Annotated in this window: 45 protein-coding genes, 1 tRNA gene and 2 pseudogenes (2 of these 48 only partly in view); 27 read left to right on the forward strand and 21 right to left on the reverse strand. The window is 72.5% G+C overall.

From position 1 onward, the window contains the following. The 4 genes from ABD361_RS12080 to ABD361_RS12095 form a co-directional block, all read left to right on the forward strand. A protein-coding gene (locus ABD361_RS12080; RefSeq protein WP_344435029.1) for an MFS transporter crosses the window boundary here: on the forward strand, nucleotides 1-211 show its 3' portion. It extends 1,076 nt beyond the left edge of the window; the window shows 211 of its 1,287 coding nt (coding positions 1,077-1,287); its start codon lies beyond the left edge, outside the window; it ends in the stop codon at nucleotides 209-211. 66 nt (nucleotides 212-277) lie between these two features. Beyond that, nucleotides 278-574, forward strand: coding sequence for an FmdB family zinc ribbon protein (locus ABD361_RS12085; RefSeq protein WP_344435031.1), 297 nt, complete (start codon nucleotides 278-280; stop codon nucleotides 572-574). 114 nt (nucleotides 575-688) lie between these two features. Next, entirely contained in the window at nucleotides 689-1,588 is a 900-nt protein-coding gene (locus ABD361_RS12090; RefSeq protein WP_344435033.1) for an S-methyl-5'-thioadenosine phosphorylase, read from the forward strand. Nucleotides 1,589-2,155: 567 nt separating this feature from the next. After that, nucleotides 2,156-2,587, forward strand: a complete 432-nt coding sequence (locus ABD361_RS12095; protein ID WP_425583206.1) for an MscL family protein — start codon at nucleotides 2,156-2,158, stop codon at nucleotides 2,585-2,587. Between the two features lie 54 nt (nucleotides 2,588-2,641). Here the strand turns inward: ABD361_RS12095 and ABD361_RS12100 are convergent, their stop codons facing one another. Then, nucleotides 2,642-2,833, reverse strand: a complete 192-nt coding sequence (locus ABD361_RS12100) for a hypothetical protein (protein WP_344435035.1) — start codon at nucleotides 2,831-2,833, stop codon at nucleotides 2,642-2,644. A gap of 97 nt (nucleotides 2,834-2,930) precedes the next feature. On the opposite strand from ABD361_RS12100, the gene ABD361_RS12105 reads away from it, so the two are divergent. Both ABD361_RS12105 and ABD361_RS12110 read left to right on the forward strand, forming a co-directional pair. Then, complete coding sequence (locus tag ABD361_RS12105; RefSeq protein ID WP_344435036.1) at nucleotides 2,931-4,157, forward strand: low temperature requirement protein A; 1,227 nt, start codon at nucleotides 2,931-2,933, stop codon at nucleotides 4,155-4,157. A gap of 33 nt (nucleotides 4,158-4,190) precedes the next feature. Beyond that, nucleotides 4,191-5,342: a P1 family peptidase gene (locus ABD361_RS12110; RefSeq protein ID WP_344435038.1), complete on the forward strand. Its 1,152-nt coding sequence runs from the start codon at nucleotides 4,191-4,193 to the stop codon at nucleotides 5,340-5,342. 15 nt (nucleotides 5,343-5,357) lie between these two features. Here ABD361_RS12110 and ABD361_RS12115 read toward each other — a convergent pair whose 3' ends face one another. Further along, complete coding sequence (locus ABD361_RS12115; protein WP_344435040.1) at nucleotides 5,358-6,653, reverse strand: NucA/NucB deoxyribonuclease domain-containing protein; 1,296 nt, start codon at nucleotides 6,651-6,653, stop codon at nucleotides 5,358-5,360. Between the two features lie 562 nt (nucleotides 6,654-7,215). Here ABD361_RS12115 and ABD361_RS12120 point away from each other — a divergent pair. Both ABD361_RS12120 and ABD361_RS12125 read left to right on the forward strand, forming a co-directional pair. Next, nucleotides 7,216-8,511: a hypothetical protein gene (locus tag ABD361_RS12120; protein WP_344435311.1), complete on the forward strand. Its 1,296-nt coding sequence runs from the start codon at nucleotides 7,216-7,218 to the stop codon at nucleotides 8,509-8,511. Between the two features lie 416 nt (nucleotides 8,512-8,927). Further along, on the forward strand, nucleotides 8,928-9,239 hold the full coding sequence (locus ABD361_RS12125) for a hypothetical protein (RefSeq protein WP_344435041.1): 312 nt from the start codon (nucleotides 8,928-8,930) through the stop codon (nucleotides 9,237-9,239). A 92-nt stretch (nucleotides 9,240-9,331) separates the two neighbouring features. Here the strand turns inward: ABD361_RS12125 and ABD361_RS12130 are convergent, their stop codons facing one another. After that, nucleotides 9,332-10,897 carry an MFS transporter gene (locus tag ABD361_RS12130; protein ID WP_344435042.1) on the reverse strand — a complete coding sequence of 522 codons (1,566 nt, stop codon included), beginning with the start codon at nucleotides 10,895-10,897 and terminating at the stop codon, nucleotides 9,332-9,334. A 237-nt stretch (nucleotides 10,898-11,134) separates the two neighbouring features. Here ABD361_RS12130 and ABD361_RS12135 point away from each other — a divergent pair, with 237 nt between their 5' ends. From ABD361_RS12135 to ABD361_RS12155, 5 genes are all read left to right on the forward strand, one after another. Further along, nucleotides 11,135-12,118: a helix-turn-helix transcriptional regulator gene (locus ABD361_RS12135; protein WP_344435312.1), complete on the forward strand. Its 984-nt coding sequence runs from the start codon at nucleotides 11,135-11,137 to the stop codon at nucleotides 12,116-12,118. A gap of 153 nt (nucleotides 12,119-12,271) precedes the next feature. Further along, on the forward strand, nucleotides 12,272-12,397 hold the full coding sequence (locus ABD361_RS12140) for a lasso RiPP family leader peptide-containing protein (RefSeq protein WP_344435043.1): 126 nt from the start codon (nucleotides 12,272-12,274) through the stop codon (nucleotides 12,395-12,397). A 12-nt stretch (nucleotides 12,398-12,409) separates the two neighbouring features. Then, complete coding sequence (locus tag ABD361_RS12145; RefSeq protein WP_344435044.1) at nucleotides 12,410-14,338, forward strand: asparagine synthase-related protein; 1,929 nt, start codon at nucleotides 12,410-12,412, stop codon at nucleotides 14,336-14,338. A 14-nt stretch (nucleotides 14,339-14,352) separates the two neighbouring features. Continuing rightward, nucleotides 14,353-14,586 (forward strand): lasso peptide biosynthesis PqqD family chaperone, encoded by a 234-nt coding sequence (locus ABD361_RS12150; RefSeq protein ID WP_344435045.1) that lies wholly within the window; start codon nucleotides 14,353-14,355, stop codon nucleotides 14,584-14,586. After that, nucleotides 14,583-15,020: a lasso peptide biosynthesis B2 protein gene (locus tag ABD361_RS12155; RefSeq protein ID WP_425583199.1), complete on the forward strand. Its 438-nt coding sequence runs from the start codon at nucleotides 14,583-14,585 to the stop codon at nucleotides 15,018-15,020. Before ABD361_RS12150 ends, ABD361_RS12155 begins: the two co-directional genes overlap by 4 nt. 124 nt (nucleotides 15,021-15,144) lie before the next feature. On the opposite strand, the gene ABD361_RS12160 is transcribed toward ABD361_RS12155, so the two are convergent. After that, complete coding sequence (locus ABD361_RS12160; protein WP_344435046.1) at nucleotides 15,145-16,149, reverse strand: sigma-70 family RNA polymerase sigma factor; 1,005 nt, start codon at nucleotides 16,147-16,149, stop codon at nucleotides 15,145-15,147. 512 nt (nucleotides 16,150-16,661) lie between these two features. On the opposite strand from ABD361_RS12160, the gene ABD361_RS12165 reads away from it, so the two are divergent. Both ABD361_RS12165 and ABD361_RS12170 read left to right on the forward strand, forming a co-directional pair. Then, nucleotides 16,662-17,081 carry a hypothetical protein gene (locus ABD361_RS12165; RefSeq protein WP_344435047.1) on the forward strand — a complete coding sequence of 140 codons (420 nt, stop codon included), beginning with the start codon at nucleotides 16,662-16,664 and terminating at the stop codon, nucleotides 17,079-17,081. Nucleotides 17,082-17,230: 149 nt separating this feature from the next. Further along, nucleotides 17,231-18,268: a questin oxidase family protein gene (locus ABD361_RS12170; RefSeq protein WP_344435048.1), complete on the forward strand. Its 1,038-nt coding sequence runs from the start codon at nucleotides 17,231-17,233 to the stop codon at nucleotides 18,266-18,268. 18 nt (nucleotides 18,269-18,286) lie between these two features. Here the strand turns inward: ABD361_RS12170 and ABD361_RS12175 are convergent, their stop codons facing one another. Beyond that, entirely contained in the window at nucleotides 18,287-19,054 is a 768-nt protein-coding gene (locus tag ABD361_RS12175; protein WP_344435049.1) for a dioxygenase family protein, read from the reverse strand. A gap of 110 nt (nucleotides 19,055-19,164) precedes the next feature. Here ABD361_RS12175 and ABD361_RS12180 point away from each other — a divergent pair, with 110 nt between their 5' ends. Continuing rightward, entirely contained in the window at nucleotides 19,165-19,680 is a 516-nt protein-coding gene (locus ABD361_RS12180) for a MarR family winged helix-turn-helix transcriptional regulator (RefSeq protein WP_344435050.1), read from the forward strand. A gap of 101 nt (nucleotides 19,681-19,781) precedes the next feature. Here the strand turns inward: ABD361_RS12180 and ABD361_RS12185 are convergent, their stop codons facing one another. After that, nucleotides 19,782-21,287: an MFS transporter gene (locus tag ABD361_RS12185; protein WP_344435051.1), complete on the reverse strand. Its 1,506-nt coding sequence runs from the start codon at nucleotides 21,285-21,287 to the stop codon at nucleotides 19,782-19,784. 130 nt (nucleotides 21,288-21,417) lie between these two features. Beyond that, a complete protein-coding gene (locus ABD361_RS12190; protein ID WP_344435053.1) occupies nucleotides 21,418-22,071 on the reverse strand; it encodes a TetR/AcrR family transcriptional regulator in 654 nt (217 codons plus the stop codon). 183 nt (nucleotides 22,072-22,254) lie between these two features. On the opposite strand from ABD361_RS12190, the gene ABD361_RS12195 reads away from it, so the two are divergent. Next, entirely contained in the window at nucleotides 22,255-23,544 is a 1,290-nt protein-coding gene (locus ABD361_RS12195; protein WP_344435054.1) for a M6 family metalloprotease domain-containing protein, read from the forward strand. A gap of 77 nt (nucleotides 23,545-23,621) precedes the next feature. Further along, nucleotides 23,622-23,694, forward strand: a tRNA-Arg gene (locus ABD361_RS12200). 58 nt (nucleotides 23,695-23,752) lie between these two features. Here ABD361_RS12200 and ABD361_RS30660 read toward each other — a convergent pair. Continuing rightward, nucleotides 23,753-24,007: pseudogene (locus ABD361_RS30660) on the reverse strand (tyrosine-type recombinase/integrase); the annotation flags it as partial. Nucleotides 24,008-24,752: 745 nt separating this feature from the next. Between ABD361_RS30660 and ABD361_RS12210 the strand changes: the two are divergent. Both ABD361_RS12210 and ABD361_RS12215 read left to right on the forward strand, forming a co-directional pair. Further along, nucleotides 24,753-25,310, forward strand: a complete 558-nt coding sequence (locus ABD361_RS12210) for a hypothetical protein (RefSeq protein WP_344435056.1) — start codon at nucleotides 24,753-24,755, stop codon at nucleotides 25,308-25,310. A gap of 47 nt (nucleotides 25,311-25,357) precedes the next feature. Further along, complete coding sequence (locus tag ABD361_RS12215) at nucleotides 25,358-28,234, forward strand: NACHT domain-containing protein (protein ID WP_344435057.1); 2,877 nt, start codon at nucleotides 25,358-25,360, stop codon at nucleotides 28,232-28,234. A gap of 304 nt (nucleotides 28,235-28,538) precedes the next feature. On the opposite strand, the gene ABD361_RS12220 is transcribed toward ABD361_RS12215, so the two are convergent. Next, entirely contained in the window at nucleotides 28,539-28,967 is a 429-nt protein-coding gene (locus ABD361_RS12220; RefSeq protein WP_344435058.1) for a nuclear transport factor 2 family protein, read from the reverse strand. Between the two features lie 92 nt (nucleotides 28,968-29,059). Next, the gene (locus ABD361_RS12225) at nucleotides 29,060-29,458 is read right to left on the reverse strand and encodes an ATP-binding protein (RefSeq protein WP_344435059.1); all 399 of its coding nucleotides are present in this window, start codon (nucleotides 29,456-29,458) and stop codon (nucleotides 29,060-29,062) included. A gap of 189 nt (nucleotides 29,459-29,647) precedes the next feature. On the opposite strand from ABD361_RS12225, the gene ABD361_RS12230 reads away from it, so the two are divergent. Together ABD361_RS12230 and recQ are read left to right on the forward strand one after the other, a co-directional pair. Continuing rightward, on the forward strand, nucleotides 29,648-31,681 hold the full coding sequence (locus ABD361_RS12230; protein WP_344435060.1) for a restriction endonuclease: 2,034 nt from the start codon (nucleotides 29,648-29,650) through the stop codon (nucleotides 31,679-31,681). An 81-nt stretch (nucleotides 31,682-31,762) separates the two neighbouring features. Continuing rightward, entirely contained in the window at nucleotides 31,763-33,658 is a 1,896-nt protein-coding gene (gene recQ, locus ABD361_RS12235) for a DNA helicase RecQ (protein WP_344435061.1), read from the forward strand. Here the strand turns inward: recQ and ABD361_RS12240 are convergent. From ABD361_RS12240 to ABD361_RS12255, 4 genes are all read right to left on the reverse strand, one after another. After that, nucleotides 33,643-34,308, reverse strand: a complete 666-nt coding sequence (locus tag ABD361_RS12240; RefSeq protein ID WP_344435315.1) for a class F sortase — start codon at nucleotides 34,306-34,308, stop codon at nucleotides 33,643-33,645. The two genes, recQ and ABD361_RS12240, sit on opposite strands and share 16 nt — an antisense overlap. Before the next feature lie 451 nt (nucleotides 34,309-34,759). Beyond that, entirely contained in the window at nucleotides 34,760-35,323 is a 564-nt protein-coding gene (locus tag ABD361_RS12245; protein WP_344435062.1) for a hypothetical protein, read from the reverse strand. Nucleotides 35,324-35,583: 260 nt separating this feature from the next. Continuing rightward, nucleotides 35,584-37,515 carry an MFS transporter gene (locus ABD361_RS12250; RefSeq protein WP_425583201.1) on the reverse strand — a complete coding sequence of 644 codons (1,932 nt, stop codon included), beginning with the start codon at nucleotides 37,513-37,515 and terminating at the stop codon, nucleotides 35,584-35,586. A 139-nt stretch (nucleotides 37,516-37,654) separates the two neighbouring features. Beyond that, nucleotides 37,655-40,084 carry a D-alanyl-D-alanine carboxypeptidase family protein gene (locus tag ABD361_RS12255; RefSeq protein ID WP_344435063.1) on the reverse strand — a complete coding sequence of 810 codons (2,430 nt, stop codon included), beginning with the start codon at nucleotides 40,082-40,084 and terminating at the stop codon, nucleotides 37,655-37,657. 386 nt (nucleotides 40,085-40,470) lie between these two features. On the opposite strand from ABD361_RS12255, the gene ABD361_RS12260 reads away from it, so the two are divergent. The 3 genes and pseudogenes from ABD361_RS12260 (at nucleotide 40,471) to ABD361_RS12270 (ending at nucleotide 42,876) form a co-directional block, all read left to right on the forward strand. After that, nucleotides 40,471-41,268, forward strand: coding sequence for a GOLPH3/VPS74 family protein (locus tag ABD361_RS12260; protein WP_344435064.1), 798 nt, complete (start codon nucleotides 40,471-40,473; stop codon nucleotides 41,266-41,268). Between the two features lie 286 nt (nucleotides 41,269-41,554). Continuing rightward, a pseudogene (locus ABD361_RS12265) lies at nucleotides 41,555-42,438 on the forward strand (helix-turn-helix domain-containing protein). Between the two features lie 231 nt (nucleotides 42,439-42,669). After that, a complete protein-coding gene (locus ABD361_RS12270) occupies nucleotides 42,670-42,876 on the forward strand; it encodes a DUF397 domain-containing protein (protein WP_344435065.1) in 207 nt (68 codons plus the stop codon). Nucleotides 42,877-43,034: 158 nt separating this feature from the next. Here ABD361_RS12270 and ABD361_RS12275 read toward each other — a convergent pair whose 3' ends face one another. The 3 genes from ABD361_RS12275 to ABD361_RS12285 form a co-directional block, all read right to left on the reverse strand. Continuing rightward, a complete protein-coding gene (locus tag ABD361_RS12275) occupies nucleotides 43,035-44,156 on the reverse strand; it encodes a DUF8017 domain-containing protein (protein ID WP_344435066.1) in 1,122 nt (373 codons plus the stop codon). 234 nt (nucleotides 44,157-44,390) lie between these two features. Continuing rightward, nucleotides 44,391-47,000, reverse strand: a complete 2,610-nt coding sequence (locus ABD361_RS12280) for a bifunctional FO biosynthesis protein CofGH (protein WP_344435067.1) — start codon at nucleotides 46,998-47,000, stop codon at nucleotides 44,391-44,393. 146 nt (nucleotides 47,001-47,146) lie between these two features. Continuing rightward, nucleotides 47,147-48,004 carry a TIGR03619 family F420-dependent LLM class oxidoreductase gene (locus ABD361_RS12285; RefSeq protein WP_344435068.1) on the reverse strand — a complete coding sequence of 286 codons (858 nt, stop codon included), beginning with the start codon at nucleotides 48,002-48,004 and terminating at the stop codon, nucleotides 47,147-47,149. 172 nt (nucleotides 48,005-48,176) lie between these two features. Between ABD361_RS12285 and ABD361_RS12290 the strand changes: the two genes are divergently transcribed. After that, nucleotides 48,177-49,649, forward strand: a complete 1,473-nt coding sequence (locus tag ABD361_RS12290; protein ID WP_344435069.1) for a CehA/McbA family metallohydrolase — start codon at nucleotides 48,177-48,179, stop codon at nucleotides 49,647-49,649. Between the two features lie 20 nt (nucleotides 49,650-49,669). On the opposite strand, the gene ABD361_RS12295 is transcribed toward ABD361_RS12290, so the two are convergent. Then, entirely contained in the window at nucleotides 49,670-50,647 is a 978-nt protein-coding gene (locus ABD361_RS12295; RefSeq protein ID WP_344435070.1) for an asparaginase, read from the reverse strand. Between the two features lie 107 nt (nucleotides 50,648-50,754). Between ABD361_RS12295 and ABD361_RS12300 the strand changes: the two genes are divergently transcribed. Then, nucleotides 50,755-52,782, forward strand: a complete 2,028-nt coding sequence (locus tag ABD361_RS12300) for a serine/threonine-protein kinase (RefSeq protein WP_344435072.1) — start codon at nucleotides 50,755-50,757, stop codon at nucleotides 52,780-52,782. On the opposite strand, the gene ABD361_RS12305 is transcribed toward ABD361_RS12300, so the two are convergent. The 3 genes from ABD361_RS12305 to ABD361_RS12315 form a co-directional block, all read right to left on the reverse strand. Then, on the reverse strand, nucleotides 52,682-54,292 hold the full coding sequence (locus tag ABD361_RS12305) for an APC family permease (RefSeq protein ID WP_344435073.1): 1,611 nt from the start codon (nucleotides 54,290-54,292) through the stop codon (nucleotides 52,682-52,684). The genes ABD361_RS12300 and ABD361_RS12305 overlap by 101 nt on opposite strands. A gap of 130 nt (nucleotides 54,293-54,422) precedes the next feature. After that, entirely contained in the window at nucleotides 54,423-56,189 is a 1,767-nt protein-coding gene (locus tag ABD361_RS12310) for an N-acyl-D-amino-acid deacylase family protein (RefSeq protein ID WP_344435074.1), read from the reverse strand. Nucleotides 56,190-56,291: 102 nt separating this feature from the next. Continuing rightward, on the reverse strand, nucleotides 56,292-57,290 hold the 3' portion of the coding sequence (locus ABD361_RS12315) for an LLM class flavin-dependent oxidoreductase (RefSeq protein ID WP_344435317.1). Its footprint extends 132 nt past the window's final position; only the last 999 of its 1,131 coding nucleotides appear in the window; the start codon falls outside the window, past its right edge — the gene reads right to left on this strand; it ends in the stop codon at nucleotides 56,292-56,294.

Genomic DNA, 57,290 nt, shown 5'->3' on the forward strand with positions numbered 1-57,290 from the left:
TGCGGTCGGCCTGGGCCAGGCCGCCGGCGCCACCGTGGGCGGCCGCCTGATCGACGCCCACGACGCGAGCACCGGCTTCCTGGTGCCGCTGGGCGGCACGGCCGTGGCCCTGGTGGTCCTGCTGGCGCTGCGCAAGGCGCTCACCCCGCGGGGCGGGTCGCTGGTCGCGGCGCGTGGGGTCGGTCACCGTGAGCCCGTTGCGGTGGACTGACGGACCGGAATACTGCACTATGGAGCGTCGTTAGCACTCAATGAGTGAGAGTGCCAGGAGGAGCAAGTGCCGACTTACCAGTACCAGTGCACCGAGTGCGGCGAAGGCCTCGAGGCGGTGCAGAAGTTCACGGATGACGCCCTGACCGAGTGCCCGCAGTGCAACGGACGCCTGAAGAAGGTGTTCTCCGCGGTCGGCATCGTCTTCAAGGGCTCCGGTTTCTACCGCAACGACAGCCGCGGTTCGACGTCGAGCAGCACTCCTGCGACGAAGGCGTCCTCTTCGGCGACGTCGGGCTCGTCGTCCTCGACGTCCTCGACGTCGGGTTCGTCCTCGTCCTCGTCGAGCAGCTCGGCTGCCTGACCCCGTCGCCCCCTGGCGCACCCTCCGAAGCCCGCTGCCCCTGCCCGAGGCGGCGGGCTTCGTCGTGCCGGGCTTCGTCGTGTCCGGCCAGGGCCGGACGGTTAGTGTGATCGTATGGTCGACACGAGCGCAGCACAGGCGGCGGAGGCGGCGGCAGAGGCGGTCGCCGCGACGGATCCGGCCGTGACGGCGGAGATCGGTGTCATCGGGGGGTCGGGGTTCTACTCCTTCCTGGACGACGTGACCGAGGTCACGGTACGCACCCCCTACGGCGCACCGAGCGACTCGCTGTTCGTCGGTGAGCTGGCGGGCCGCAGGGTGGCCTTCCTGCCCCGGCACGGGCGCGGGCACAGCGTTCCGCCGCACCGCATCAACTACCGGGCCAACCTGTGGGCGCTGCGCGCAGTGGGCGTGCGCCAGGTGATGGGCCCCTGCGCGGTGGGCGGCCTGCAGGCGGAGTACGGGCCGGGCACGCTGCTCGTGCCGGACCAGCTGGTGGACCGCACCAAGAGCCGCGCGCAGACCTTCTTCGACGGCGAGGTGCTGGCGGACGGCAACGTGCCCAACGTCGTGCACATGACCTTCGCGGACCCCTACTGCCCCACGGGCCGCGCGGTGGCGCTCGCGGCGGCGCGCGGGCGGGACTGGGAGCCGGTCGACGGCGGCACGATGGTGGTCATCGAGGGCCCGCGCTTCTCGACGCGGGCGGAGTCCCGCTGGCACGCGGCGCAGGGCTGGTCGGTGGTGGGCATGACCGGGCACCCGGAGGCCGTCCTGGCGCGCGAGCTGGGCCTTTGCTACACGTCGATGTCGCTGGTCACCGACCTGGACGCGGGCGCGGAGACGGGCGAGGGCGTCTCGCACGAGGAGGTGCTGCGGGTCTTCGGGCAGAACGTGGACCGGCTGCGCGAGGTGCTGTTCGACGCGGTGGCGGCCCTGCCGAAGACGGAGGACCGCGCCTGCCTGTGCGTGCGGGCGCACGAGGGCTGGGACCTGGGGATCGAGCTGCCGTAGGCGCGCCGGCGGGCCGGTGCGGGTGGCGGGGCCGGTGCGGGTGGCCGGTTTTTCCACAACCGGCCAGTAGTCCACAGGGCTCAGCGGGGCGGGACGGAAACCGGGATCGTGGGGTGCGTCACGCGGCGCTCCTCACGACAGGCGGTGGTCCCGATGTCTTACGCACGTCCCGCGCACTTCGCCCGATCCTCGTACGGCACCACGGGGCCCTCGGCGCCGTGGGCGCCGCCCGGGTGCCGGGTGCCGCTGTTCCCGCCGGTGCGGGCGGGGCGCCGGGGCCGGTGGCGGTGCGGGCGGCGGCGCGCTCGGCCCCTCGCGCTCGCCGTCGCGGCGACAGCCGCCGCCGGAGGGGTGGTGACGCTGTGCTCGCCCGCGCTGACGCACTGGCACCTCGGCTGACCTTCCCCGGACGGGTGATGGTGGTCGCGGAATGGACGGAGCCGTCCACCTTTCTCGTATCGTATGGAATCGACCATTCCATGACAGAGGTACGCAGGGAGAGGCTGTTCTGTGAGCTCCGGGAGCGAGAAGAAGACGGGAGTCCTGGGCGGCTTCAAGGCATTCCTGATGCGCGGCAACGTGGTGGATCTCGCCGTCGCCGTCGTCATCGGCGCGGCGTTCACCAACATCGTGAACTCCGTGGTCAAGGGAATCATCAACCCGGTCGTCGGCGCCTTCGGCACCAAGGACCTGGAGCACTACGCCTCGTGCCTGAAGGGACCCTGCGCCCGGAACGCCGCGGGCGAAGTGACCAAGGGCGTCTACATCCAGTGGGGCTCGGTGCTCAGCGCCTCGCTGACGTTCCTGATCACGGCGGCGGTGGTCTACTTCCTGATGCTGCTGCCCATGAAGCGCTGGCAGGACCGGCAGGCCGCGAAGGCGCCGGTGGCCGACAAGCCCGCGGAGCCGACCGAGATCGAGCTGCTGGCGCAGATCCGCGACACCCTGATCGAGCAGCGGCGCGGCCCCGGCTCGGACTCCGTCCCGGCCCAGCGCTAGACCCACGCGTGCCTCGTAAGGGGCGCTGCGCCCCCGGGCGCCGCCTCGGCCGCCTCAGAGGTGGTGCGGCGGCTTCTCGTCCAGGAAGCGGGCGAGGTCCGCACCGCTCTCGTCGGCCTTCGGGCGCTCGCCCCAGCCGCGGTCCGTGTCGTCCGAGGACTGCTGCGACAGCGGATCGTCGAAGATCAATGCGGCGGCGGCCGCCGCGGCGGGGTCCCGCCGGGGGCTGGGGTTGTCAGTGCTCATGCGTCCAGCGTACGGGCGCGCCGCCACCCGCGGCCCGGGCGTCCCCGCTGCGCCGTCCGGCGCGCGACGGGCCCGGGCTGCGGTGACAATCGCAGCTATGAGCCAGGACTCGTCGGGCGTGCTGCGCCGGATGACCGAGCGCGGGCGCGAGGAGGAGCACCGCACGGCCACCCCGCTCGAGCTCTTCTTCGACCTGTGCTTCGTGGTGGCGGTGGCCCAGGCCGGGCGGCAGCTGGTGCACGCGCTCGCGGAGGGGCATCCGGGGCACGGCATCCCCGGCTACCTGATGGTCTTCTTCGCGATCTGGTGGGCCTGGGTCAACTTTTCGTGGTTCTCCTCGGCCTACGACACCGACGACGCGCTCTACCGCGTGGTGACGCTGGTGCAGATCGCCGGGGTGCTCGTCCTCGCGGCGGGTGTCCCCCGGGCCTTCTCCGCGAGCGACTTCACGATGGTGTGGCTCGGCTATGCGGTGATGCGGCTCGCCCTCGTCTCGCAGTGGCTGCGCGCCGCCCATGCCGCCACGGGTCCCGAGCGGCGCACCGCCCTGCGGTACGCGATCGGCGTGTCCCTGTGCCAGGTGGGCTGGCTGGGTCTGGTCGTGCTGCCGGGCCCCGCGAGGCCGTGGGTGTTCATCGCCATGGCCCTGCTGGAGATGGCCGTGCCGGTCTGCGCCGAGCTCGGCCGCCCGACGGCCTGGCACCCGCACCACATCTCCGAGCGCTACGGGCTGTTCACCATCATCGTCCTGGGCGAGACGGTGGCGGCCGCCACGACGGCGGTGCAGTCGGCGGCCGACGAGCACGAGGCGCTCGGTGAGCTCCTGCCGATCGCGGCGGGCGGCCTGCTGATCATCTTCGCCGCCTTCTGGATCTACTTCGCCGTACCGATCCATCTGCACCTGGCCTCCAACCGTCAGGCGTTCGTCTGGGGGTACGGCCACTACCTCGTCTTCTGCTCGGCCGCGGCCATCGGCGCGGGCATCGAGGTGGCGGTCGAGGAGAGCGTGGGCAAGGCCCGCATCCCCACCATCGCCGCCTCGGCAGCGGTGACGGTGCCGGCGGCCCTGTTCATGTTCACGGTCTGGCTCATCCACTCCCGCCACCACAAGCGCGGCCCGGCCCAGCAGCTGGTCCTGCCCGTCTCCGCCCTGACCACGCTCGCCTGCACCTTCGCCGGCACCTGGGCAGTCCTGGCCGCGGGCCTGGTCGGCGCGGCGACGGTGGCGGTGGGCGTCACGCTCATGGCACGACAGGGGGAAGGGGAGGGGAGGGAGGGGGAGGGGGAGGGCCCCCGGGACGCCCCTACGGACGCCGCCTACTGACGTCTCGTCAGGCCGGCGTGGTAGGCATGGCGCATGACTGCTGCGGACGACGCTCGTACGCCTGACAACCGGTCGGCCGGCCATGGCGCCGGGGGGACGCCCGGGCCGCGGGATGCGCTCACGGATGTGGCCGGGCTGCGGGTGGGGCACGCCGAGCTGGCGGAGCTGGGGGCGCTGACGGGGACGACCGTGGTGCTCACCGGCGAGGGCGGCGCGATCGCCGCCGTGGATGTGCGCGGGGGCGGGCCGGGGACGCGGGAGACGGACGCGCTGGATCCGCGGAACCTCGTGCAGCGCGTCGAGGCGATCGTGCTGACCGGGGGCAGTGCGTTCGGGCTGGACGCCGCCTCCGGGGTGGTGGCCTGGCTGGAGGAACAGGGCCGGGGCTTCCGGGTGGGTCCGGAGCCGGAGCAGGTGGTGCCGGTCGTGCCGGCGGCGGCGCTGTTCGACCTGGGCCGCGGGGGCGACTGGCGGGCCCGGCCCGACGCCCGGCTCGGCAGGCGGGCGGCCGAGGCGGCGGCCCGTACGCCGCCGGGGGCGCCGGTGGTGCAGGGCAACGTCGGTGCCGGTACGGGTGCGGTGGCCGGGGGTGTGAAGGGCGGCATCGGCACCGCCAGCGTCGTCCTGCCCTCCGGGGTGACGGTCGCCGCCCTGGCCGCCGTGAACGCGGCGGGTTCGGTGGTGGACCCGGCCACGGGGGTGCTGTACGGGCAGTTGTACGAGGGCGGCCGGCCCGCGTACCCCGCGCCGGAGCGGCACCGGGCGGCGCAGGAGGCTCTGCAGGAGGCGCGCCGGGAGTCGGCCGAGCGCTGGTCGGCATCGATGAGTCCCCCGCTGAACACCACCCTGGCCGTCGTCGCCACGGACGCCGCGCTCACCCGTGCCCAGGCCCAGAAGCTCGCGGGCACCGCGCACGACGGCCTGGCCCGTGCCGTCCGTCCGGTGCATCTGCTGACCGACGGCGACACCGTCTTCGCGCTGGCCACCGGCGAGCGGCCGCTGCCGCGGGAGGAGGGGCTCCCGGGCGGCGCCGACTTCGCGGCGGGCGCGGTCAACGAGATCCTGGCCGCCGGGGCGGACGTCCTGACCCGCTGCGTGGTCCGGGCCGTGCTCGCCGCGGAGGGCGTCGACGGGGCCGGCGGCCTGTTCCCCTCGTACCGCGACCTGTACGGCGACCCGGCCTGAGAGGTCCGCGGCGACTCAGTTGTCGACGATCACGAAATACGCCTCACCATTGATGATGCGGGCCGAACGGGTCGCTTGGCTCAGCTCGTTGCCCGCCGCCTCGTTGTCCTTCACGGTGACATGGGAGCGCACGCACGCCGCCGTATCGGGGTTGCCCCGCATGACCCTCACGTTCGCCACGTCCCACACGCCGCCGACCTCCCTGGGCAGGATGTCCACGCACAGGTCGTTGGGCTTGCCGCCCTCGAAGGACCGGGCAAAGGGGAACTCGTCACAGGAGTCTCCCGGTACCAAAAGAGGGTCTCTCGGGAACGGGTACGGGAGGTTGTCGCATGTCCTACGGCGCTTGGTGTTCGTCCAGGACTCATCGGAATTGGGGTCGCGGTGCAGGGGGTTCACCTTGGTGCCGGTGGCAGCGGACTTGAGATTCTTCTGTGCCCACTCGTAGGTGACGGCGGCGGCCCTGTATTGCGATTTGTGGAACGTCACGTTGGCCATGTGCGTATCGTCGGCGCAGCCGGGCCCGTTACCGACCTTGTTGTCACAGCGGAGCCAGGGGCCCTGCCAGTTGTCCGAGGTGTTGCGGGGCGTCGTTCCGGGCGCGAGGATCGCCCCTGTCATGTGGTAGAGGGGCTGGGACCGTGCCTCGCCGTCCTTGATGACCGTGGTCCTGTAAGTGATCGACGTGAGCAGTTCCCTGCCCACCGCCGGAAGAGCCGCCTGCCCGCCGCCAAATGCCGCGCCGCCCGTGCACGGGCCGGTGCAGTCGGACCTCAGGCCAATCGTCATCGTGGGCATGTTGGGTGTTTCCTGGGTGATGGCCGCGCGGACCTCCTCCTTCCACTCGGATTTGCCGACCCTGGCCGAGGTGAAGACGACGCCCTCGGCGTGCTCGACCACCTTCCTGTCAGCACCCAGAAGCTCGTAGCCGATCGGGTGCTGTACGCAGTACGTACTACGGGAGGTGTTGACCTCCTTATGGCTTTCCTTGCATAGATCGAGCGGATCAGCCGGGTCGACGTCGGGGTCACGGGCCGCGACGCGGTCCGTAGCCGGTCCGTGGGCGCCGGTCAGGCGGTGCATGGCGGCCAGGTCGCGGGCGGTGGCCGGGCCGCCCGTCTTGAAGCAGAACCAGGCGGCGCCCTGGCGCCTGAGCGGGGAGCCGGGATCGATGGCGGTGCACGTGCCGTGGCCGGGGGGAGCCGCCCGGGTCACGGCCACGGCGTCAGCCGGTGAGGTGGACAGGACTGCCAGGGCGGCGGTCAGGACGAGCGAGGCTATCGCCGCCAGCAGTCGTCTGAAGCGTTTCAAAGGTGGTCCCCCCTTTTTCCGGTCCCATTCGGGCCTCACACCGCCGCCCGTCTTTGCAAGGGCACCCCCGCGGTCGGCAGGATGCGCGGGCGCGGCAGCCGTCGCTGGGCCGCCGAATCGTTCATAGGGCCGTTCCTGCTGGCGCGCAAACATTCAAGGCGCCGGGGCCGTCGAACGCCATCGGTTTCAGAATGCGCAAGTTGGCCGAATACCGTGATGGCTTGGTGGCGGTTGGATCGCGCCGGCGGATGATGAGAGGCCGGTCCGGCAGGCGCTGGCCGTCGAGGTGACGGCAGCGGAATCACGGCTGAAACAGCCCGTCCGTGCGGCGGTGGTGGCGGATCGTAGCTTCGCAGATGAAATTCTGATGACCCCGGGGCAGGTCATGGCTGCATAACAGCCCATGAAGGGTCATGGGTTTCACCTCGGACCGGCTGATTCCGTCATCGTCACTGCGTCGCTGCCGACGCTAAGTTCGCCTCGATCGACCACCACTCCCCACCACATAACTGGCAGGGTTTCGGCCTGGGGCGACATGGCGCCCGGCCAGGGAAAGGGCATGATGAGCCACATAAGAACTTCCGGCCGCTGGGCCAGAGGGCTGTTCGCCCTCACCGTGACCGCTGCATCGACGCTCGCCGCCATGACTGCTGTGGCCGGCCCCGCCGCCGCGGCAGGGCATCCGAAACCCGCCGCAACCGCCGACAAGCCGAAGCTCGGCGACGCCTGCACCTCCGCCGACCTCGGCACGCGCCACCCGTTCATCAAGACCACCGAAGTGTCTCCGACGATCACCCACTTCAAGGGCTGGTACGTCACCGAGGGCACGACCGGAAGTCACTCCGTCTCCACCAACACCCAAACGTCCATCTCCGTCTCGGTGGGCCTCACCGGCAACGTCCAGGGCAGCTTCGGTACCGAGGCCCTCGGCATGGTCGGAGCGAGCCTGGGCCTGAACGTCCAGGTCACCTACTCCTCCACCTCCAGCGTGTCCGACACGGTGAACTGGAACTTCAACCAGCCCGGCTACTACGGCGTGTACAAGGGCACCAAGAAGGTCACCGGCACCTATGGCAGTCTCAACTGCAACCGCGTCCAACAGGGCGACGGCAGTTGGGCGCTGAAGTGGATCGAAGGGTCCGACAGCGGCAGCTACACCACCTACACCGCACTCGAAGAAGGTGCGGTGCGCTGCGAGGACAAGGTCCCCGCCAACAGCATCATGGCCAAGGCCAAGGTCCTGCTGGACTGCGGCTCCCCCGCCGCCACCGCGAAGCACCCGGCAGGCCCCGTCCCCTCGGCCAAGGCCGACCAGGCCAAGCACGACGCCGACAACGCCGCCAAGGCCGCCAAGGCCGCCCAGGGCATGAAGGCCACCCGGGCCGCCAAGCCCGTCCCGCGTGCCGCGCTCAACTGCCAGTCCGGCGTCTACAGGATCGACGTCCCCGGCAAGATCCTGAACTGGAGCGCGCCGCTCCTGGCCAACGACGGCATCCGCCTGCGCGAATCCACCTTCTTCAGCGCCCACCTGGACAACTGGCGGCTGTGCAATGTGACGGAGCGCAACGGGGTCATCGAGGCGTCCCTGTGGAACTGGGGCAACGGCGGCTGCGCGACCATCCCGGCGGACATCGCCAACCTGGAACAGGCCTACCTGACGACGGCCACCTGCGCGGAGGACGACCTCCAGCGGTTCTACGTCTACCGCGACGTACCCGGCAGCTCGAAGATCGGCCTGCAGAACAAGTACACCGGCTCCATGATGGGCTACGACCGGTACGCGGACGGGGAGCTCATCCGCCAGTTCTCCAGCGGCAGGCAGGACGGCACGGGTACGTACGCCCTGACCGGGGTCTGACGGCCCCCTCCCTGCGAGCGCAGCCCCGCACGCGAATCCCCGGCCTCCCGGTTCCGTGCGGGGCCTTCCGCGTCCCTGCCCCGAGCCCGGCCGCGGTGACCAGCGCCGCTCGCGCAGATCATGCTCGGGCCGGCGCCCGATGTCGGGCCGGGGCAATGACCGTCAACGTGCCTCGTTCTGCGGTTAACAAGGATGGATGATTACTGAGCCGTTCGGGGGAACCCGGCGTACGTAGATCAGTTGGTCGGGTCAGCGGGAGGAGCGGAACGGTTCCGGTTCTTGCCCCGTCTGGGAGAGAGATGTCGTTCAACCGGCGTTTGGCCTGTGTCGCAGCAGTCGCGCTTGCTGCTGTGGCCGGAGTCGTGCAGACGGCCGCAGCAGAGCCCGGCCACCACGGAGACCTTCGTCCGGCCCGCATGGTTGTCCAGCAGGGAGGGGTCAACGTCCTGCCTCCCTTCCTGACCGGCAGGGTGTTCCTGTACGACGCGGACAACAACCGACCGCTGCCCGGCAGGTCGGTGATCTTCACCAACAGTGGTGGGTCCGAGATCTGCCGAGCGGTCACCGACTCCAACGGCGAGGCCGGCTGCACAGGACCCGTCGCCCTGGGGCCGACCGCCGTGGACTCGGTCTACAACGGCTACTTCGCCAGCTTCGCGGGCGACGAGCACTACAAGCCGGTCAAGGCCCACGGTGCCGTGAACGTCTTTGTGGACCCCCTCTACTGATCCCGGCAGCGCAACGCACAACGGCCGGGGTCCACCCGCAGGAAGCGGATGGACCCCGGCCGGCATGACGGGAGGCGTGGCGAGGGCGGCGGTCAGGCCACCGGGGCCGGCTCCTTCGCCTGCTGCTGCGCCGGTACGGTGTCGCCGGCGGCGCCCTCCCCCAGCGCACCCTCACCCGTGCCGCCGCCCGGGCCGCCCGGAGCCGTGGCCGCCTTGCGCGGCAGCGCGAACATCAGCGCGAGGACCAGGCCCAGCACGCCCGCGACCCACCACATGCCGTGCCGGAAGGCGTCGCCGAAGGCCTCGCCCGCCCGGCCGCGGGCCACCGCGCCCTCGTCGACGGCGTCGAAGAAGACGACGGAGACCAGGCCCAGGCCCACCGCGTTGCCGAGCTGCTGAGTGGTGTTGATCAGGCCGGAGGCGGAGCCGGAGTGCTCCTTGGGCACCTCGGCAAGGACCGTCTCGGTCAGCGGCGCGACGATCAGGCCCATGCCCAGGCCCATGACCACCAGCGGCAGCGCCATCTGCCAGGAGGCGATCTGGGTGCCGTAGTGGCCGGACTCCCAGATGTAGAGCAGGACGCCGGCCGCCATGGACAGCGCGCCCGCCTGCAGGACCTTGCGGCCGAAGCGGGGCACCAGCTTCTGTACGGACAGGCCGGCCGCGGCGGAGACGGCGAGGGAGAAGGGGATGCCGGTCAGGCCGGCCCGCAGGGCGCTCCAGCCCAGGCCGATCTGCATGTAGAGGGTCCAGATCAGGAAGAAGACGCCGCAGGCGATGCCGAAGGCGACCTCGATGCCGATGCCGGCGGCGAAGCTCTTGACCTTGAACAGTGACAGTTCGACCAGCGGCGAGCCGTCCTTGCGGGTCTTGTACCGCTCGTAGGCCACGAAGGCGGCGAAGACGAGGACGCTGCCGCCCATCGACGCGAAGCCCCACAGCGGCCAGCCCAGCTCGCGGCCCTGGGTCAGGGGGTAGAGCAGCATCAGCAGGCCGCAGGTGGCCAGGGCGACGCCGACGAGGTCGAGCCCCAGGGCCTGCGGGGCCCTGGACTCCTGGATGTAGCGGCGGCCCAGGACGAGCCCGGCGATGCCCACGGGCAGGTTGACCAGGAAGATCGGGCGCCATTCGAGGCCGAAGAGGTTCCACTGGGTGAGCAGCGCGCCCAGGATCGGCCCGGAGACCGCCCCGAGGCCCACGATCGCGCCGAACATGCCGAAGACCTTGCCGCGCTCGTGCGCGGGGAAGGTGGCGTGGACGATGGCCAGCACCTGCGGCACCATCAGCGCGGCGGTGGCGCCCTGCAGGACGCGGGCGGCGACGAGGAGCTGCGGGTCGCCGGCGATGCCGCAGAGCATGGAGGCGAGGGTGAAGCCGGACATGCCGAGCAGGAAGACGCGCCGGCGTCCGTAGATGTCGCCGAGGCGGCCGCCGGTGATCAGGCCCGCGGCGAAGGCGAGCGCGTAGCCCTCGGTGATCCACTGCAGGGTGCTGAAGGAGGCGCCGATGTCCTTGCGGATGCTGGGCATGGCGATGTTGACGATGGTGACGTCGACCAGGTCCATGAAGGACGCGGTCATCACCACGGCGAGTGCCAGCCAGCGGCGGCGGTCGGCCGCTGCGTCGGCGGGCGGGTCGGTGGTCGCTGTGGTGGTCACAGAGGTACTGCCTTTCTTCGTGCTTCGACGTGATTCAGCATGCTTTAACGTTCTTCAACAGGCTTCGACGTGCATTGTCGTACTTCTTCAGGGCACTCCGGAGCACTGAGGTCGTTCCGGTGCATACCCGCTCGGGTCCGTGCGGATCGGCTGCCTCCGGGCCGAGGTCGCCGAGGTCCGAAAACTAACCCGCCTCTAGGTCAGGTCATGTCCTACATCCCTGGAACCCTGGAGGGCATGACGGACACCCCGGCACGGCTGCTGACCCTGCTGTCGCTCCTGCAGACCCCTCGCGAGTGGCCCGGCCGCGAGCTCGCCGAGCGGCTCGGCGTCAGCCCGCGCACGATCCGGCGGGACGTCGAGCGCCTGCGCGACCTCGGCTATCCCGTCCAGGCCACGATGGGCTCGGACGGCGGCTACCGGCTGGCCGCGGGCGCGGCGCTGCCGCCGCTGGTGCTCGACGACGAGGAGGCGGTCGCCATCGCGGTCGGCCTGCGGGCGGGCGCGGGGCACGCCGTGGAGGGCATCGAGGAGGCGTCGGTGCGGGCGCTGGCGAAGCTGGAGCAGGTCCTGCCGTCCCGGCTGCGGCACCGCGTCTCCGCGCTGCAGGCGGCGACGGTGCCGCTGACCGGTGGCGACGGGGCGACCGTCGATCCGCACACGCTGACGGCCATGGCCTCGGCGGCCACCGGCCGGGAGCGGCTGCGCTTCGCCTACCGCAAGGGGGACGGCACGCAGACCAAGCGCCTGGTGGAGCCGCACCGGCTGATCAGCACGGGCCGCCGCTGGTACCTGGTGGCGTTCGACGTGGACCGCGGGGACTGGCGCACGTTCCGGGTGGACCGGGTCAGCGAGCCGTTCGCCACGGGGGCGCGCTTCACGCCCCGGGAGTTGCCGGCGGCGGACGCGGCGGAGTTCCTCAAGCGGTCGCTGGCCCGGCTCCAGCCGACGTACCGGCTGGTGGCCGAGTTCGACGCGCCGGCCGCGCTGGTCGCCTCGCGGCTGCCGAGCTGGCTGGGGGCGCCGGAGCCGGTGGACGAGGACTCCTGCCGGCTGGACGTGCTGACGTCCGACTCGATCGAATGGGTGGCGTTCCGGCTGGCGCTGGTGGACTGCGAGTTCACGGTGCGGGAGCCTGCGGTGCTGGTGGAGCACCTGCGGAAGCTGGGGGCGCGCATCGGCCGCGCGGCGGACGGGACGCACTTTTCAGCCAAGCGATAAATACCTCTTTCTCATCCTTTCTCACCCTTTCGAGTGGAAAGTTCCGCCGTCGGGAGTAGCGGGGAAGGCGCCGGGCATGTCCGGATCACAGTGCGATTCCCGCACTGGAAATCCACGGATCCACCGATCCGTGCGGCGGAAAGAGGACCCGTCATGGAACCGCAGGAGATCTACGAATCCCCGGCGCTGGCCGAGGCCGGCGACTTCTCCGAGCTGACCCTCGGCTGGCCCAGCGGGGTGTATCCGGAGCCCTTCGGCGGCTACGAGTACTGGGGCTGAGGGCCGCATCCCGTGACCGGCGAGGCCTGGTTCGCCGTCCTCGCGGACGGCGAACGCAGCCGAGCGGCGGCGCAGGCGCTGCGCCCCCTCGCGGCCCGCACGATCGAGCACGCCTCCGGCCGGCCCTGGTTGCTCGGCAACTGGCCGGACGGACGGGTGACGGTCGCCGCGGCAGGGGCGGCACGGCTGGCGGTGATCGGGCTCTGCCCGGTCACCGCCGGGGCATTGGCCGAGCGGCTGGCGGGCGTGCGGGGGCCGGAGGACGTCGAGGCGGCCGCGGCCGGGCTCACGGGCAGCTTCCACCTCGCCGCCTCCGTCGGCGGGCGGGTCCGGGTGCGCGGCAGTGCTTCCGGGGTGCGGCGTCTGTTCCACGCCGAGGTGGCCGGGGTGACGGTGGCCGCCGACCGGGCGGACACCCTGGCGGCGCTGACCGGTGCGGGGGTCGACGAGCGGGTGCTGGCGCTGCACCTGCTGAGTTCCCCGCCGCCGTATCCGCTGGACGCCCACTGCGTCTGGCGGGGCGTCACCGCGCTGCCGCCGCAGGACTGCCTGCTGATCGAGGGGGACGGGCGGGCCCGCGCGCAGCGCTGGTGGGATCCGCCGGAGCCGTGGCTGACGGCCGCCGAGGGGGCGCCGGCGCTGCGCAGCGCGCTGATCGCGGCGGTCGGGGCGCGCACCGCCGACGTGCGGGCGCTCAGCTGCGACCTGTCCGGCGGGCTGGACTCGACCAGCGTGTGCTTCCTGGCCGCGGCCGCGCTCTTCCCGGCCGGCACCCCGGCGCGCGGCGCCCACGCCGGCACCCCGGTGCGCGGCGCCCACCTGCCTCGTCCCCGCCTGGTCGCCCTGACGTGGGAGGGCCGCGATCCGGCGAACGACGACGCGGCCTGGGCGGGGCGGGCCGCCGCCCACCTGCCGCACGCCGAGCACGTGGTGCCCCGCCGTACCCAGCAGCCCGTGTGGTACGCGGGCCTTCCGGGCATGGAGGTGCCCACGGACGAGCCGGGGCCGTGGGTGCGCGACCGGGCCGCCCTCGCCGCGACGGCCCGTCTGATGACTCGCCGCGGCTCGCGGCTGCACCTGACCGGCGCCGGGGCGGACGAGCTGTTCACCGCGTTTCCCGCCCATCTCCACGACGACGTGCGCGTGCGTCCCCTGGCCACGCTCGCCCGCCTGTACCGCCAGCACACCCACCAGCCGTGGCCCTTGTGGCCGGTGCTGCGCGGCCTGACCGACCGGCGCGACTTCGACCGGTGGCTGGCCGACTGGGCCGGCGGTCTGGCCCGGCGGCCCTCTCCCCCGCCCCGCGGCCGGCCCCGCCCCTGTGTGACGTGGGGCGAGGAGCTGCGCATGCCGGTGTGGGCCACGCCCGAGGCCGTACGGGCGGTGGTGGGCCTGCTGCGGGAGGCCGCCGACGCCCGCCCGCTGCCGCTGGCGGCCGGGCGCGGGCAGCACACCGCCCTGGCCCACGCCCGGGCGAGCGGGCTGCGCGTGCGGCAGCTGCAGCAGGTCCTGGCCCCCCTGGGGCTGGAGTGCTCGGCGCCCTACCTCGACGACGGCGTGCTGGAGGCGGCGCTGGCGGTGCGGCCGGACGAGCGCGGCGGCGATGGCCGCTACAAGCCGGTGCTCAAGGAGGCGATGGCCGGCATCGTGCCCGGCTCGCTCCTGCGCCGTGAGACCAAGGGCGAGTACAGCGCCGATCTGCTGACGGGGCTGCGCCGCAACAGGCCGGCGCTGCTGGCGCTGTTCGAGGACTCACGTCTGGCCGGTGCCGGGCTGGTGGACGCCGACGCGCTGCGCTCCCGGCTGACGTCCCTGCACGCGCCCGGCCCCGACGTCCTGCGCGGCCTGGATCCGACGCTCGGCTGCGAGACGTGGCTGCGCGACCGCGCCGGCGGCGGCGGGCCGGCCACTCCTGGAGGTGCACCGTGTCCTTTTCCCTGAGCCCCGATGTGTCCGTGACGGACACCGACGACGGAATGGTCCTGCTGGACGAGGCCACCGGCCGGTACTGGCAGCTCAACAGCACCGGGGCGTTCGTGCTGCGGGCCCTGCTGGCCGGGAGCGGCCCGCGGGAGGCGGCCCGCGGGCTGGGCGAGCGCCATCCGGGGCTCGGCGCGGAGCGGGCCGCCACCGATGTGGCGGCCCTGATCGCCTCGCTGCACGCGGCACGGCTGGTGGTGACGGGGTGAGCCAGTCGATGGCCCCGGCCGCCCGGTCCCCCGTGCCGCTGCGCGACCGGCCGGCCGCGCTGGCCGCCACGGGGGCCGCCCGGCTGCTGGTGCTGCTGCGCCCGCGGGGCATCCGCCGGGTGCTGTCGTTCGTACGGCGCGGTGCCGCGCCGGCGACGGTGGAGCAGGCGCTGGCGGCACGGCAGGCGGTCGTCGGGGTGAGCGCGCGCTGCGCGGGCGAGGGCTGTCTGCAGCGTTCGGTGGCCACGGCGCTGCTGTGCCGCCTGCGGGGGGTGTGGCCGGACTGGTGCACCGGGGTGCGGACGAGCCCGTTCCGGGCGCATGCCTGGGTGGAGGTGGCCGGACGGCCGGTGGGCGAGCCGCATGCGGCGGGCTACTACCACCGGCTGATGATCGTCGCCGCGCGCCCGCGCCGGAAGGCCGGCCGCCGGTGACGGCAAGGGCCCCGGCGCAAGGGGGGAGGGAAGCGCCGGGACCCGGTCCGTGCAGGTGTGTCGTTGTGCGGCGGTGCCTTCACGTCCATTGTTGCGCGGCGGCGGCGCGACGGGCAGTGGTGAATCAGGCCGCGGCGTCGAAGCCGGTGTCGTGGGCCATCTTCTTCAGCTCCAGCAGGGCGTGCTTCTCGATCTGGCGGATGCGCTCGCGGGTCAGGCCGTGCTGCTTGCCGACCTCGGTCAGGGTGCGCTCGCGGCCGTCCTCGATGCCGTAGCGCGCCTTGATGATCGACGCGGTGCGCTCGTCGAGGCGGCCGATGAGGCCTTCGAGCTCCTCGCTGCGCAGCAGCGCGATCACCGACTGCTCCGGCGAGATGGCGGAGGTGTCCTCCAGCAGGTCGCCGAACTGCGTCTCGCCCTCGTCGTCGACGGACATGTTCAGGCTCACCGGGTCGCGGGCCCAGTCCAGCACGTCACCGACGCGCTCGGGCGTGGTGTCGAGCTCGACGGCGATCTCGGCGTGCTCGGGCTCGCGGCCGTGCTCCCGGTTGAACTCGCGCTGGACCCTGCGGATCCGGCCGAGCTCCTCGACGAGGTGCACGGGCAGCCGGATCGTGCGGGACTGGTCGGCGATCGACCGGGTGATGGCCTGCCGGATCCACCACGTGGCGTACGTCGAGAACTTGAAGCCCTTGGTGTAGTCGAACTTCTCCACTGCCCGCACCAGGCCGGCGTTGCCCTCCTGGATCAGGTCGAGCAGGGGCAGGCCGCTGCGCGGGTAGCGGCGGGCGACGGCGACGACCAGGCGCAGGTTGGACTTGATGAAGACGTCCTTGGCCCGGGCGCCCTCGGCGGCGATCGCCTCCAGCTCCTCGCGGCTGGCCCCGGCGGCCTTCGCGCCGCCCTCCTCCAGGCCGTCGAGTATCTGCTGGGCGTAGACGCCCGCCTCGATGGTCTGCGAGAGCTCGACCTCCTTCGCGGCGTCGAGCAGGGGCGTCCGCGCGATCTCGTCGAGGTACATGCCGACCAGGTCGCGATCGGCGATCTCTCCGCCTGCGGCGCGAACACTGCTTGCCTCGTCCGGCACCGGAGAGGTGGCCTGACGACGGGCGACGGCACGGGTTGCCATGCGTACTCCCTTGCGATGAGACGGTCGCGGGCGGGACCGGGGATCCGGACCCTGGTGCGGGTGCCCCGTCCGAAGTAAAAGAACGGACGGAATCAGGACAGAATTCCCCAGGGACGTCTTTTTTTGTGGATCATGCAGTACCCTGTCGGCCCGCCCGCCCGGGCGGCGCCCCTGCGCCGTGGGGAAACGCAGGTCAGGGTGGGTGTGCGCGGCCGGCTCAGCGTTCCCGCGACCCCCGCCGCCCCGGCGTGTGAGACGGGCGTCACGTCCGCCCCACCCGTGTACGACGCCGGCGACCGTCCCGTTCATGCCCGTCCGTGCCCGTCCGTGCCACGGCCCTGCCCCGTTCGTGCTCCGCGAGGAGCGTCCCCCGTGGCCGCTCCTCGCCCCCAAGGACGCCCCCGGTCCCCCGGTGGTTGCGTGCCGCCGCGGCCCGCCGGCTGATCGAGTTGCCCGGCCCGGAGGCCGGGTGTGCGCTGGTGGGACGGGGACGCGAGCGAGAGGAGCCCGTCATGTCGACGCATTCGATGCTGCCCGGGCGGCACGCGCACGAGGGCCCCGGGCCGGTCCCGCGCGGCGCCCACCCGGGATCCCGGGCCACCTGGGCGGTGCCGGCCGTCGCCGCCTTCGCCTTCGGCCTGTACGTCGTCTTCATCTCCCACGAGAACGGCTTCTCCGAGGCCGGCGGCTGGTTGCTGGGCCTGGTGGCCGCAGCCGTGTCCTTCGCCGTGGGGTACGCACTGGTACGGGGGCGGGACCGTCTGATCACCGAGGTGCGGGCGGCGGCCTTCGGCGCGCTGTTCGGCATCTGCATGGGCTTCCTGCACAACCTCGGCGGGGGCTCGGTGCTGCGCTCCGCCGGGATCGGCCTGGCCCTCGGGATCGGCATGGGCCTGACGGCGTACTACGTCTTCTACGTGCACGAGCACTGAACGGCGGCGCGCACGCAGCACGATCACACGGCACGAGCACACAGCACCGAACGGCGCGCACCGGCACGGAAGTCGTACGCCCGGCGCCCGTGGGACGTACGTCCTACGGCCGTTCCGTGGGCGCCCCGCCACCGCATAGCGTGCGGATCATGGCCGATACGGACACGAGCGGAACGCTCGACGAAGCACTGGAACGCGTACACGGCACCGGCCCGGAGTTCGAGGGCTGGCTCACCAACCACGCGCCGATGACGGTGGAGGCGCTCGTCCGCCACGGGCAGGCCCGCCTGGTGCACCGCTGGCTGGACGCCTACCGCCACCGCACCGAGGAACTTCCCGGCACGAACACCCGCATCGACGCCGGCAATTGGCGCGAACTGCTCGGCGACCCCGGGCATCTCGGCGACTGGATCGCCTACTTCACCCGCGAGGTGGCCGAACGCCCCTGGCGGGACGTGCTCGCCGAGTGGTGGCCGCGACTGCTGCCCGGCATCACCGGCGGCTCCACCCACCCCGTCATCCGCACCGGCCACGCCGTACGCACCCTGCTCGCCGACGGCGACAGCGCGCCGCGCACCGCCGAGCTCGGCCACGCGCTCGGCTACTGGGCCGCCCGCCACCAGCCGCTCGCCGCACCCACCACCCTGGCGGGCGCCGCCGGGCCGGAGGAGGCGCTGGCGGCCGTGCCGGCCGTACCCGACCCGCACGGCGGCATCCGCGCCCGCTTCGCCCAGCTGCCCGCCACCGCCGGCTGGCCCGCGGCCGCGAGCGCCCTGCGCCGCCCGGAGGGCCCGGAGGAGGCGCGCGGGACGCTGACGGCGCTGGTGGAGGCCGCCGTCGCCCGCTACCCGCACCACGCCCAAGGCGGCCCGGTGATGCTGGTGCACGCCGCCACGGCACCCAACGCGGTCCTGCGCACCCTGCCCGCGCTGCCGCGCGAGCTGTGGGCGCCGAGCCTGGCCGCCGCATGGGAGGCGAGCGCCGCCGTGACCGCCGCCTACGCCCCGGCCCGGCCCGCGGAGGCCGTGCCGGCCGGCCGGGCCACGCTCGACGAGGCCTTCGAGCAGGCCGCCCTGCACGGCGACGCCCACGCCATCAAGCTCGCCGACACGGCCCTGGACACCGGCGGCCCGGCCGCCCTGGCGGCCGTGGCCCGGGCCTGCGAACTGATCGAACCGGCCGGCTGAGGACGCTTGGGACCGGGTTCACCCGAACTGCACGGAGCGCTTGGCCAGCCCCATCCAGAAGCCGTCGATGACGCTGCGCTGGGCCCCCAGGTCGTCGCCCGCCGCCCCCATGGCGACGAAGAGCGGGGCGAAGTGCTCGGTGCGCGGGTGGGCGAGGGCGGCGGCGGGGGCCTTGTGGGCGAAGTCCAGCAGGGCGTCGGCGTCCCCGGCGGCCAGCGCCTCGCGCCCCCACGCGTCGAACTCGGCCGACCAGGCGGGCGGCCGCGGCCCGGTGTGCCGCAGGGCGGCCAGGTTGTGGGTGAAGAAGCCGCTGCCGACGATCAGCACGCCCTCGTCGCGCAGCGGCGCCAGCCGGCGCCCGGTCTCCAGCAGCCGCTCGGGGTCGAGCGTCGGCAGCGACATCTGCAGCACGGGGACGTCGGCGTCGGGGTACATCTCGACCAGCGGTACGTACGCGCCGTGGTCCAGCCCGCGCTCGGGCAGGTCCTGTACGGGCGTCCCGGCGCGCCGCAGCGTCCTGCGCACCCGCTCGGCGAGCTCCGGGGCGCCGGGGGCGGCGTACTGCACGCGGTAGTAGTGCTCCGGGAAGCCCCAGAAGTCGTACACCAGCGGCACGGTGGTGGTCGCGCCGAGCGCGAGCGGGGCCTCCTCCCAGTGGGCGGAGACCATCAGGACGGCAGCCGGCCGGGGCAGGTCGCGGGCCCAGGCGGCGAGCTGGCCGGGCCACAGGGCGTCGTCGGCGAGGGGCGGCGCGCCATGGGAGAGGTAGAGGGCGGGCATACGCATGGGGGACCATCCGAGGGAGGGGTGGCGGCGCGGAGTCCAAGATTGCTTGAAATTTCAAGCTCTACTCTGCGATCGTAGACCATGCACCGGCGAGTGAAACAGTGGATGTCATGACGAAGCGACCCCCAGCGGCCCCTGAGGCCGCCGCCGAGCCCCGCTGGCTCACCGACGCGGAACAGGAGACGTGGCGGGCCTACCAGCACGCCTCCACGCTGCTGGAGGACTACCTCGACAGACAGCTGCAGCGCGACGCCGGCATGCCGCACGTCTACTACGGCCTGCTCGTCCAGCTCTCCGAGGCGCCCCGCCGGCGGATGCGCATGACCGAGCTCGCCCAGCACGCCAAGATCACCCGCTCCCGGCTCTCGCACGCCGTCGCCCGGCTGGAGAAGAACGGCTGGGTGCGGCGCGAGGAGTGCCCCTCCGACAAGCGCGGGCAGCTGGCGGTCCTGACCGACGAGGGCTTCGCGATGCTGAGCGCTTCCGCGCCCGGGCACGTCGACGCCGTCCGGGCGGCGATCTTCGACCGGCTGACGCCCGAGCAGGCGGCGCACTTCGGCGAGATCTGCCGCATCATCGCCACCGGCCTCGAACCGGCCGGCGGTGACGTGCCCTGGCTGCGCTGAGACGGCAGGTCCCCCGCGGACGCCGAAGGCCCCCTCCCGTGCGGGAGGGGGCCTTCGGCAGACCTTGCCGACGTACACCGTCAGGTCGGCGCACCCTCAGGTCAGTGCGCCATCACCGGGAGCGCGTCCTCGACCGGCTCGCCGTCCGCCGAGGAGGCGGCGGGGCCGCCGCCCTGACGGGCGTTGACGAAGCCGATGGCGACCAGCGCGGACAGCGTGAGGATGCCGACCGCCCACCAGACGGCGGTGGCGTAGCCGTGGACCATCGACTGGAAGGTGAGGACCTTCTGGTTCGTGGCGCCCGCCATGTGGGACTTGAAGTAGTCCGTGGTGGCGCTGGCCGCGATGGTGTTGAGCAGCGCGGTGCCGATGGCGCCGCCGACCTGCTGCGAGGTGTTGACCATGGCCGAGGCGACGCCCGCGTCGCGCGGCTGCACGCCGTGGGTGGCCAGGCTCATCGCGGGCATGAAGGCCGTGCCCATGCCCAGACCCATCATCATCAGACCGGGCAGGATCACCGCCGCGTAGGAGGTGTCCAGATCGATCTGGGTCAGCAGGGTCATGCCGGCCGCCGCCAGCAGGAAGCCGGGGCCCATCAGCCAGCGCGCCGGGACGCGGGTCATCAGGCGCGTGCCGATCTGCGTGGAACCGGTGATCATCATGGCGATCATCGGCAGGAACGACAGACCGGTCTTGACCGGCGAGTAGCCGCGGACGACCTGCAGGTAGTAGGTCAGGAACAGGAACAGGCCGAACATCGCGATGGCGGCCAGGCCCAGGGAGATGTAGACACCGCCGCGGTTGCGGTCGGTCAGCACGCGCAGCGGCATCAGCGGGGCCTTCACCGTGCGCTCGACGACCAGGAAGGCGCCCAGCAGCACGGCCGCCGCGACGAACAGGCCGATGGTGATGCCGGCGGTCCAGCCGTCGGACTCGGCGCGCGTGAAGCCGTACACCAGGGAGACCAGGCCGAGCGTGGCCAGGATAACACCGGGGATGTCCAGCTTCGAGGGGTTGCGGCTCTCCGCGGGCTCACGGACGACGCTGATCGCGCCGACGGCGGCGACGACGGCGAAGGGGATGTTCACGAAGAACGTCCAGCGCCAGTTGAGGTACTCGGTGAACAGACCGCCGAGGATCAGACCGACACCACCACCGGCACCCGCGATGGCACCGAAGACGCCGAACGCCTTGGCGCGCTCCTTCGCCTCGGTGAAGAGCACGGCGAGCAGCGACAGCGCCGCCGGGGCGAGCATGGCGCCGAAGACGCCCTGCAGGGCGCGGGCGCCCAGCAGCATGCCGGAGTTGACGGCGGCGCCACCGAGCGCGGAGGCGGCCGCGAAGCCGATCAGGCCGGTGACGAACGCGCGCTTGCGGCCCCACAGGTCGGAGATCCGGCCGCCGAACAGCAGCAGTCCGCCGAAGGCAAGGGCGTAGGCGGTGATGACCCACTGCCGGTTGCCGTCGGAGATGTGGAGGTCGGCCTGGGCGGACGGCAGCGCGATGTTCACGATCGTCGCGTCGAGGACGACCATCAGCTGCGCCAGGGCGATGAATATCAGCGCTTTCCAGCGGTTCGGGTCGGGTTGCTTCATGAGGTCGGGCATGAGGTGGGGCCTATCTGACGGTGGTGATCCGGTGGGGTGGTGCGAAGCGTGCGGGCACGTCGTACGTGGTGCATAAGAGGTGGTACTCGGCGGGCAGTACGGCAGGTGTTCGGCCGCCGCCCTGCCGCCGTCACACCGGCGTGCCGCAGGCGGCGGGCCGGCGCGCGCGGCGCAGGTCGTCCAAGGTCGCGGGGGTGCCGGGAAGTTCGGAGCGGGCCGGGGCCATCAGGCCGTCCAGGAACAGCTGCAGGTGGCGGTGGACGAACCGGTCGAAGTCCAGGCACCCGGTGTCCGGCAGCGGTCTGGTGAGCTGGGTGATGGCCACCATCAGGTCACCCATGGCGATGTCCCCCCGCAGCTGACCCGTGGCGCGGGCGGCGGACAGCAGCGCCTCCACGGCGCTCTCCAACCGGTCGCGCGCGTCGACCTGTTCGGGATGGCCCTTGTCGATGCCCTCGGCGAGCAACGGGCAGAGCGCACCGATCCGCTCGTCCGCCGCGGCATGGACGAAACGGCTCAGCGCCTGGAAAGCATCGGGCTCCTCCGCTCGCGCCGCCTCGGCCCGGTCGGCGATGCGGGCCATGACGGAGAGGGTGACATGGTGGATCAGCTCGCGGCGGTCCGCGAAGTGCCGGTACAGGGTGGCATTGCCGACCCCGGCCCGTCGAGCGATTTCATCGAGGGAGGTCTCGGCCCCGTGTTCGACCAGCGCCTCCCGGGCCGCGGCGACGATCCGCTCGCGGTTGCGCAGGGCGTCGGCGCGCAGGCGCGGCTGCCGGTCCATGGGCGGGGTTCCTTCCGTTCCTTCCGGGGAGTGCCTCCCCGTTTGGGAGGAACACCCACTTAAACGGGGAGAAGCTCCCCGGATATTTCGCTGCGCCGAGTGGCGTACGTCACACCATCGGACCGCCCCCGTCTGCCGCAGCCCGGAGCGCGGACCGCAGCGCGGCGTGCTCAGGGTGGACGCATGAAGCCCCTGGTGATGGTCGTCCTGGCGGCGACGGTCGGGGCGCTCACCGCGCCCGCGCCGCCGCCCGCGCACCGTGCCGTGCCCGCCCTGCCCGCCCCGGCCGGGCTCCCCGCGACCGCCTCCGCCCTGCCCCGCGGCCGCCCGCCCACCGGCCCCTGCGCCCTGCGCACCGTCACCCGGCACGTCTCGGAAGGCGCCCGCACCCCGCACGGATTCGCGCCCTCCAGCGGCACGGTGCGGGCCGTCACCTTCCTCATCGACTTCCCCGACGTCCCCGCCCGCATCTCGCCGCGCCGGCGGTACGCCGAGTTCTTCCCGGCCGTCGCCGACCACTACCGCACCAGCTCCTACGGCCGGCTGGACTACCGCTCCACCCCCGTGCTGCGCTGGATCCGCATGTCACGGCCGTACCGCGCGTACGGCATCACCCGCGGCACCCCCTTCGACCCCAACCGCGACGACGGCTACCACGCCCTCGCCAAGGAGATCGTCGACGCCGCCGACGGCACCGTCGACTTCCGCCGCTACGACCTGATCAACGTCCTCGCCGTCCCCGAGGCGGGACCGCCCGCCGTCCAGGACGTGCGCTCGGTGACCTTCGCCGGCACCGCCACCGGCCTGGCCACCCGGGGCGGCACCGCCATCCGCAACGTCTCCTTCATCTGGAGCCGGCAGACCGGCGACAGCCCCTACCGCGTCCTGACCCACGAGAACACCCACAGCTTCGGCCTGCCCGACCTCTACGCCGGCACCGGCCGCCGCGCCCCGCGCACCCCCGTCGGCCACTGGGACCCGATGGAGGAGGACTGGGGCCCCTCCAACGACTTCCTCGCCTGGCACAAGTGGAAGCTCGGCTGGCTGGCCCCCGGCCAGGTCCACTGCCTGGCCCGGCCCGGCCGCCGCACCGTCGCCCTGAGCCCCACCTCCCGCAGGGGCGGCCCCAAACTCGCCGTCGTCCCCCTCTCCCCCACCCGCGCCCTGACCCTGGAGGCCCGCGCCCCGGGCCGCCTGGACCACGCCGTCTGCCGCCCCGGCGTCCTGATCACCACCGTCGACACCGCCCTCCCCTCCGGCGCCGCCCCCGTCCGCGCCGCCGACGCCACCCCCGGCAGCCGCGGCTGCCTGACCACCGACCCCAACGTGAGCCCGGCCCTGACCGACGCCGCCTTCCGCACCGGCCAGCGCTTCACGGCCCCCGGCGTCACGGTCGAGGTCCTCTCCCAGGACCGCGCCGGCACCTGGCACGTCCGCATCACCCGCCGACCACCCCACCCCTCCCCCGCCTGACAGCCCCTGACCTGCCCCGCCCCGATCCGCTAACCTGTCCGTCGAGCCCCGACGCCCACCCGGCGCCCGGCGCTCGCGCCTCCGTAGCTCAGGGGATAGAGCACCGCTCTCCTAAAGCGGGTGTCGGCAGTTCGAATCTGCCCGGGGGCACATGCGCAAAGGCCCCCAGCCGATCATGGCTGGGGGCCTTTGACATCCGTTTTTGACATCAACGGCGAGGACCGGGGGCGGGCCGCTGCCTGAGCAGACGGTCCATGTGGCTCATGGCCTCGCGCTGGGTGTCCTGGACGACGTGCGTGTAGATGTCCATCGTGATGCTGATCTGGCTGTGGCCGAGGATCTCCATCACGACCCGGGGCGCCACCCCTGCCGCGGTCAGCAGAGTGGCGGTGCCGTGCCGAGCATCGTGCAGCCGGACCACCCGGAGACCTGCTTGGCGGGCAATTCGAGTGAAGGACCGGTAGCGTTTACTTTTCGTACGTACTCAGCTTCTGCCGGGGCTTCACGACGCTGTCCAGCCAGTACGGCAGCTCACTCGGCGATCTTTGTCGAACGGGTGGGCACGGGAATGCTGTACTCGGCCTTGTCGACCAGGATTCGGTGCTTGGCGTCGCGCTCGGCCCGCGTCTGCAATAAGCGAAATTGCGGGCACGAGTGCCATCCGACTGAAGCACGTAGACCGCTGCCCGATACCAGCCGTCCTTGCGCTTGGTGATTGTCCCGGCACCGCTGGGGTTGCGCTTGCGCTGCTGCGCCATCAGGCGGTACTGGCAATCTGATCGGCGAGTCGCCAGGAAGAACGGGATGCAGAAAATCGCCAACAGTAAGAGACTCAAGTCCTCCACTCCGAATGGGGACGCGAAGCGATAGCCGACGCTAACCGCCCCCAAGGGGGAGATGACATCGAATGTAAATTGCTTATCGATAGAGAAAGGTCAGCCAATGCGCGATTTCGATAACGCATAAGGGGTAGCACGCATTGATGCCACACTGGTAACTACGCGAACCATCCTTGTCTCGCGCCCACCTCCCGGTGTGACGTCTTACCATGGGGCGGTGCTCCGCCGGAGGTCCGGAGCAAGCGGTGTGGGTCGGTCGGGTGGGGTGCGGTCGGGGTGAGCAGGGCGGGGCAGGCTGGGGAGGTCGGCAGCGTCTTCCGGTGCGAGCTGGCCGTGCACTTGGCCGTACACGGGCTCCGTGGCCGCCCGGTGTCGGGGCTGGACGTTCCCGCCGGGGTGTGGCCCGTCCGGCTGGACTTCGAGACCAGCGATCCGACCGACGACATCCGTGTCACTTTCTCCGACGGACGCCGCGCCTACGTGTCCGCAAAGCGGAAGATCGACCGAGGGCGTCCGCTGGAAGAGACGCTGACGGGATGGGTGGGACAGGTTCCGACGCTCGGTGCCGACGATCTTCTGGTCATCGCCGGCGAGGAACTCGTCGGGCCGGTAAAGAACCTCGACCGGGCTCTGCGACGCCACCGTGCGGGCCTGCGCATGGAGACCGGTGACGAGTCCAGGGCCCTCGCCCTCCTCACCGACCGCCTTCCGTCGCGGGTCCGCGGCCTCGTCCTCGACCGGGCGCGTGTCCTCCACCTACCCGGCTCGATCGGACCGGCACCGCACCGTGACCTCCTGGCTGCCCTGATGAACCTCGTCGTAGCGGACGCGCGGGGACCCAGTGCTGTGAGCGCCCTGGCCGACTTCTTCCATCGGCAGCGGGCGAGGCGCTCGGGAGTTCCGTCGAGGACTGGGTTGCTGCCCTGACCGCCTCGGGGGTGACCGTGCTCCCGGACCAGGGAGGTCAGGTAGCGATGCGTCTGGCCTCCCGTCGGAACGCCGTCGACGCGTACCGCAGCCGGCTCGCAGCGGAGGCCGGACGGATCGACCTCAGCCTGCTCGCTGATGACCTCTCGCCCCTCGTCGTCGACGACCTCATGGACGGCCTCCGGATCGACGTGGAGGGTGAGCGCATCTCCTCACCTCTCCTCCAACGCCTCAGGCGTTGGCGCCGCATGCTCATCGTGGGGCAGCCGGGCTCAGGGAAATCGGCGGCGCTGCGGGAGATCGCGGCTCACTGTGCCAGCCACGCCGACGCTCCCGTCCCGATCCCCGTCTCGCTGCCGCGTCTGCTGAAAGGGCAGCCGGGACGCCTGACCATCGATGGCCTGGTCGACGACGCCGTGGCGGGCACAGTGCCGGACGCGGACCGGGCGCCGCTCGCCGCGTACCTCAAGGAGGAGATCGACCGGGGGTGTGCGCTTGTCCTCTGCGACGGACTCGACGAATGCGGGGCACGCGCCCCTTGGGTCGCGCAGCAGCTCGAAGAGATCCTCGCGTCCCTGCATCCCTCCTGCGGGATCGTGGTGACGACCCGGGCGAACGCGCAAGGGGCCGCAGCCCGGCTCGGTCTGCCCCGTGTGGAGCTCGCGCCTCCTCGAGATCTAGGCGCGACGGTCGACAGCGTCCTCATCGCCTGTGCCGAGGCACGGATTCCCGAGCCTGACCGAGCGGCCTTCCTGGCAACGCGACGCGCCTGGATCGAAGCTGCGAAGAAGGAACACGCGCACCTGCTCGAGGTGCCGCTGCTCGCCACTTTGCTCGCTCTCGTCTGCGCGAACGCGCCGGACGCCGACCTCCCCAAGGGACGTGCAGCGCTGTTGCACCGCGCGGTGGAACAGTCCGTACACCGGTGGGAGCAGGAGCGGCTGCGGGGGATGCTCGCCCCGGCCCGGCCCTGGGCACCCACGCTGACGACGGGCATGCTCCTCGACGGGTTCGTCACGCTCGGACGACTCCTCAACGGCGAGGCGACCCCTCCGGCGGGACGCGCCCTCGAGACGCTGACCAGCATGCTGAGGGACCCGCTGCGCTGGGCCATGCCGCCCGCCGCGGCCGGCGAGGTGGCGGAACACGTGCTCCGGTTCTGGGACGAGCACGTCGCCGTGTTCGTCGTGAACAGCGCGGGCGAACTCACCGCTCGCAGCAAGGTCTTCACCGAGATCGCAACGGCCATGTGGGTGCGGTCGTGCGGTGCCGAGGAACTGCGGGACTGGCTGCACCTCGCCCTCGCCCACACGGACTCCGATGGGGCGATCGCACTCGCCGCCGGCCTCGATCCCCGTACGACCGAGGCACTACTCGATGTCGGTGAGACGCAGCGGGAGGCCACCCTGATGGTGACTGATCTCGCGGCGCGCGGCGTCGTAAGTCTTTCCGACAACGAGATGGAACGGGTCCTGGGCCAGTTGACGGACGGAGTCCTCGGTGCGCTAGTGGGCGAGCCGGTACTCCCGCGCGGTCCCAGCAAGCCCCCAAAGTTCTTCCCGGCGTTGTGGGACAAGACACCCAACACGGGGCCGTGGTCCTTCGTGGAGGCCGCGTGTCTGCTAGCCCTGCCGTCAGCGTCTCGGCGACAGCGAGCGGACCTCGTGGAACTGTCCGAGCTTGACGGCACCGCCAAGTCGATCGCCCGGACCCTGTGTGCGCTGACGGACGCACGCACGGACGCGTCCCCCTTGAGCGGGGCGGAGATCGAAGCGCTCCGCGCGGTGCTAGCGCTTCCCCTGCCACAGGGCACCGAGATGGTGCAGAAAGGGCGGCGCAGATGGGAGATGGTCGGTGGCGGCGTCCTTACACCGGGAATGGAACAGGTCGCCCTAGGCGCGGCTGAACATCTCAGTGAGCTATCCGACGACGCGGGTGAGCTCGTGTTCGCCCTTGCGATGCACACGCCGGGGCGCGTCGCAGAGAGGATCTACGCCGCACTCACGCGCGCGGGATTCGATACGCGTCGGCGTTGGGGGAACGTCGCCACCAGCCTGCGGCACTGGGTATCCAGCTCGCGGGACGACAGGACGGCCCTCCTCTCCGACCTCGTGTCGCTCTATGGCCCGTGCCCGGAGCCCATGGACGGGGATTTCTGGTCGCTCACCGCCCTTGGCGACCTTCTCGCGGCGACCGGATACTCCGATTCTCCGGAGAGCGAGATCAGCCGCACCTTCGCTCACGATAGTGCCGACGAGCGCCGGGCGTGGCTCGACGCGACGGCGGACGCGTACGGCATCGACAAGGCGGCTGTGGCCGCCCAGGCGCGTCACCTCCAGCGGATCACCGTGCCCGATTCACTGCTGAACGAGTGGCTCGTCGCGAGCACACCCCCTTTGGTCGAGCCATCGCTGCTCCCCGATCTCGGGCAGGCCCTCACGGACGCCCAGCAGACGGCGTTGCTGGCGTGCCTGGAAGCGGACTCCTCATGGATAGCGTGGTCGGCAGCGAACGTGCTTATCAACCTGGAGAGAGGTTGCGTTCCGTGGGACGGCCAGAAGCTGTTCGACAGGGACATGACCCATTGGCCTCGCTACCGGGCGGCCCTCTTTCACGCCGTCGCCGTCATGACCTCAGGCGATCGGCGCCCTTCGCTCCTGGCGCGGGCCGCTTCCTCGGAGTCGGCGGACCACCGATTGGCGGCGAGAATGCTGGTCTCTGCAGTGCCGCGTCTCGACCCCAACGGTTCGATCATGGAGGCGCTACGCCGGGACGCCGACCTATCCGTCCGTCCGAAGGACGCGCATCAGGCCGCGCCGGCTCCGACGCACTGGAGCTGCAACCACTGCCGAACGGTCCAGGCCCTCGATACCGAGGATTGTCCGGGGTGTGACGATGGTGTGCGCCCTCGACCTGACGGGTGACAGGAGCGATACCACGCACGACGCGCCGGGGGCGACCATCGCCGGAAATGGGAACGGACGGTCGCGCAGACTCCACCAATCGTGCCCTAGCCGTCGACCCGGTGAGGAATCCGCCGTGCGCATCACGATGGACTGCGGCCACACGTGCCCAACTCCCCCGGAAAGCGTTACTGGGCTGGAAGTTGCGCGACTCGCGACCAGGGAAAACCCCTAAAGCGGGTGTCGGCAGTTCGAATCTGCCCGGGGGCACCTGGTGAAGGCCTCGGACCGTGTGCGGTCCGGGGCCTTCAGGGGTTCGGGGCCTTCAGAGGTTGTCGCCCCAGCCGCTCTGGAGCATCGTCTGGAAGGCCCACGTGCCGTTCCGCCTGACCAGGATGTCGGCGTAGCGCAGTTGCCGGGTGTGGTCGCCCGTCGTCATGGTGCAGTTCGTGAAGACCACGGCCATGGACGGTGCGAGGAAGACGGGGGTGCGGGTCGACTCGAAGGTGATGTCCTCGGGGCCGTCTGCCATCACGTGCTTCATCGTGGTGACGAACTGCTCGCGGTCCCATTGGGCGGTGCGGCCGTTTCCGGCGGAGTCGTCGCTGACGAGGTTGAGGGGGAAGACCGCCATGTCGGCCATCCGTTCGACGTCGCGCTCGGCGCTTCGGGCGTCGTACTCCGCGAACCAGGCGTCCAGGCTCGCGCGGTCCTCGGCGGTGGGCGTGTATCCGGTGTCGGGCAGGACGGTCATACATTTCCCCCACTAGTCAAATTTGATGAGCAGTTGCGGCAGCGAGGGTATGCCCGAACGGGCGACTCATCAAACTTGACTAGACGTCTCGCTCAGCCCAGGCCCGTGACGTCCACCGCCGGGAGGCGATCGACGCGGGGCAGGCCCTTCGTCGGGAGGCCGCCGATCGGAAGGCCGGCGCGGGTTGCGGAGGCGGAGGTCTCGCCCAGGATGTCGCTCGCCGAACCGGCGGCCTCGCGGGTGAGGCGGCGGGCCGCGGCGGTCGTCGTGCGGACGGCGGTGCCGCCCGTGCGGCCCGCTGCGGGGACGGTGCGGCGGACGGCCCTGCCGCCGGCGTCGCCGGCGGCCGCCGTCGCCCGCTGCGCCACCGCGTCCACGCTCACGCCCAGCCCGGCCAGGTCCGGCGCCTTGGGCAGGGCTGCGGCCGGGCCGGCTGTCGCCATGGTCAGGGCGGAGGCGGCCAGGCCGGCCGCCGCGAGGACTCGTCGCATCGGGGACTCCCCAGGATCAACGGGACGAAAAGGGCTCCTGCGACGAGAACGAGCGGGCCACGACCGCGGACACGTTCCCGGTCACCCAGGAAGTGACGGCCGCCCGCCGCCGAATCCCTCACACAGGTGATCTTTTCGCCCTCCCCCGCCCACTAAAGTTGACCCGTCAGGGGCGGGGAGGGAATCCGGATGAGTCGGCGCGGTGGGCTGCTCGGGGTCTGGGCCGAGGCACAGCGGCAGCAACAGCGGCAGCAGGAGGCCCGGCACCGGGCCGAGGTGCAGGCGCAGCGGGAGGCGACGCGGGCGGCGGCCCGGCAGGACCGGGAGCAGCGCCAGGCGTACCGGCAGGCCCGGGAGGCCGAGGCGCGGCGCCGGACGGAGGAGATCGAGGCGCGCGTCGCCGAGTTGGAGGGGCTGCTGGCCGCGGGGTGCCGCGCGCCGGCCTTCACGGTGGCCGGGCTGCGGCGCCCGGAGCAGCTGGAGCCGTTCAGTCCGGGGCACCTGGCCCGGCCCGTGCCGATGCCGGACGCCGGCCAGTACGGGGGCTTCGGTGCGCGCGAGCGCTTCGAGCGCGACTGGTACGCCGCGCAGGCCGCCGAGACGCAGCGCCAGCAGCAACTGGCCGCCTACAGGCAGCAGTACGACCAGTGGGCGGCCACCACCCTGGCGGAGATACGCCGGCACAACGCGGGCGTCGCCGAGATGGAGGCGGCCCTGCGCGCGGGCGATCCGGACGCGGTCGTCGAGTACTTCTCCGCCGCGCTGTACGCCTCGGCCGCCTGGCCGGAGGAGTTCCCGCACCAGATATCCGCCGCCTACGACCCCGGCGCCCGCCAGCTGGTGCTGGACTGGGAGCTGCCGGGCTTCGACGTCGTCCCGGCCGCGAAGGCCGTGCGGTACGTGGCGGCGAGCGACGAGGAGAAGGAGACCGCCCGCCCGGCCGGCCAGCGGCGCTCGGTCTACCGCGACGTGGTGGCCCAGTGCGTGCTGCTGGCGGTGCGCGAGCTGTTTGCCGCGGATGCCTTCGGGGCGCTGCAGTCGGTGGTCTGCAACGGCTTCGTCGACGAGCACGATCCGGCCACCGGGCGGCCCGCCCACATCCACCTGGCGACCGTCACCGCCGACCGCGACGTCTTCGCCGCCATGAACCTGCAGCAGGTCGACGCGGTGGAGTGCGTGACGGGCGGGCTGGGCGGGCAGGTGTCGGCCCGGCCCGACCAGTTGGCCGCGGTGCGGCCCGGGCGGCTGCCGGCGGACGTGGGGCGCTCGGTGGTCTCCCACGGCGGCGGGGACGACCCGGACCTGTTCGAGATGGACCCGGTCGAGTTCGAGGCGCTGGTCGCCGAGCTGTTCCGGGCCCGCGGGATGCGCGCGGTGATGACGAGCCGCTCGAACGACGGCGGCGTGGACGTCGAGGCCCTGGACCCCGACCCGATCAGCGGCGGGCGGATCATCGTGCAGGTCAAGCGGTACCGCAAGACCGTGCCCCCGACCGCCGTACGCGATCTGTACGGCACCGTGCAGGCGGCCGGCGCCAACAAGGGCGTCCTGGTGACGACGTCGAAGTTCGGCCCCGGTTCGCACGCCTTCGCCGGCGGCAAGCCGCTGACGCTGATCTCCGGCGAGGAGCTCGTGGCCCTGCTCGCCCAGCACGGCCTGCGCGGCCGGCTCGGGGGCGGGGCGCCGCGGCGGGAGCCGGAGCCCGGCGCCGGGCCTGCGCAGACACAGACGCAGACGCAGACGCACAGCGTGCTCGGCCTGTCGTGGTCCGGTGGCGTGGCCCTCGACGTGTGCGCCCTGGTCTGCAGTGGCTCGCGCGTGCTGAGCGACGACCACTTCGTCTTCTTCAACAACCCGCGCACCCCCGACGGAGCGGTCCGCTCCGCCGCGCCGTCCGCCGGCGACAAGGCGGCCCTGCATGTCCGCTTCGAGGAGCTGCCGGAGGCCGCCGACCGGCTCGTGCTCGCCGCCGCGATCGACCCGGAGATCAATCCGGACGCCGACCTCGCGCTCTTCACCGACGCCCGGATCCGGCTGGCCGACGCCTTTGGCACCGAGCTCGGGCAGCTGGAGGTCTCCGACGGGCGGCCCGGCGAGACCGCGCTCGTCCTCGGCTCGTTCCGCAGGCGGCCGGGCGGCGACTGGGACTTCGTGGTCGGCGGCAAGGGCTACCCGGGCGGGCTGGAGGCGCTGGTGCTCGACTTCGGCATGGAAGTGGCCTGACCTGCTCGCCCGACGTGCCCCGCGTCCCGGGGTTCCTTGATCGGCCTCCGGCTGTCGGTGGGGGCCCCTAGACTTCCCTCCATGTCCGACGACCCCACCCAGCACGGCCCCGCAGGCGGCGACAGCGACGCCCTGCGCTGCCTGCGGCGCGTCTTCGGGTACGACGCGTTCCGCGGCGAGCAGGAGGCGATCGTCGAGCACGTCGTCGCCGGCGGCGACGCGCTCGTCCTGATGCCGACCGGCGGCGGCAAGTCGCTGTGCTACCAGATCCCGGCGCTGGTGCGCCCGGGCGTCGGCGTCGTCGTCTCCCCCCTGATCGCCCTCATGCAGGACCAGGTGGACGCGCTGCGCGCCCTCGGGGTGCGGGCCGGCTTCCTGAACTCCACGCAGGACGCGGACGAGCGGCGCATGGTCGAGGCGGAGTTCCTCGCCGGCGAGCTCGACCTGCTCTACCTCGCCCCCGAGCGGCTGCGCGTCGACGCCACCCTGCGGCTGCTGGACCGCGGCAAGATCTCCCTCTTCGCCATCGACGAGGCCCACTGCGTCGCCCAGTGGGGCCACGACTTCCGGCCCGACTACCTGGCGCTGTCCGCGCTGCACGAGCGCTGGCCGGACGTGCCGCGCATCGCCCTGACGGCCACGGCCACCGACGCCACGCGCCGGGAGATCGCGACGCGGCTGAAGCTGGACGACGCCCGGCACTTCGTCGCCAGCTTCGACCGGCCCAACATCCAGTACCGGATCGTGCCCAAGACCGAGCCCAAGAAGCAGCTGCTGGAGCTGCTGCGCGCGGAGCACGCCGGCGACGCGGGCGTGGTGTACTGCATGTCCCGCAAGGGCGTCGAGGACACCGCCGCCTTCCTCGTCCAGCACGGCATCGACGCCCTGCCCTACCACGCGGGCCTGGACGCGGCCACGCGCGCGGAGCACCAGGCGCGGTTCCTGCGCGAGGACGGGATCGTGATGGTGGCGACGATCGCGTTCGGCATGGGCATCGACAAGCCGGACGTGCGCTTCGTCGCCCACCTCGACCTGCCCAAGTCCGTCGAGGGCTACTACCAGGAGACCGGCCGCGCCGGCCGTGACGGGCTGCCGTCGACGGCCTGGCTGGCGTACGGCCTGCAGGACGTCGTCCAGCAGCGCAAGATGATCGACGGCTCGGAGGGCGACGACGCGCACCGGCGGCGCCTCGCCGCCCACCTGGACGCGATGCTCGCGCTGTGCGAAACGGTGGAGTGCCGGCGCGGGCGGCTGCTGGAGTACTTCGGGCAGGAGCCGGAGGCCACCTCCTGCGGCAACTGCGACACGTGCCTGACCCCGCCGGTGACGTGGGACGGCACGATCGCCGCGCAGAAGTTCCTCTCGGCGGTCTTCCGGCTGGCGCGCGAGCGGCGGCAGAAGTTCGGCGCGGGCCAGATCATCGACATCCTGCTCGGCAAGAAGACCGCGAAGGTCATCCAGCACGACCACGACGCGCTGACCGTCTTCGGCATCGGCACCGAGCTGAGCGTCGCCGAATGGCGGGCGGTCGTGCGGCAGTTGCTGGCGCAGGGGCTGCTGGCGGTGGAGGGCGAGTACGGCACGCTCGTGCTGACCGAGGCCAGCGGGGACGTCCTGGGGCAGCGGCGGCAGGTGCCGATGCGGCGCGAGCCCGAGAAGCCGGGTCGCTCCGCGAAGAGCGGCGGCGCGGGGGGAGGCGCGGGCGGAGGCAAGCGTTCCGCTGCCGTTGCGGAACTGCCCGAGCAGGCGGTGCCCGTCTTCGAGGCGCTGCGCGCCTGGCGCGCGGCGACCGCGCGCGAGCAGGGCGTCCCGGCGTACGTCATCTTCCACGACGCCACCCTGCGCGAGATCGCCACGGCCGTGCCGGGGTCGCTGGAGGAGCTCTCCGGCATCAGCGGCGTCGGCGAGAACAAGCTGGCCAAGTACGGCGACTCCCTCCTGGAGGTGCTCGCCGGTCAGCCTCAGCCCAGCAGCTGAGGCAAGTGGAGCACGCCCGTGAGATGGGCGTAGACGACCACGTTGCCGAGGTAGGCGCCGGCTTCCTGCGAGAAGCCGCCGCCACAGGTGATCAGGCGCAGTTCGGCGCGGTTCGTGGCGCCGTAGACCCTCTCCGAGGGAAAGTCCGCCTTGTCGTAGACCTCGATCGCGTCGATCGTGAACACGGCCGTGCGGGCGTCCTCGCGCGCGATCTCCACGGTGTCGCCCTTCTTGAGGGCACCCAGGCTGTAGAAGACCGCGGGCCCGCTCCCGGTGTCGACGTGCCCGGCCACCACGGCGGTCCCCGCGGCGCCGGGCGCGGTGCCGCCCGCGTACCAGCCGGCGAGATTGCGGTCGTCCTCCGGCGGACTGGCCAGCGTCCCGTCCGCCTCCAGACCGAGCGGCACCAAAGGGGCGTCCACCTGCACGGCCGGTATCCGCACCCGCGTCGGCGCGGCCGCCGGCAACGGCGGCACGACGCGCTCGTCCGGCCGCGGCCCCATGAGCGGCATGCCCGCGGTCGAGAACGCCTGCTCCCGCGACGGCTGCGGCGGCGGCCCCACCTCCCGCACCCCCCGCTGGACGAGCCAGCTCCCCCCGCACAGCGCAAGGGCGACGACGGCACCGACGAGAACGTCCCGCCGCCACACCCCCGGCACCGGGCTCCGCTTCGACGACGCCCCCGCGCGGGCGGAACCGCGCCTGCCCGACTGCCGCCGCGGCGCCCGCTCCGGCGCGGCCCCGCGCGCCGCCGCACCCTTCCCGGCCCCCGTCGCCCCCTCGGCCTGTACGCCCGCACCCCGGTCGACCAGTGCCCGGTGCAGCACCGCCGGATGCGCCCGCACCAGATCGGCAGCGGCGCGCAGCGCGGCGAGCTCGTCTTCCGAGGCCCAGCAGACGCCCGGCCGGGCGGCGTCGCGGAGGGCGGGGGGCGCCGGGGCCGCGGCCGGGCGGGCACGGCCCGGGGTGCGCGGGGACGCCCCCTCGGTGCGGAGGTACGCCGCGTGCGGGCCCGGTGAACGGGCCCCCGGGCGGCGGGGGCGTGCCCGGGGGCCCAGGCGCGGTCCGGCCGGCACCGTGGACCGTCCTCGCGTCGGGCCGTCAGGCCTGGTCGCCGCTGCTGCTGCGGCGGCGCAGGAACCACACGCCGGTGGCGAGCGCCGCCCCCAGCACGGAGGCGCCGGCCACGATCTCGACGGTGCCCGAGTCGTCGCTGGTGCCGCCGACGCCGGTCTTCATGCCGCCCTTGGGCATCGGCGACATCGACATGCTGGGCGCGGGGCTGGGCTTGGCGGAGCTGCTGCCGCCGCTGCCGGTGACCGTGACATCGCCGGTGGCTTCCTTGCCGTTGGCGCACTTGGCGCCGATGCCGTACGTGCCGGGTTTGGCCGTGTCCGGCACCTTGAACTCGCCGACGACGGTTTCCTTGTGCGTGCCCGGTTTGAGCGCGAAGGACGCGGGGCCGCCGACCGCACTGGCGTCGCCGGTGCCCTTGCCGTCCGGGCCGCATGCGGTGGTGTTGACGGTGACGGTGGCACCCGGGCGGACGCTCGCGGGGGTGACCTCCAACTTCCCGAAGTGCAGGTCGGCGAGCGCGGGGACGGCCGGCAGGCCCAGCGCGGCTATGGTCAGTGCGGTCCCGGCGAGCACTCGTGCAGTACGCATGCTTCCTCCGTGAGCGCGGACGCGGCACGCCGATGTGCCGCAGCAGGAGTCGGGTCTCCGCGCTCCTTCACCCCGAGCGAAGCCGCCTCCCGGCCGCTCCGCACCCCGGCCGGTGCCCCGCACGGGCCCGTACGGCGCACCGTCCGCGCACCGAATCAGCAGGTCATGCCGGGTGCCAAAAGATCAACCGGACGGATGCGCCCGACCGCGGCGCAGGACTGCGAACGGGTGACGGTGCGCAGCCGCCCCCGCGCGCAGCGTCATCGCGCCAGGTCGTCCGGGCAGCCCGTGCCGCGCGGCAGCTTGTAGCGGGCGACGATGCGGTACGTACCGGGGTGCGGGGCGCGCAGGACGGTCCAGTCGTCCTCGGGCTGGCCGGCCTTCGGCTCCTGCACCTGCTTGGTCAGGCAGCCGTTGACGTTGACCGGGGGTTCGCCGTTCGGCCCGGCCTTGGGGGGCTGGACGTCCTTGCCGGCCGCGTCGACGAGGCCGAGCCACGGCGAGTACGGGACGCGGATGAGCACGGGCCCGGCCGTGCGCACGCTGACGGTGATCCCTTCGGCGTCGGAGCGCTCGACGACCGCGGGCGGATCGGCGAGCGGGGTGGGCTCCTTGACCTGGAACAGCTTCCAGTTGGCGTCCGACCAGACCTCGCGCAGGTACGGCAGCCCGCCGCGCACGAGCTTGGCCTCCTCGACGGCGGCGTTGTCGGGCTCGCCGGTGGGCAGCACGACGTAGGCCACGGCCCAGCGGCTGAGCCAGGTGCGGTAGCTGTCGGCGGTGAGCATGCCCTCCTCGTAGAAGAGGGGGTTGCGCTTGAGGTCGGCCTGGCGGTTCCAGCCGCGGGCGAGGTTGACGTAGGGGGCGAGCGCCGAGGCCTCGCGGTGGCTGCGTGCGGGCACCACCTCGACGCGGCCGCCGGCCGCGTCGACCTGCTGCAGCCGGTCCACGAGGGGGGCCAGCTCGCGGGCCCAGGAGGCGGCCGGGGTGGTGTGGATGATGTCGCTGATGGAGTTGACCAGCTGCCAGGTGGTGATGGTGGTCAGGGCCAGGACGGCGGCGAGCCAGGCGCGCCCCCGCTTCAGCAGTTCGGCGCGCGGCGGCACCTGCGCGTCGGTGAGGACGGCGACGAGCACGACGCCGCCGAAGATCATGCCCAGGCGGGAGATGTTCGTCCCGATCTGGGAGGGGATGAGCCACACGAGCAGCACGCCCAGCACGTAGAGCGCCGAGACGGTCCGCAGCGTGCGCCAGGAGCGAGGGGTGAACGCCATCCCGAAGATGCCCGCCAGCAGCGGCAGGATCGCGGAGGCGAACGCCATGGGCTGCTGCCCGGAGAACGGGAAGAACCACGCCGACAGCGCCACCACCAGCACCGGCGGCACGCCGAGCGCGTACGCGGCCGGCCGCCGCCGGCCCAGCCACAGCGCCGCCGCGACGATGCCCACGAACAGGCCGGCCACCGGGCTGGAGGCCGTCGCCAGGCCGGCCATCACGCCCGCCAGCACCGCCCGCGGCCAGCGGTGGCGGCCCGTCGCGCGCCAGCGCGCCGGCCACGCGAAGACCGTCGCCACGGCGGCCAGGGCGAACATCGTGCCGAGCCCGAAGGTCACCCGGCCGGAGATGGCATTGCACAGCAGCGCGAACGCCCCGTACATCGCCGGCCACAGCGGCCGGCGCACGGCGCGGCTGCGCACGAGCAGGAGGGCGATCAGGCCCGCGGAGATCGTGCCGGCGAGCATCATCGTGCTGCGCACGCCGATCTGCGCCATCAGGTACGGCGAGATGACGCTGTACGAGACGGGGTGCATGCCGCCGTACCAGGCGAGGTTGTACGCCGAGGAGGGGTGCTGCAGCGCGAACTCGGCCCAGGCGTCCTGTGCGGCCAGGTCACCGCCGCTGTTGGCGAAGACGAGCACCCACAGCAGGTGCAGGGCGGCGGCGACGGCGAGCGTCACCGGCACGGTGCCGGTCAGCAGCCGGCGGCGGACCTTGCGGTGGTGGGGGACGACGGCCCAGGAGGGCCGGCGCAGCCGCCTGCGCGGCGCGGTGGGGGCCTCGGGGCCGGTTCCGGAGGCCACGGGCGCCTCGGAGTCCTCGGAGGTCTCGGAGGCGGCTCGGGCGCCGTCGTCCTGGCTGCCCGGCTGTTCCTGCCCGGGCCGTCGGGCCCGTGCGGGCTCCACGGTCGTCACTGCGCCACTCCCCGTCTTCCCCCGGTCCATTTCCCCCAATCTTCACGCATGCTCCGGCTGCCGTGCGCAAACCCCCGCGACGCTAACACGCGCGCGGGCGGCCCCGCGGCGGCGCGAGCGCGCCGCCGCGGGGGGTGCGTCAGCCCAGACGGGTCAGCTTCGAGCCGAAGGACGGCTCGGCGAGGGCGGTCTTCAGCGCGACCGGCACCTTGACCGCGTCGGGGCCGCTGCCGACCGTGAGCTCGCCCACCTCCGTACCGGCCTTCGCCTGGTGCGGGATCTTCCGGCCGCCGTCGCTCAGCGCGAACTTCGCCTGGAAGCCGGCCCAGCCCACGGCCACGACGTCCTTGGTCGCCACGACCGGCGTGCTGCCGCCGAGGCCGTCGTCGACCGTGCCGACGACGTCGCCCTTCTTGACGACGGTGGCGGTGGTCAGCGCCTTCTGGATGGACGTGAGCTGCTCGTAGCTCTTGTTCTTGACCTTGGTGAGACTGTTCTCGGCGTTGGGGTCCAGGCCCTTGAAGTGCTGGTCCATGGTGGCGCCGACGATCAGGTACTCCTTGCCGTCGAGCATCCGCCGCGCCGCCCACATCAGCGCACCGCCGGCCGCGCTGCTGGAGCCCGTCTTGATGCCGAGGACCCCGGTGCCCTTCACGAGCAGCGAGTCGTTGTTGTTGTTGATGTGCGGGCCGCCGGGGATGTCGGCGTTGGGCTGCTGGGTGATCTCCCGGACGACCGGGTTCTTGATCATCACCTCGGCCAGCTTCACCTGGTCCACGGCCGTGCTCTTCGTCGTCGCCGTCAGGCCGCTGGGGTCGGTGTAGGTGGTGTTGGTCATGCCGAGCTGCTTGGCGGCGTCGTTCATCTTCTTGACGAACGCCTCCTCGGAACCGCCCGCGTCCCACCGGGCGAGCTGACGGGCGATGTTGTTGCCCGACGGGATGAGCAGCATGCGGAGCATGTCGTACTCGGAGAACTCCTGCCCCGCACGGACCTTCGCCGTGGACTCGCCCTCGGCGCTGGACTCCTTCTCCGCCGCCTCGTCGATCGTGATCTTGTTGCTGGTCTTGTCCCCCTTCTGCAGGGGGTGACCCTGCAGGATCACGTAGGCGGTCATGACCTTGGCGACACTCGCGGTCGGCACCGGCTTCTGCGGGCCGTACGTGCCCACGTCGCCGGCGCCCACGACCTTGGCCGCGGACTGGCCCTCGTCCGGCCAGACGAAGGAGGCGCTGCCGCCCTCGAAGCTGTAGGACTTCTTCGCCCCCAGCGCGAGGCGCGGGTCGGGCAGCGGGCGGAACGCCTGCACCACACAGAAGACGATCAGGAGCAGCAGGACGAGCGGCGTCCAGATCTTCACGCGGCGCACGGCGGTGCGCAGCGGGGTCTGCGGGGGCGGCGGCGTGTTCGTCAGCTGGGCCAGCAGGTCCAGCGGCGCGGCGGGCGGCGCCGCCTGCTCGCCGGCCGCCGGCACGGCGCCCGGGCGGGGCATGCCCGCGGCGGGCGGGATCGACGCCTTGGGCGCCTGCTCCGGCTGCTTCGGCTGCTCCGGCGCGGCGGCCGGCTTGGCCGGGGCGGGCTTGGCGGGGGCGGGGGCGGCGGCCGGCTTGGCCGCCTTGGGGGCGGCGGGCTTGGCGGGGGCCTCGTCGTCCTTCTTCAGCGGGACGAAGCGGCTCTTGGCGGCGCCGCCCTCGCCCTGCGGCTCGGGGGCCTTGAGCAGCTCGGTCGGCTCCTCGATGGCGTCGGCCTTCGGCTTGACGGCACGGAAGACGGCGGTGGGCTGGTCGGCGGAAGGCTTCTTCTCGTTCGCGCCCTCGACCTTGTCGTCCTTGCCCTTCCCGGCGGCGTCGCCGGCCTTCGGGCGCAGGGCGCCGAAGACGGCCGTCGGCTGGTCGGCGGAAGGCTTCTCCTCCGCGTTCTCCGCGGTCTCCGCGGTCTGCGCGCCGGAGTCGCCCTTGGCCTCGTCGGCCGCTTCGGCCTCGTCCGCCTTGGGGCGCACGGCACGGAACACGGCGGTCGCCCGGTCGACGGGGGCCTCGTCCTTGCCGGCGGCGTCCTTGTCGGCGTCCTCGCCGGTGGCGTCCTTGTCGTCCGCCTTGGGGCTCACGGTGCGGAAGACCGCGGTGGCACGGTCGGCGGGGGCCTTCTGCTCCCCGGCAGCGGACTTGTCGGCGGCGGGCGTTTCGTCCTCTGCCGGCTTGGCGGCGGCCTTGCCGTCCTGGGAATCGGCATCGGCATCGCCACCGGCGTCCTTCGCCGAACCGTCCGTCTCCGGACGCTCAGCCGGCTTTCCGTCCGCAACCACCTCGTCCGCCTTCGGGCGCACCGCGCGGAACACGGCCGTCGCCCGGTCGGCGGGCACGCCCTCCGCAGCCTCTTCGGACGGCGCGTCGTCGTCCGCCGCCTCGTCCGAGCCGGACACCCACGCCTCCACGGCCTTCTTCAGGCGCGCGTCGCCGTCCTTGTGGCCGTCCTTGTGCCCGTCCTTCGGGGCGTCCTTGCGGCCGCCCTCGTCGCCGTTCTTGTGGCCGTCGCCCGTGGCGCCGGCCTCGGCGTCGGGCTGCTTCACGAGCCCGAGTCTCGGGTCGCGTTCGTTGCCGGTCGTGCCAGTCGTACCAGTGGTGCCAGTCGTCTCCCCCGACGACTTCCGCTGCTCCGACATGCCGGGGGACTCGCCCGCCACCGATGCCTCCTCGAATTCACGCGCCGTACACCGACGCGGGACGGCGTACCGTCCCGCTGCCCGGATCATCTCAACGTCTACCAGTGTCCTCTGCCGCCGTCGCGCCAGGGCACGGCCGGGGGCCGGGAGGGAGCTGCCCGCCTTCGGCTGCCTTCACCCACGTGCAAGACGAGACGACATACCTACCGGTTCCCACACGAAGTCACCACGCGGTCTCGACAGACCAATGTGAGAGGGGTCACCCTGTCACTCATCCACGCGGGGAGGCATGGATGGGCAGGAGCCGCAGAACAATTCCGGAGGAGCTTCTGCTGCTCGCCCTGGACCCGGCGACGGGGACCACGGCGCAGCCGCAGTCGCTCGACCTCGGTCTCGCCGGGGCACAGCTCGTGGAGCTGGCCCTGGCCGGACGGATAGCCCCTGACGGGGATCGTATCGCCGTGGTGCACCCACGGCCGACAGGTGATCCGACCCTGGACACCGCGCTCGAGCTGCTGCGCCGCCGCGGCAGCCCGGTGCGGGCGGTCAGCTGGATCGGCGGGCCCCGGCTGGGGCTGCGTCAGACGTACCTCACGCATCTGGAGCGGTGCGGCATGGTGCATGCCGTCGCGGGCCAGATGTGCGGAGTGCTGCCGACCACGCGCTACCAGGCGACGGACACGGCCATCAGCCGGGAGATCAGGGCCCGGTTGGACAGTGCCATCCGCACCGGCGTGCCGCCGGACCCGCGGACCGCGGCGCTCGCCGCGCTGGCCCACGCGGTGGGCCTGGGCAAGCACCTCTACCCCGGCAACGAGGGGCGTTCGTCCCGGTCCCGGCTGCGGGATTTGATCCGGCACGACCCCATGGGCGGTCTGGTGGCGCACGCCGTGATGGACGTGCAGAACGGTGCCGGTGCGCAGCCGCGCCGCGCCCCGGCCGCGGCGGCCGGCGCGGGGGGTACGGGCAGCGGCCGCGGCACCGGCCGGCGGGCGTCCGTACGGCAGTCCGTTCCGCCCGCGGCGGCGGTCGCCGCCGGGCAGCAGGCCGCGCACCGCACCGGGTACATGGCCCGCGCAGCGGCCTCGTGAAACGGTTCGGCAGCCCCGGACCGGCCTGATCCACACCACCACCGGCACACCGACCCACCGCAGCGCGCGGGACGTCGGGCCGCACCGCGCAGGAACCGGCGGTGCGGCCCGGCGCACCGCGCGCCTCGGCGTGCCCGGAACGAGCACCGAACCGTCTACGTCACATGCACCCGCACGCCGACCGCACCGCGCGCACTTGGAATAAGCATTTTCCAGCGCCGCCAGGGCATGTGGTGGCAGGCTGCGAGCAGGAGACAGCAGCATGACGGAGCCGGAGGTGCGTCCCGTGGCGTCCAGTGTCAACCCCACCGTAAGGCGGCGCCGATTGGGGCAGGAGCTGCGCAAGCTCCGTGAACTCAAGGGCATGACGGCCGAGGAGGTGGCCGAGCGGCTCCTGGTCTCGCAGTCGAAGATCAGCCGCTTGGAGAACGGCCGCCGCAGCATCAGCCAGCGCGACGTCCGCGACCTGTGCGGGGTGTACGGCGTCGAGGCCACCGCATCGTCGATTCGCTGATGCAGATGGCGAAGGAGTCGCGCCAGCAGGGCTGGTGGCATGCCTTCGGCGACATCCCCTACAGCGTGTACATCGGCCTGGAGACGGACGCGGCGTCGTTGCGCGTGTACGAAGGCTCGCTCGTGCCGGGCCTGTTGCAGACGCCGAGTTACGCGAGCGCGGTCACCGAGGGTTCCTGGCCGGAGGCCACGGCGGCGGAGGTGGAGCGGCGCGTCCAGGTGCGGATGAGGCGGCAGGAACGCATCACCGACCCGGAGAACCCGCTGCGGCTGTGGGCCGTCATCGACGAGTCCGCGTTGCGCAGGATCGTCGGCAGCAACGCCATCATGCGCGAACAGATGGAGCACCTGATGGAGTTCAGCCTGCGCCCGCACATCACCGTGCAGGTGCTGCCGTACTCGGTGGGGGCGCATCCGGGGATGTACGGGAAGTTCTCCATCCTGGAGTTCCACGACCCGCAGGACGCCAGCACGGTCTACCTCGAAGGCATCACCAGTGACCTGTACCTGGAGAAGCCGAACGACGTCCAGGCGTACAGCGTGATGTACGAGCATTTGCGCATGCAGGCCCTCAACGCCGAGGACTCGCGCCGTTTCATGCTGCGGGTGGCGGAGGACTGGGCCCGGGCGGAGCAGGGGCAGGATCAGGTTTCCTGAGGGCCCTTTTTCGACTCCCGCGCAGCGAGAGGCGGAACGGTACACCTCTCACCACCTGCGAGGAAGGGGTGATTGGAATATGCCATCCGGTCGAGTGAACGCCCCCGACAGCCGGTGATGTTGGCGCGTAACGTCGACGGCACCTGGGGACGCCGGTGTTCTGATCTGACCAGACAGTTCTCGGCCGTATCCCGGATCGTCCTCGGCAGCACTCAATGCATCGGAGCAATCATGGCCATTCGGCAGGGCAAGACCACGTGGCGGAAGTCCTCCTACTCCCTCGCGCACGGCGACTGCGTGGAGGTGGCCTCCCCGCTTCCGCGGTCCATCGCGGTCCGTGACTCGAAGGACCCTCAGGGCCCCGCGCTGGCCTTCTCCCCGGCGTCCTGGACGGCGTTCGTGACGGTCGTCGGCGACGACGTACGTCAGTCCCGCTGAGACCCGCCCCTCGGGGACCGCGGATCCCCCGGCCCGGCACCGTGCGCAGCACTGCCGTATCGATATTTCCGCGCCCACGGCGCCCTCTCGTCCCGGTCCGTCGTCCCGGACGAGAGGGCTCCGTCATGCCGGCGCGCACCCCCTGCGGGGCGTACGGGTCAGGCGCCCGGGGCCGCCTTCAGCGGGCGCACCGTGCTCATGATCTTGTCGATCTGCGCCTCGGTGAGCGCGTCGGGCACGCCCTGGTCGGCGTAGAGGACCCAGCCGTGGAAGGTGCCGTCGGGCATCTTCTGGGCGATGCTCTTCACGATCGCGGTCGGCGGCACGCAGGGGCTCGGGCGGTTGGTGACGGTGACCTTGGCGGTCGCCGTCCAGCCCTGGATGCCGTTGCGGTTCCAGGCCTGATCGGTGACCTCGATCTTCGGCTTGTGGTCCTTGCCGCCGTAGGCCATGAAGCCCCAGTTGCCCGCCCAGTTGCGGGCGTTCTCCTTCAGGTCGCCGTCCTTGCCGCCGCCGGTGGTGCCGACGGTGGCGAGCTGGCCCTTGCCGGCCTCGCCGACGGAGTCGGGGTTGGGCTGCGAGGAGCAGCCGCCCTCCTTGTAGTTGGCGGCGCCGGTCATCACGACGACGGGCTTGCCGTTCTCGGTGTAGGCGATGGCGGTGTCGGTCGGGAAGACCTTCCACTTGTCGGACGCGGCCGGCACGTCGTACTGGAAGAAGTGCTCCTCCCGGCCCTGCGTCTGCCAGCCGGCCACCATGGGCTGCGCCCCGGACGGGCTCGGGGAGGCATTGCCCTCGGGCTGTGCGGGAGCGACCGGGGCCTGGGAGGCGGAGCCCTTGCCCTTGCTCCGGTCCTGCTTGTCGTCGCCGTCGTCCTTCAGCAGGAACACGGCGGCGCCGCCGATGACGGCGAGCGCCACGACGCCGCCCACCACGGCGAGCAGCGTCTTCTTCTTCCCGGACGGCGCGGGTGCGCCGGGTGCGGGCGCAGGCGCCGGCATGCCGTACGGCGCCGGGGGCACACCGGGCCCACCCGGCCCGGGAGCCCCGTACGGCGCGCCACCGGGCGGCGGCGGAACGGCGCCCGGGGGCGGGGGCACCGCGCCGGGCGGGCCGGGCGGGGCCGGCACCGCCGGCTGGGAGACGACGGTGGGCTGGGCGTGCGCCGCGCCGTCGGGGCCCCACGCGGGCGGCGGGCCGAAGCCGCCCTGGGGCGGTGACGGCGGGCTCTGCGGCTGCTCCGGTTGCTGCGGCTGCTGCGGGTTCTGGGGCCAAGACATGCGGGACACCCTACGCGGGCCGGTGTCGCCCGCCGATCGGCGGAAGGCGACAGATCGGCAACACTTGCGCGTACGTAGCGCCCCAGCGCCCCGAAGGGGCGCGGGCCAGTGTCCATCTGCGGCTGCCGCCACGTGGGCGCGATCGGCCACCGGCGGCCCGCAGTCGACACGCTGCGGGCGCGTCGTGGCTTGTCGCGCAGTTCCCCGCGCCCCTGACGGGGCACTGTGATCGCGTCAGCCGTTGTCCAGTACTGGCAGCAGCTCCGGCAGGTGCCCGTCGGAGTCGAGGGCGGTCCGCTGCCGTTCGGCGGGCACCTCGCCGTACAGCGTGGTGCGCGGCCGGGCCGGGCGCCCTGCGGTCTCGGCTATGGCGACCAGGTCGCGGATCGAGCGGTACGACCCGTAGGAGGAGCCGGCCATGCGGGAGATGGTCTCCTCCATCAGCGTGCCCCCGAGGTCGTTGGCGCCGGAGCGGAGCATCTCGGCGGCGCCCTCGGTGCCGAGTTTGACCCAGCTCGTCTGGATGTTGGGGATGTGCGGGTGGAGCAGGAGCCGCGCCATGGCGGTCACCGCGCGGTTGTCGCGCAGGGTCGGGCCGGGGCGGGCGATGCCCGCGAGGTAGACGGGGGCGTTGGTGTGGATGAAGGGCAGCGTGACGAACTCGGTGAAACCACCCGTCTCCTGCTGAATGCCCGCCAGCAGCCGCAGGTGCCCCAGCCAGTGCCGGGGCTGGTCGACGTGCCCGTACATCATCGTCGAGGACGAGCGGATGCCCAGCTCGTGCGCCGTCCTGATGACCTCGACCCAGGTGGCCGTGGGCAGCTTGCCCTTGGTGAGGACCCAGCGCACCTCGTCGTCGAGGATCTCGGCGGCCGTGCCCGGGATGGAGTCGAGCCCGGCCTCCTTGGCCGCCGTCAGCCACTCCCGGATCGACAGCCCGGTGCGCGTCGCACCGTTGACGACCTCCATCGGGGAGAAGGCGTGCACGTGCAGGCCGGGCACCCGCTTCTTGACCGCCCGCGCGATGTCGAAGTAGGCCGTGCCCGGCAGGTCGGGGTGGATGCCGCCCTGCATGCACACCTCGACCGCGCCCACGTCCCACGCCTGCTGCGCCCGGTCGGCGACCTGTTCCAGGGAGAGGGTGAAGGCGTCGGCGTCGGTGCGCCGCTGGGCGAAGGCGCAGAAACGGCAGCCGGTGTAGCAGACGTTGGTGAAGTTGATGTTCCGCGTGACGATGTACGTGACGTCGTCGCCGACCACCGAGCGGCGCAGGTCGTCGGCGACGCGGCACAGGGCGTCGAGGGCGGGGCCGTCGGCGTGCAGCAGGGCCAGGGCCTGGGGGTCGGTCAGCCGGGTGGGGTCGTCCGCGGCCTGCCGCAGCGCCTCGCGCACGTCGGCGTCGATGCGTTCGGGCGCCATGCCGGGCGCGGCGGCCTCGCGCAGCGCCTCCCAGTCGCCGTAGACGTCGTCGAAGTCGTCGCGGCGGTCGGACGTGCGGCCCTCGGTGTCGATGGAGCGGTGCAGGTCGGTGCGGCCGGTGGCGGTGAAGACCTCTTCGGGCTCCTGCCAGGGGATGCCCTTGACGACGGCGTTCTCGTCGGCCAGCCCGGTTGCGGGGTCGGCCAGGGCGCGCACGTGCGGCAGGATGCGGGGGTCCAGCCACGGCTCGCCGCGCTGGACGAACTCCGGGTAGACCGCGAGGCGTTCCTTGAGGCGGAAGCCGGCGGCGGCCGAGCGCTCGGCGAGCTCCTCGATCTGCGGCCAGGGGCGCTCGGGGTTGACGTGGTCGGGGGTGATCGGGGAGACGCCGCCCCAGTCGTCGATGCCGGCGCCGATCAGGCGCGCGTACTCGTCGTCGACCAGGTTGGGCGGGGCCTGGAGGCAGCCGGAGGGGCCCATGATGTGCCGGGCGACGGCGACGGTGGCGACCAGGTCGTCGAGGGTCGCGTCGGGCATGCGGCGCATGGCGGTGTCCGCCTTGGCCCGGAAGTTCTGGATGATCAGTTCCTGGATGCCGTGGTACGCGCGGGCGACGCGACGCAGCGCGAACAGCGACTCGGCGCGCTCCTCGGGCGTCTCGCCGATGCCGATCAGCAGTCCGCTGGTCAGGGGCACGGAGCTGCGGCCGGCGTCCTCCAGGTGGCGCAGCCGGACGGCGGGCTCCTTGTCGGGCGAGCCGTGGTGCGGCATGCCCGGCTCGCTCCACAGCCGTTCGGCGGACGTCTCCAGCATCAGGCCCATGGAGGGGGAGACGGGCTTGAGGCGCTGGAAGTCCGTCCAGGTCATGACGCCGGGGTTGAGGTGCGGCAGCAGCCCGGTCTCCTCCAGGATGCGGATGGAGACGGCGCGGACGTAGGCGATGGTGTCGTCGTAGCCGTGGGCGTCGAGCCACTCGCGAGCTTCCGGCCAGCGGTCCTCGGGCTTGTCGCCGAGGGTGATCAGGGCTTCCTTGCAGCCGAGTTCGGCGCCGCGCCGGGCGACGGCCAGGACCTCGTCGGGGGACATGAACATCCCCTCGCCCGCGCGGCGGAGCTTGCCGGGCACGGTGGCGAAGGTGCAGTAGTGGCACTTGTCGCGGCAGAGACGGGTGAGGGGGATGAAGACGGACTTGGAGTAGGTGATGACGCCGGGGCGGCCCGCGGCCTCCAGCCCGGCGTCGCGGACGCGGGCGGCGGAGGCGCACAGGTCCTCCAGGTCCGCCCCGCGCGCCTGCAGCAGCACGGCCGCCTCCGCCACGTCCAGCGCGACGCCGTCCCGGGCCCGTTTGAGCGCACGCCGCATGGCGTTGGCGGTCGGTGCGTTCGGGGTGGCCTGCTGCCCGGTTCGCTGTGCGCTCGAAGTCATTGTCCGAGCATACGAGCGGATGACGACCGTGCCAGGTACTGGAAGAGACGGTTCCATGTGCCTCTTCTCACGTTATACGGAGGCAGCCTCCGAAACGGCTCCGGAACGACTCCGGAACGGCTCCCGATCCGCCGCCCCGGCGCCGCCTACAGGAACTCCGCGTGCGCGTCCAGGGCGCGCAGCACCTCCGCCTCGGACGCCGCCGGCAGCCCCACCACGACCTCCTCGATCCCCAGCTCCGCGTAGTGCGCGAGCTTCCCGGCTGAGGGGTGCACGGCGTACGGGACGACCTCCGGCTCCCCCGGGCGCCCGGCCTCCTGCCACAGCCGGCGCAGCTGCGGCAGCGTCTCGCGCAGGCCGCTGCCGCCCAGCGGCAGCCAGCCGTCCGCGAACTCGACGACGGCCGCGAAGAGCTTCGGCCCGGCCGAGCCGCCGATGAGGGTGCGCGGGCCCGTCAGCGGTTCGGCGTCCTTGCGCTCGCGCGGCGGGCGCACCGGCTTGGGGTGCGCCCAGCTGGCCTGGACGGAATCGAACTCGCCCTCGTACGCCGTCGGTTCCCCCGCCCACAGGGCGCGCATCAGGGCCATCCGGTCGCGCACCAGCTCGCGCCGGGTCCGCCACTCGATGCCGTGGTCGGCGGCCTCCTCCACGTTCCAGCCGTAGCCGACGCCGAGGGTGAAGCGGCCGCCGCTGAGGTGGTCGAGGCTGGCCGCCTGCTTGGCCAGCACGATGGGGTCCTGCTGGGCGACGAGGGCCACGCCGGTGCCCAGCTCGATCCGGTGGGTGACCGCCGCGGCCTGCGCGAGCGCGACGAGGGGGTCCAGGGCCCGCCCGTACTCGCGCGGCAGCGGGTCCCCGGCCGGCGCCGGGGTCGTACGGCTGACCGGGATGTGCGTGTGCTGGGGCAGGTAGAGCCCGGCGAACCCGCGCTGCTCCAGCTCACGGGCCAGCCGGACCGGCGTGATCGTCTCGTCGGTGAGGAAGATCGTGGTGGCGATCCGCATGCGGGGGCACCTCCGTCCAGGGATGTGACCCACGGTAGGGCCTTGCGGCTGCGAATGGCCCCAGGACGAACAGCCGACACACAACTGACAGACAATCCGACGGCGCGCGTTCCTCCGGCGGCCACCCGGGCGTACAACAGTGTGGCCACGGCATACGCGAGGGGGCTTCCCGATGCACCGACGCGACGTACTTGCAATGACGGCTGCCGTCGCCGCAGCGGCGGGTGTGCTTACGCTCGACGGCGTGAGCTTCGCCGGCGAACCGGGACGACGCACGCAGACCCGGAAGATCAGCGGCCGCCTGCCGGCCGCCGCGCCCGACTACGTCTACCTCCCGGTGGAAGTGCCGCCCGGCGTCCGCGAGATCGCCGTCTCCTACGCCTACGACAGACCCGCCGTCCCGCCCGGCACCCAGGGCAACGCCTGCGACATCGGCATCTTCGACGAGCGCGGCACCGCCCTGGGCGGTGCCGGCTTCCGGGGCTGGTCCGGCGGGGCCCGTACGGAGTTCGCCATCAGCGCCGAGCGCGCCACCCCCGGCTACCTCGCCGGCCCCGTACGGCCCGGCACCTGGCACGTCGTCCTCGGCCCGTACACGGTCGCCCCGCAGGGCCTGGCGTACGAGGTGACGGTGACCCTGACGTACGGTCCCGCGGGCACCACGCCGGCGCCGGTGCACCCCCCGCAGCGGGCGCGCGGGCGGGGCCGGGCCTGGTACCGGGGGGACAACCACCTGCACAGCGTCCACTCGGACGGCAAGCGCACCCCCGCCGAGATCGCGGCGGCGGCCCGGGCGGCCGGCCTGGACTGGATCACCACGACCGAGCACAACACCACCTCCTCGCACGGCGCCTGGCAGGGCCTGTGGGGCGACGACCTGCTCGTCCTGACCGGCGAGGAGGTCACCACCCGCAACGGCCACGTGCTCGCGCTCGGCACCGACCCCGGGGTCTTCATCGACTGGCGCTACCGCGCGAAAGACGGCGCGTTCCCGCGTTTCGCCCACAGGATCCGGCAAACAGGCGGCATCGTCGTTCCCGCCCATCCATTCGGCCCCTGCGTCGGCTGCAACTGGAAGTACGGCTACGCCGACGCCGACGTGCTGGAGGTGTGGAACGGCCCCTGGACCCCGGACGACGAGATGGCCGTCGCCGCCTGGGACGCCCTGCTCGTCGCCTCCGCCCGGCAGGGCCGCACCTGGCTGCCCGCCATGGGCAACAGCGACGCCCACCGCGAACCCCAGGTCGTGGGCCTGCCGCAGACCGTCGTCCTGGCCGACGACCTCTCCCGCCCGGCCCTGCTGTCCGCCCTGCGCTCGGGCCGCAGCTGGATCGCGGAGTCCTCGGCGGTTCAGCTGTCCTTCTCCGCCACCGGCACCCGCGGCGCCCACGCCGGCATCGGCGAGCGCCTGCACGCCGACCCGGCGGCGGAGGTGACCTTCCTGCTGCAGGTGTCGGGCGTCCCGGACGGCACGGCCGTCCTCGTCACGGACCAGGGACCGCTGCACACGACCCCGCTCCCCGCGGACGGCCGCGTGCAGTGGCGCACCTCCCCCGCCCGCGCGGCGTACGTACGGGCCGAGGTCCGCCACGCCGGCCCGGCAGGCGCGATGGCGGCCATGACCAACCCGGTGTGGCTGGGCTGACCCGGTGTGGCTGGGCCGGCTCAGCCCCGCCGGGCGAACGCCTCCGCGATCTCCTCGCGCCCCGCGCCGCCCGCCAGCAGCAGCCGCAGCAGCACCCGCGCCTTGTACGGGTCGAGGAACCCGCCGTCGATCAGCCCCCGCTGCCGCAGGTCCGTCTCCGAGCCGGGCGCGCAGTACGTCTCCCGCAGCACCGAACCGCTCCCGGTGCGCGAGGTCAGCACGACCGGCATCCGCCCGGCCAGCTCGCCCAGCCGGGGCGCCAGCCCGCCCGGCACGTGGCCGACACCGAACCCGGCGACGACCAGCCCCCGGTACGCCGTCCCCAGGCCCTCCAGCTGCTCGCCGTCGTCGTCCAGGGTCACCACGTGCAGGGCCACGCGGGCCGCCTCCAGCCGCTCCCGGTCGAACGCGGCCGGCAGCGGCTCGTGCCGGGGCGCGGCCAGGAGCATGCGCACCCGGCCCTCGACGACGTGCCCGAGCGGCCCGGCACCCGGCGAGGCGAAGGTCGCGGTGCTCGTGCTGTGGGTCTTGCGCACCCACCGCGCCGCGTGGACCTCGTCGTTGAACACGACCAGGGCGCCCGCGCCGCGCGCGGCACGCGACGCGGCGACCCGCACGGCGGCGAGCACGTTGGCCGGCCCGTCCGCCCCCGCCATGGCCGGCTGCCGCATCGCACCGGTCAGCACCAGCGGCGCCTCGTGCGGCCACACCAGGTCGGCCAGGAAGGCCGTCTCCTCCAGGGTGTCGGTGCCCTGCGTGACGACGACGCCCTCCGCACCCTCGGCCACGGCACGCGAGGCGAGGGCGACGACGTCGAGGACCTGCGCGAACGTGAGGCTCCCGCTGGGCACGGCGTGCACGTCCCGTACGTCCAGCACGACGCCCGTCCCCGCCAGCCCGGGAACGGCCGCAGTGATCTCGGTACCGCTCAGCCGTGCTCCCCGCGCGCGGTCCGGCACCGAGATCGTGCCTCCGAGTGCCAGCAGTGCGACGCTCATCCCGTCTCCCCCTCAGCCACCGGTTCGTTTCTCGGCCACCAGTATGGGAGTCGCGCTGCCCTGGCCGGCCTGTTCCTCTACCCGAGGGTCACCGGTACTTTCCAGCCATGGGGGCGATGGAAGCGGGGGACGTACTGGACGGGCGCTACCGGCTCGTCGGCGCCCTCGGCCGCGGCGGCTTCGGCGAAGTCTGGGAAGCCTTCGACGAACGCATGCTGCGCCACGTGGCGATCAAGGTACTGGGGCCGGACGAGGTCGGCGAAGCCGACACGAGCAGGGCCGCGGCCCGCTTCTGGCAGGAGGCCGTGATGGCGGGCGGCCTCTCGAACAGCCGCATCGTCACCGTGTACGACTTCGGCAGGACCCAGCACAACGGCAGCTACCAGGACTTCCTCGTGATGGAACTCCTGCCGGGACGGTCGCTGTCGCACATCCTCGCCGAGGGCCTGCCCTCGGTGGCCAGGTCCCTTGCCTGGGCGTCCCAGATCTGCGAGGCACTGCACGCGGCGCACGGGGCCGGAGTGATCCACCGGGACATCAAGCCCCCCAACGTCATGGTCGACGAGAGCGCCGGCAATCTGAAAGTGCTCGACTTCGGCATCGCCAAGAGCACCCAGCTGCCGCTGGACCTCACGCTGCCCGGCCAAATACTGGGATCGATCGGCTACATGGCGCCCGAGCGCATCACGCTCGGCCCCGTCGACGCGCGCTCGGACCTGTACTCCCTGGGGTGCGTCCTGCACGAACTGCTCACCGGCCGCCCACCCTTCAGCGCACCGGGTGCCGATCCCGCCGCCCTGCTCCACGCCCACGTCCACCAGCCGCCACCGGCCCCGAGCGCTTCCCGCCCCGGGCTCCCGGCGGAAGCGGACCGGCTCGTCCTCGACCTCCTGGCGAAGGACCCTGCGCAGCGGCCGCACAGCGCAGCCGTGGTGCGGGAGCGGCTGGCCGCGTTGGAGAAGACTCTGAGCGAGCCGGGCTGGACGGCCTTACTGATCACCGCCGACTCGCCGGAAGGCGTGCTGCGGCAGCGGCTGCAGGAGGCCGAGGCCGTGGGGAACGCCGGTCGCGCGGGCCGCGCGCGCACGCTCCTGCGGGGAGTCGTGTCCGACTGCGCCCGCGCGCTGGGGCCGGGACACCCGTGCACGCTCACTGCGCGGCTGCGCCTGGCGTACTTCGCGGGCGAGGCGGGCTATCTCGACCAGGCGCGGCTCGCGGCCGAACGGCTCGTCCGCCGGTGCCGCGCGGAGCTGGGGGACGACCACCGGCTGACGTTGGGCGCACGTGTCGAACACGCACGCTGGACCAAGGAGTCGTTACGGGCGCACGAAGCGCTGATCCTTTGTCCCCCACTCATCGCCGACTGTACGTCCGTGCTGGGGCCCGACGCGCTGGAGACTTTGGATGCACAGCTCATCCAAGCCGCCGCCATCTCCTTACGGGGTGACGAGGCGGAAGCCCGCGATCTCCGCGCTGGTTTGATGGGCCACTGCGCACGGGCTCTCGGCGACCGTCACATCCTCACCTTCGAGGCCCGCGCACTGCATGCCCTGTCCACTGCCGAAGCCGGCGAGCGGGAACGCGGAGTTGCCCTGATCACTGCGGTGACTCGTGACTGCACCAACGCCCTGGGCCCCGATGCACCGACCACGCTCGCGTGCCGGCTGGCGGACGCCTACTGCTTGGCGGAGGGCGATTTCTCCCGGTGCTTGGGCCGGCTTCGGCTTCTTACCCCCGACTTCCTGCGCGTGATGGGGCCCGATGCTCCCCTTGCGCTGGTGACCCGTGCGCTGGAGGCAACCGCCGCCGCAGCCGCCGTTGATCCGGTCAAGGGTTTGCAACAGTTGTCGGGCGTCGCTGCCGATTTCTCGGCCTTGTTCGGCCGTGATGCGCCCGTCGGGCTTCCGATCCAGCACTTATACGCCGAATTGCTTGCTGCGACCGGTGACTACGCCCAGGCCAACTCCCTGCTGACCGCCCTCGTGGCCGTCGGCACCCGAGACCTCGGCCCCGACGCGTTCTTCACGCAAGAGGTCAAGAAGGCATTGAGCGAGCTCCCGGCCCCTGCCCGGTCCCCCCGGCGTCGCGGCATATTGTCCGGGCTGGCCCGGTGGTTGATGGACAGCTCCGGCTGACCGCGATGACCTCCCCGCGGAAGAACTCCGGGCTGCGGCGCCGCATCACCAGCATCAGCACCACGCCCAGCAGCAACAGACCGACACCGATGACGAAGACGGAACCGACACCGAGCACCGAACTACCGCTGCCGTAGGCAGGGTCCCACATGTCGTGGAGCGTCTTACAGAAGACGGCCGCGAGCAACGTGCCGCCTATTAGTGGGAAGACGCCCTTGAAACACGCATCCCGCACCGAATTCCTCAGCTCGGCGCGGAAGTACCACGCACACGCGAACGCCGTGAGCGAGTAGTAGAAGCAGATCATGAGGCCGAGGGCGTAGACCGTGTCGATCAGTACGTTCCGGCTGAGCCAGCTCATGACGGCGTAGAAGACGCCGGTGGCCGCACCGGCGGCGATCGTGGCGCGGCCGGGGGACTTGAAGCGCGGGTGGACGCGGGCGAAGGACGGCGGCAGGGCGCGGTAGGTGCTCATCGCCAGTACGGTGCGGGCCACCGGCAGGAAGGTGGTCTGCAGGCTCGCCGCGGCCGAGGCCAGGACGGCGACGAAGAGCAGGCTGGCCGCCGTGCTGCCCATGACGGGGCCGGCGAGGGCGGCGAAGACGTTGCCGGCGGTGTCGGGGTTGCCGAGGCCGGTGCCCTGCTCGCCCACGCCGGCGAACATCTGCGTGGCGACGGCGGTGAGCAGGTACGAGCCGACGAGGGTCGCCATGGCGAGCAGGGCGGCCCGGCCGGGGGTGGCGGCGCTGCCCTCGGTCTCCTCGTTCACGGTCAGGCAGGCGTCCCAGCCCCAGTACATGAAGATCGACAGGGACAGTCCGGCCGTGAAGGCGCCGAAGGATTCGATGCCGAAGGGGTTCAGCCAGGTCCAGGAGAAGCCCGTCGCGCCCGGTGGCGCACCGGTGCGGGCCTTGGAGACGGCCAGGACGACGAAGAGGGCCAGGACGGCGAGTTGCAGGGCGACGAGGGCGTACTGCACGCCCTTGGTGGCGGTCATGCCGCGGTAGCTGACGGCGGTGGCGGCGGCGATGAGGGCGAGGCAGGTGGCGACGTGCACCGGTCGGTTGCCGTCGAGGGCGGCGACGGCGTCGCTGCCGGTGAGTTCGCCGAGGAGCAGGTAGAGGAAGGAGGTCGCCACGCCGGCGAGGTTGGACAGCACGATGATGGTGGCGATGACCAGGCCCCAGCCGCACAGCCAGCCGGTCCGCGGCCCGAAGGCCCGTACGGTCCAGGTGAAGGAGGTGCCGCAGTCGGGCAGGGAGCGGTTGAGCTCCCGGTAGGCGAAGGCGACGAGCAGCATCGGCAGGAAGCCTGCGAGGAAGACGGCGGGCATCCGCACCCCGACCTGCCCGGCGGTGGGGCCGAGGGTGGAGGTCAGGCAGTAGACGGGCGCGACGGTGGAGATCCCGATGACGGCGCTGCCCAGCAGACCGACGGAATTGCCGCCGAGCCCCTTGGCGCGCACGTGTCCTGCGTCTGCGGCCCTCAGCCGCGGAGCCACCTGAACCATGGCGAGGACGTTAGGTGCTGCTGTTTCCGCAACCGGATGGGCCGATTCCCGCCTTACGGCCGGTAACGCCGGAGGTCAGCGGCCTGCCCGAGCGGTACGGGAATCGCAGCCGCACCCCTTTTGTCCGGGTTCAAAAATTTCCCGTCCCCACCGTCTCCGTGTCCCGGCCCGAGCGCAGCACCCGGCCCGGCACCGCGCCGGTGACCACGTCGTGGCGTACCGTCTCGACCCCGTTCACGCGCACGCTCATCACGCCCACGGCCCGCGAGTCCAGGCGCGCCCCGTCGCCGGGCAGGTCCCGTACGAGCGCCGCCGGGGCTGCGTCGATGCGCTCGGGGTCGAAGAGCACCAGGTCGGCCCACCAGCCTTCGGCGATGCGGCCGCGCTCGCGCAGCCCGAACAGCCGCGCCGGCTCCCCGCTCAGCATCCGTACCGCCCGCTCCAGCGGCACGAGTCCGCGTCCGCGCAGGCAGTCGCCGAGAAAGCGGGTGGGGTAGGGGGCGCCGCACATGCGGTCCAGGTGGGCGCCGGCGTCGGAGCCGCCGAGCAGGACGTCGTCGTGCTCCCACGCCTCGCGGCGCAGTTCCCAGCTGGCGGGGTCGTTGTCGGTGGGCATCGGCCACAGGACGGTGCGAAGGTCGTCGGCGGCGCAGATCTCGACCAGCGTGGCGAACGGGTCGCTGCCGCGTTCGGCGGCGATGTCGGCGACCGTGCGGCCGGTGAGCCCGTCGTTCTCCTTGGTGTAGGTGTCGCCGATGACGTAGCGGCCGAAGTCGGTGAGCCGGCGGAAGGAGCCCGCCTGCGGGCTCGCGGCGCCGCGCAGCATGGCGGCGCGTACGACGGGGTCGCGCAGCCGGTCGATACGTTCGGGCACCGGCAGGGCGAGGATGTCGCCCCAGCCGGGCAGCAGGTTGAGGGCGCAGAAGCTGCCGAGCGACATGTTCATGGGGGCGAGGACGGGCATGGTGAGGGCGACGATGCGGCCGCCGGCGGCGCGGGCGCGGTCGGCGGTGGCGAGCTGGTGGGGCACGCGTCCGGGGTCGGCGGAGTCGATGGTGAGCACGTTCCAGTTCAGGGGGCGGCCGGCGGCGGCCGTCAGCGCCACCAGGAGCCGGCTCTCCTCCTCGCTGAAGCGGTCGAGGCATCCGGCGACGATGGCCTCCAGCTGGGTGCCCTCGTGCGCGCCGACGGCGCGGGCGAGGGCGAGCAGTTCGCCGGGGCCGGCGTGCCGGGAGGGGACGGGGCGGCCGTCGCCGTCGGAGTGGGTGGGCGAGCGCGTGGTGGACAGCCCCCAGGCTCCGGCGTCCATCGCCTCGTGCAGGAGGGTGAGCATCCGGTGCAGCTGGCCGTCGTCGGGGGTGCCGCCGACGGCGTTGGGGCCCATGGCGTACCGCCGCAGGGCGCAGTGGCCCACCATGAAGCCGGCGTTGACGGCGATGCGGCCCTCCAGGGCGTCGAGGTAGTCGGCGAAGGAGGACCAGCTCCACGGCGCTCCTTCCTCCAGGGCGGCCAGCGACATGCCTTCGACCTTGCTCATCATCCGGCGCGTGTAGTCGGCGTCGGCGGGGCGGCCGGGGTGCAGGGGTGCGAGGGTGAAGCCGCAGTTGCCGCCGACGACGGTGGTGACGCCGTGGCTCATGGAGGGGGTCGCGCAGGGGTCCCAGAAGAGCTGCGCGTCGTAGTGGGTGTGCGGGTCGACGAAGCCGGGTGCGAGGACGAGCCCGTCCGCGTCCTCCTCGGTGCGCGCGCGTTCGCCCACCCGTCCGCCGGCCATCACTGCGGCCGGGCCGCGCCGGACCAGGGCTATCCGCCCATCCTTCAGGCCGACGTCCGCGGTGTAGGCGCCGGTTCCGGTGCCGTCGACGACGGTGGCGCGGCGGATGAGGTGGTCCAGCACGGTCGGGTCCTCTCACTCGGCGTCGAGCGGTGAAGGGCACTTCCGGTGGGGACCGGGGCGGCGGCCCGGGAGGCGCCGCCCCGGCGTGTGCGGCGCCGGGCGTCAGGCGCCGGCGGCGGCCCGGCGGTAGCGGGTGGTGCGGTGGACCGGGTCCGTGTCGATCTTGGGGATCACGTGCTCGCCGATGAGCCGGATCGTGGTCATCGTGTCCTCGTACGGGATGCCGATGGGCAGCCCGAAGGCGAGCTGGTCGGCGCCGGCCTGTTCCCAGCGCTTGCACTGGCGGAAGACCTCGTCGGGGTCGCCGCAGATCATCAGTTCCTCGGCGATGAGCAGCTCGATGATCTCGGCGCTGTACTCGGGCAGCAGCTCGGGCCAGCGGGGGATGCCCTCGGGGCGGGGGAAGGTGTCGTGGTAGCGGAAGAGGAGCGACTGCAGGTAGTTCAGCCCGCCGCCGACCGCGATCTCGACGGCCTTGGCGTGCGTCTCGGCGCAGATGGCGGTGGTGGTGACCATGACGTTGTCGTTGACGAAGTCGCCGACCGGGCGGGCCTCGGCTATGGCGGTCTTGTAGGAGTCGACGACCCACTCCATGTCGGCGACCTTCTGCACGCTGAAGCCGAGCACGCCCAGGCCCTTACGGGCGGCCATGGCGTACGAGGAGGGGGAGCCGGCGGCGTACCACATGGCCGGGTGGGCGGGCCCGTACGGCTTGGGCAGCACCTTGCGGGGCGGCAGGGACCAGTGCCGGCCCGTGAAGCCCGCGTACTCCCCCTCGCGCCACATCCGCGGGAACTCCGCGACGGTCTCCTCCCAGATCTCCTTGGTGACGTCCATGTCGGTGACGCCCGGCAGGAAGCCGAGGATCTCGTGGCTGCCCGCGCCGCGGCCGGTGCCGAACTCGAAGCGGCCGCCGGAGAGGTGGTCGAGCATGGCGGCCTTCTCGGCGACCTTGGCGGGGTGGTTGACCTGCGGGAGGGGGTTGAAGATGCCGGAGCCGAGGTGGATGCGCTCGGTGGCGTGGGCGAGGTAGCCGAGGAAGACGTCGTTGGCGGAGAGGTGGGAGTACTCGTCGAGGAAGTGGTGCTCGGACGCCCAGGC

This window comes from Streptomyces luteosporeus, assembly GCF_039532865.1.
In the GTDB taxonomy this organism is placed as follows: Bacteria; Actinomycetota; Actinomycetes; order Streptomycetales; family Streptomycetaceae; genus Streptomyces; species Streptomyces luteosporeus.

Excerpts from the sequence above, each read along its gene's own strand:
- ABD361_RS12090 (WP_344435033.1), top strand. The coding sequence starts at position 689 with ATGGTCGACACGAGCGCAGCACAGGCGGCGGAGGCGGCGGCAGAGGCG.
- ABD361_RS12095 (WP_425583206.1), top strand. The coding sequence starts at position 2,156 with ATGCGCGGCAACGTGGTGGATCTCGCCGTCGCCGTCGTCATCGGCGCG.
- ABD361_RS12100 (WP_344435035.1), bottom strand. The coding sequence starts at position 2,833 with ATGAGCACTGACAACCCCAGCCCCCGGCGGGACCCCGCCGCGGCGGCC.
- ABD361_RS12105 (WP_344435036.1), top strand. The coding sequence starts at position 2,931 with ATGAGCCAGGACTCGTCGGGCGTGCTGCGCCGGATGACCGAGCGCGGG.
- ABD361_RS12110 (WP_344435038.1), top strand. The coding sequence starts at position 4,191 with ATGACTGCTGCGGACGACGCTCGTACGCCTGACAACCGGTCGGCCGGC.
- ABD361_RS12120 (WP_344435311.1), top strand. The coding sequence starts at position 7,216 with ATGAGCCACATAAGAACTTCCGGCCGCTGGGCCAGAGGGCTGTTCGCC.
- ABD361_RS12125 (WP_344435041.1), top strand. The coding sequence starts at position 8,928 with ATGGTTGTCCAGCAGGGAGGGGTCAACGTCCTGCCTCCCTTCCTGACC.
- ABD361_RS12135 (WP_344435312.1), top strand. The coding sequence starts at position 11,135 with ATGACGGACACCCCGGCACGGCTGCTGACCCTGCTGTCGCTCCTGCAG.
- ABD361_RS12140 (WP_344435043.1), top strand. The coding sequence starts at position 12,272 with ATGGAACCGCAGGAGATCTACGAATCCCCGGCGCTGGCCGAGGCCGGC.
- ABD361_RS12160 (WP_344435046.1), bottom strand. The coding sequence starts at position 16,149 with ATGGCAACCCGTGCCGTCGCCCGTCGTCAGGCCACCTCTCCGGTGCCG.
- ABD361_RS12165 (WP_344435047.1), top strand. The coding sequence starts at position 16,662 with ATGTCGACGCATTCGATGCTGCCCGGGCGGCACGCGCACGAGGGCCCC.
- ABD361_RS12170 (WP_344435048.1), top strand. The coding sequence starts at position 17,231 with ATGGCCGATACGGACACGAGCGGAACGCTCGACGAAGCACTGGAACGC.
- ABD361_RS12175 (WP_344435049.1), bottom strand. The coding sequence starts at position 19,054 with ATGCGTATGCCCGCCCTCTACCTCTCCCATGGCGCGCCGCCCCTCGCC.
- ABD361_RS12180 (WP_344435050.1), top strand. The coding sequence starts at position 19,165 with ATGACGAAGCGACCCCCAGCGGCCCCTGAGGCCGCCGCCGAGCCCCGC.
- ABD361_RS12185 (WP_344435051.1), bottom strand. The coding sequence starts at position 21,287 with ATGCCCGACCTCATGAAGCAACCCGACCCGAACCGCTGGAAAGCGCTG.
- ABD361_RS12190 (WP_344435053.1), bottom strand. The coding sequence starts at position 22,071 with ATGGACCGGCAGCCGCGCCTGCGCGCCGACGCCCTGCGCAACCGCGAG.
- ABD361_RS12195 (WP_344435054.1), top strand. The coding sequence starts at position 22,255 with ATGAAGCCCCTGGTGATGGTCGTCCTGGCGGCGACGGTCGGGGCGCTC.
- ABD361_RS12215 (WP_344435057.1), top strand. The coding sequence starts at position 25,358 with ATGCGTCTGGCCTCCCGTCGGAACGCCGTCGACGCGTACCGCAGCCGG.
- ABD361_RS12220 (WP_344435058.1), bottom strand. The coding sequence starts at position 28,967 with ATGACCGTCCTGCCCGACACCGGATACACGCCCACCGCCGAGGACCGC.
- ABD361_RS12225 (WP_344435059.1), bottom strand. The coding sequence starts at position 29,458 with ATGCGACGAGTCCTCGCGGCGGCCGGCCTGGCCGCCTCCGCCCTGACC.
- ABD361_RS12230 (WP_344435060.1), top strand. The coding sequence starts at position 29,648 with ATGAGTCGGCGCGGTGGGCTGCTCGGGGTCTGGGCCGAGGCACAGCGG.
- recQ (WP_344435061.1), top strand. The coding sequence starts at position 31,763 with ATGTCCGACGACCCCACCCAGCACGGCCCCGCAGGCGGCGACAGCGAC.
- ABD361_RS12245 (WP_344435062.1), bottom strand. The coding sequence starts at position 35,323 with ATGCGTACTGCACGAGTGCTCGCCGGGACCGCACTGACCATAGCCGCG.
- ABD361_RS12260 (WP_344435064.1), top strand. The coding sequence starts at position 40,471 with ATGGGCAGGAGCCGCAGAACAATTCCGGAGGAGCTTCTGCTGCTCGCC.
- ABD361_RS12270 (WP_344435065.1), top strand. The coding sequence starts at position 42,670 with ATGGCCATTCGGCAGGGCAAGACCACGTGGCGGAAGTCCTCCTACTCC.
- ABD361_RS12275 (WP_344435066.1), bottom strand. The coding sequence starts at position 44,156 with ATGTCTTGGCCCCAGAACCCGCAGCAGCCGCAGCAACCGGAGCAGCCG.
- ABD361_RS12280 (WP_344435067.1), bottom strand. The coding sequence starts at position 47,000 with ATGACTTCGAGCGCACAGCGAACCGGGCAGCAGGCCACCCCGAACGCA.
- ABD361_RS12285 (WP_344435068.1), bottom strand. The coding sequence starts at position 48,004 with ATGCGGATCGCCACCACGATCTTCCTCACCGACGAGACGATCACGCCG.
- ABD361_RS12290 (WP_344435069.1), top strand. The coding sequence starts at position 48,177 with ATGCACCGACGCGACGTACTTGCAATGACGGCTGCCGTCGCCGCAGCG.
- ABD361_RS12295 (WP_344435070.1), bottom strand. The coding sequence starts at position 50,647 with ATGAGCGTCGCACTGCTGGCACTCGGAGGCACGATCTCGGTGCCGGAC.
- ABD361_RS12300 (WP_344435072.1), top strand. The coding sequence starts at position 50,755 with ATGGGGGCGATGGAAGCGGGGGACGTACTGGACGGGCGCTACCGGCTC.
- ABD361_RS12305 (WP_344435073.1), bottom strand. The coding sequence starts at position 54,292 with ATGGTTCAGGTGGCTCCGCGGCTGAGGGCCGCAGACGCAGGACACGTG.